At 62.9% G+C, this 56199-nt stretch carries 54 protein-coding genes and 1 pseudogene; 25 read left to right on the plus strand and 30 right to left on the minus strand.

Features of this window, described 5'->3' with window-relative positions:
- The 3 genes from J6524_RS34255 to J6524_RS34265 form a co-directional block, all read right to left on the minus strand.
- The coding region (locus J6524_RS34255; protein WP_225678321.1) for an integrase core domain-containing protein at positions 1-1130 on the minus strand (1130 nt) is incomplete at its 3' end.
- Positions 1131-1163: 33 nt separating this feature from the next.
- Positions 1164-2120, minus strand: a complete 957-nt coding sequence (locus J6524_RS34260) for a phosphoribosylaminoimidazolesuccinocarboxamide synthase (protein ID WP_225678322.1) — start codon at positions 2118-2120, stop codon at positions 1164-1166.
- A 68-nt stretch (positions 2121-2188) separates the two neighbouring features.
- Positions 2189-3106, minus strand: a complete 918-nt coding sequence (locus J6524_RS34265; RefSeq protein ID WP_225678323.1) for a pirin family protein — start codon at positions 3104-3106, stop codon at positions 2189-2191.
- A gap of 316 nt (positions 3107-3422) precedes the next feature.
- On the opposite strand from J6524_RS34265, the gene J6524_RS34270 reads away from it, so the two are divergent.
- Positions 3423-3605: a hypothetical protein gene (locus J6524_RS34270; RefSeq protein ID WP_225678324.1), complete on the plus strand. Its 183-nt coding sequence runs from the start codon at positions 3423-3425 to the stop codon at positions 3603-3605.
- A 142-nt stretch (positions 3606-3747) separates the two neighbouring features.
- Here the strand turns inward: J6524_RS34270 and J6524_RS34275 are convergent, their stop codons facing one another.
- Entirely contained in the window at positions 3748-5118 is a 1371-nt protein-coding gene (locus tag J6524_RS34275; protein ID WP_225678325.1) for an MmgE/PrpD family protein, read from the minus strand.
- Positions 5119-5245: 127 nt separating this feature from the next.
- Here J6524_RS34275 and J6524_RS34280 point away from each other — a divergent pair, with 127 nt between their 5' ends.
- Entirely contained in the window at positions 5246-6349 is a 1104-nt protein-coding gene (locus tag J6524_RS34280) for an FUSC family protein (RefSeq protein ID WP_225678385.1), read from the plus strand.
- Between the two features lie 54 nt (positions 6350-6403).
- Here the strand turns inward: J6524_RS34280 and J6524_RS34285 are convergent, their stop codons facing one another.
- The 4 genes from J6524_RS34285 to gyrB form a co-directional block, all read right to left on the minus strand.
- On the minus strand, positions 6404-6877 hold the full coding sequence (locus tag J6524_RS34285; protein ID WP_225678326.1) for a DUF2867 domain-containing protein: 474 nt from the start codon (positions 6875-6877) through the stop codon (positions 6404-6406).
- Positions 6874-8280 carry an MATE family efflux transporter gene (locus tag J6524_RS34290; protein ID WP_225678327.1) on the minus strand — a complete coding sequence of 469 codons (1407 nt, stop codon included), beginning with the start codon at positions 8278-8280 and terminating at the stop codon, positions 6874-6876. Before J6524_RS34290 ends, J6524_RS34285 begins: the two co-directional genes overlap by 4 nt.
- Before the next feature lie 184 nt (positions 8281-8464).
- Complete coding sequence (murA, locus tag J6524_RS34295; RefSeq protein WP_225678328.1) at positions 8465-9760, minus strand: UDP-N-acetylglucosamine 1-carboxyvinyltransferase; 1296 nt, start codon at positions 9758-9760, stop codon at positions 8465-8467.
- Positions 9761-9772: 12 nt separating this feature from the next.
- Complete coding sequence (gyrB, locus tag J6524_RS34300; protein WP_225678329.1) at positions 9773-12208, minus strand: DNA topoisomerase (ATP-hydrolyzing) subunit B; 2436 nt, start codon at positions 12206-12208, stop codon at positions 9773-9775.
- Between the two features lie 336 nt (positions 12209-12544).
- Here gyrB and J6524_RS34305 point away from each other — a divergent pair, with 336 nt between their 5' ends.
- Positions 12545-14425: an acyltransferase family protein gene (locus J6524_RS34305; RefSeq protein WP_225678330.1), complete on the plus strand. Its 1881-nt coding sequence runs from the start codon at positions 12545-12547 to the stop codon at positions 14423-14425.
- Between the two features lie 6 nt (positions 14426-14431).
- On the opposite strand, the gene J6524_RS34310 is transcribed toward J6524_RS34305, so the two are convergent.
- The 5 genes from J6524_RS34310 to dnaA form a co-directional block, all read right to left on the minus strand.
- The gene (locus tag J6524_RS34310) at positions 14432-16588 is read right to left on the minus strand and encodes a hypothetical protein (RefSeq protein ID WP_225678331.1); all 2157 of its coding nucleotides are present in this window, start codon (positions 16586-16588) and stop codon (positions 14432-14434) included.
- A 126-nt stretch (positions 16589-16714) separates the two neighbouring features.
- The gene (recF, locus tag J6524_RS34315) at positions 16715-17854 is read right to left on the minus strand and encodes a DNA replication/repair protein RecF (RefSeq protein WP_225678332.1); all 1140 of its coding nucleotides are present in this window, start codon (positions 17852-17854) and stop codon (positions 16715-16717) included.
- A gap of 46 nt (positions 17855-17900) precedes the next feature.
- On the minus strand, positions 17901-18188 hold the full coding sequence (locus J6524_RS34320; RefSeq protein ID WP_225678333.1) for a GIY-YIG nuclease family protein: 288 nt from the start codon (positions 18186-18188) through the stop codon (positions 17901-17903).
- A gap of 47 nt (positions 18189-18235) precedes the next feature.
- Positions 18236-19354, minus strand: a complete 1119-nt coding sequence (dnaN, locus tag J6524_RS34325) for a DNA polymerase III subunit beta (protein ID WP_225678334.1) — start codon at positions 19352-19354, stop codon at positions 18236-18238.
- 362 nt (positions 19355-19716) lie between these two features.
- Complete coding sequence (dnaA, locus tag J6524_RS34330; protein ID WP_225678335.1) at positions 19717-21147, minus strand: chromosomal replication initiator protein DnaA; 1431 nt, start codon at positions 21145-21147, stop codon at positions 19717-19719.
- A 1068-nt stretch (positions 21148-22215) separates the two neighbouring features.
- Here dnaA and J6524_RS34335 point away from each other — a divergent pair.
- Positions 22216-22437: a hypothetical protein gene (locus tag J6524_RS34335; RefSeq protein ID WP_225678336.1), complete on the plus strand. Its 222-nt coding sequence runs from the start codon at positions 22216-22218 to the stop codon at positions 22435-22437.
- Between the two features lie 21 nt (positions 22438-22458).
- On the opposite strand, the gene rpsT is transcribed toward J6524_RS34335, so the two are convergent.
- Positions 22459-22725: a 30S ribosomal protein S20 gene (gene rpsT, locus J6524_RS34340; RefSeq protein WP_225678337.1), complete on the minus strand. Its 267-nt coding sequence runs from the start codon at positions 22723-22725 to the stop codon at positions 22459-22461.
- A 371-nt stretch (positions 22726-23096) separates the two neighbouring features.
- Between rpsT and J6524_RS34345 the strand changes: the two genes are divergently transcribed.
- From J6524_RS34345 to J6524_RS34360, 4 genes are all read left to right on the plus strand, one after another.
- The gene (locus J6524_RS34345; RefSeq protein ID WP_225678338.1) at positions 23097-23414 is read left to right on the plus strand and encodes a hypothetical protein; all 318 of its coding nucleotides are present in this window, start codon (positions 23097-23099) and stop codon (positions 23412-23414) included.
- 126 nt (positions 23415-23540) lie between these two features.
- The gene (msrA, locus tag J6524_RS34350) at positions 23541-24197 is read left to right on the plus strand and encodes a peptide-methionine (S)-S-oxide reductase MsrA (RefSeq protein ID WP_225678339.1); all 657 of its coding nucleotides are present in this window, start codon (positions 23541-23543) and stop codon (positions 24195-24197) included.
- A 251-nt stretch (positions 24198-24448) separates the two neighbouring features.
- A complete protein-coding gene (locus tag J6524_RS34355; protein WP_225678386.1) occupies positions 24449-25192 on the plus strand; it encodes a polysaccharide biosynthesis/export family protein in 744 nt (247 codons plus the stop codon).
- A 309-nt stretch (positions 25193-25501) separates the two neighbouring features.
- Positions 25502-26509 (plus strand): Bug family tripartite tricarboxylate transporter substrate binding protein, encoded by a 1008-nt coding sequence (locus J6524_RS34360; RefSeq protein ID WP_225678340.1) that lies wholly within the window; start codon positions 25502-25504, stop codon positions 26507-26509.
- A 172-nt stretch (positions 26510-26681) separates the two neighbouring features.
- On the opposite strand, the pseudogene J6524_RS34365 reads toward J6524_RS34360, so the two are convergent.
- The 3 genes and pseudogenes from J6524_RS34365 to J6524_RS34375 form a co-directional block, all read right to left on the minus strand.
- Positions 26682-27352 (minus strand): annotated as a pseudogene (locus tag J6524_RS34365) (dienelactone hydrolase family protein).
- Positions 27353-27410: 58 nt separating this feature from the next.
- On the minus strand, positions 27411-27755 hold the full coding sequence (locus J6524_RS34370) for a hypothetical protein (protein ID WP_225678341.1): 345 nt from the start codon (positions 27753-27755) through the stop codon (positions 27411-27413).
- Complete coding sequence (locus J6524_RS34375) at positions 27752-28540, minus strand: alpha/beta fold hydrolase (protein WP_225678342.1); 789 nt, start codon at positions 28538-28540, stop codon at positions 27752-27754. Before J6524_RS34375 ends, J6524_RS34370 begins: the two co-directional genes overlap by 4 nt.
- Before the next feature lie 339 nt (positions 28541-28879).
- Between J6524_RS34375 and J6524_RS34380 the strand changes: the two genes are divergently transcribed.
- The 4 genes from J6524_RS34380 to J6524_RS34395 all read left to right on the plus strand — a co-directional run bounded on the left by J6524_RS34380 (position 28880) and on the right by J6524_RS34395 (position 34563).
- Positions 28880-29371 carry a (2Fe-2S)-binding protein gene (locus tag J6524_RS34380; protein WP_225678343.1) on the plus strand — a complete coding sequence of 164 codons (492 nt, stop codon included), beginning with the start codon at positions 28880-28882 and terminating at the stop codon, positions 29369-29371.
- A complete protein-coding gene (locus tag J6524_RS34385) occupies positions 29368-31650 on the plus strand; it encodes a xanthine dehydrogenase family protein molybdopterin-binding subunit (protein WP_249789763.1) in 2283 nt (760 codons plus the stop codon). Before J6524_RS34380 ends, J6524_RS34385 begins: the two co-directional genes overlap by 4 nt.
- Positions 31651-31966: 316 nt before the next feature.
- Positions 31967-33064: an HD-GYP domain-containing protein gene (locus J6524_RS34390; protein ID WP_225678345.1), complete on the plus strand. Its 1098-nt coding sequence runs from the start codon at positions 31967-31969 to the stop codon at positions 33062-33064.
- Between the two features lie 206 nt (positions 33065-33270).
- Positions 33271-34563: a cytochrome P450 gene (locus J6524_RS34395; RefSeq protein ID WP_225678346.1), complete on the plus strand. Its 1293-nt coding sequence runs from the start codon at positions 33271-33273 to the stop codon at positions 34561-34563.
- 159 nt (positions 34564-34722) lie between these two features.
- Here the strand turns inward: J6524_RS34395 and J6524_RS34400 are convergent, their stop codons facing one another.
- Both J6524_RS34400 and J6524_RS34405 read right to left on the minus strand, forming a co-directional pair.
- A complete protein-coding gene (locus J6524_RS34400; RefSeq protein ID WP_225678347.1) occupies positions 34723-36303 on the minus strand; it encodes an AMP-binding protein in 1581 nt (526 codons plus the stop codon).
- Positions 36304-36513: 210 nt separating this feature from the next.
- Positions 36514-36933 carry a VOC family protein gene (locus tag J6524_RS34405; RefSeq protein WP_225678348.1) on the minus strand — a complete coding sequence of 140 codons (420 nt, stop codon included), beginning with the start codon at positions 36931-36933 and terminating at the stop codon, positions 36514-36516.
- A 153-nt stretch (positions 36934-37086) separates the two neighbouring features.
- Between J6524_RS34405 and J6524_RS34410 the strand changes: the two genes are divergently transcribed.
- From J6524_RS34410 to J6524_RS34440, 7 genes are all read left to right on the plus strand, one after another.
- Positions 37087-38064 carry a Bug family tripartite tricarboxylate transporter substrate binding protein gene (locus J6524_RS34410; RefSeq protein ID WP_225678349.1) on the plus strand — a complete coding sequence of 326 codons (978 nt, stop codon included), beginning with the start codon at positions 37087-37089 and terminating at the stop codon, positions 38062-38064.
- A gap of 83 nt (positions 38065-38147) precedes the next feature.
- Positions 38148-38402, plus strand: coding sequence for a DUF3551 domain-containing protein (locus J6524_RS34415; protein ID WP_376712115.1), 255 nt, complete (start codon positions 38148-38150; stop codon positions 38400-38402).
- A 152-nt stretch (positions 38403-38554) separates the two neighbouring features.
- Complete coding sequence (locus J6524_RS34420) at positions 38555-39001, plus strand: ArsR/SmtB family transcription factor (protein WP_225678350.1); 447 nt, start codon at positions 38555-38557, stop codon at positions 38999-39001.
- Positions 38884-39345, plus strand: coding sequence for an SRPBCC family protein (locus tag J6524_RS34425; protein ID WP_225678351.1), 462 nt, complete (start codon positions 38884-38886; stop codon positions 39343-39345). The genes J6524_RS34420 and J6524_RS34425 overlap by 118 nt, the downstream gene beginning before the upstream one ends.
- A gap of 16 nt (positions 39346-39361) precedes the next feature.
- The gene (locus J6524_RS34430; RefSeq protein WP_225678352.1) at positions 39362-40096 is read left to right on the plus strand and encodes a DUF899 domain-containing protein; all 735 of its coding nucleotides are present in this window, start codon (positions 39362-39364) and stop codon (positions 40094-40096) included.
- Between the two features lie 153 nt (positions 40097-40249).
- Positions 40250-40612, plus strand: coding sequence for a DUF1428 domain-containing protein (locus J6524_RS34435; protein WP_225678353.1), 363 nt, complete (start codon positions 40250-40252; stop codon positions 40610-40612).
- 163 nt (positions 40613-40775) lie between these two features.
- On the plus strand, positions 40776-41417 hold the full coding sequence (locus tag J6524_RS34440) for an arylsulfatase (RefSeq protein WP_225678354.1): 642 nt from the start codon (positions 40776-40778) through the stop codon (positions 41415-41417).
- On the opposite strand, the gene J6524_RS34445 is transcribed toward J6524_RS34440, so the two are convergent.
- Entirely contained in the window at positions 41414-41734 is a 321-nt protein-coding gene (locus J6524_RS34445; RefSeq protein ID WP_225678355.1) for a hypothetical protein, read from the minus strand. The two genes, J6524_RS34440 and J6524_RS34445, sit on opposite strands and share 4 nt — an antisense overlap.
- Before the next feature lie 214 nt (positions 41735-41948).
- Between J6524_RS34445 and J6524_RS34450 the strand changes: the two genes are divergently transcribed.
- Positions 41949-43646: a methyl-accepting chemotaxis protein gene (locus J6524_RS34450; protein WP_225678356.1), complete on the plus strand. Its 1698-nt coding sequence runs from the start codon at positions 41949-41951 to the stop codon at positions 43644-43646.
- A gap of 110 nt (positions 43647-43756) precedes the next feature.
- Here J6524_RS34450 and J6524_RS34455 read toward each other — a convergent pair whose 3' ends face one another.
- Genes J6524_RS34455 through J6524_RS34465 form a run of 3 tightly spaced genes read right to left on the minus strand, consistent with a single transcriptional unit; the run spans position 43757 to position 45453 of the window.
- Positions 43757-44005: a type II toxin-antitoxin system Phd/YefM family antitoxin gene (locus J6524_RS34455; RefSeq protein WP_225678357.1), complete on the minus strand. Its 249-nt coding sequence runs from the start codon at positions 44003-44005 to the stop codon at positions 43757-43759.
- Positions 44002-44295 (minus strand): type II toxin-antitoxin system RelE family toxin, encoded by a 294-nt coding sequence (locus J6524_RS34460; RefSeq protein ID WP_225678358.1) that lies wholly within the window; start codon positions 44293-44295, stop codon positions 44002-44004. Before J6524_RS34460 ends, J6524_RS34455 begins: the two co-directional genes overlap by 4 nt.
- Before the next feature lie 57 nt (positions 44296-44352).
- The gene (locus tag J6524_RS34465; protein WP_225678359.1) at positions 44353-45453 is read right to left on the minus strand and encodes a transporter; all 1101 of its coding nucleotides are present in this window, start codon (positions 45451-45453) and stop codon (positions 44353-44355) included.
- A gap of 388 nt (positions 45454-45841) precedes the next feature.
- Between J6524_RS34465 and J6524_RS34470 the strand changes: the two genes are divergently transcribed.
- The gene (locus J6524_RS34470) at positions 45842-46363 is read left to right on the plus strand and encodes a copper chaperone PCu(A)C (protein WP_225678360.1); all 522 of its coding nucleotides are present in this window, start codon (positions 45842-45844) and stop codon (positions 46361-46363) included.
- A 613-nt stretch (positions 46364-46976) separates the two neighbouring features.
- Entirely contained in the window at positions 46977-47201 is a 225-nt protein-coding gene (locus J6524_RS34475; RefSeq protein ID WP_225678361.1) for a hypothetical protein, read from the plus strand.
- 167 nt (positions 47202-47368) lie between these two features.
- On the opposite strand, the gene fabA is transcribed toward J6524_RS34475, so the two are convergent.
- Positions 47369-47902: a bifunctional 3-hydroxydecanoyl-ACP dehydratase/trans-2-decenoyl-ACP isomerase gene (gene fabA, locus J6524_RS34480; RefSeq protein ID WP_225678362.1), complete on the minus strand. Its 534-nt coding sequence runs from the start codon at positions 47900-47902 to the stop codon at positions 47369-47371.
- A 162-nt stretch (positions 47903-48064) separates the two neighbouring features.
- The gene (locus J6524_RS34485; RefSeq protein ID WP_225678363.1) at positions 48065-49339 is read right to left on the minus strand and encodes a GGDEF domain-containing protein; all 1275 of its coding nucleotides are present in this window, start codon (positions 49337-49339) and stop codon (positions 48065-48067) included.
- A 199-nt stretch (positions 49340-49538) separates the two neighbouring features.
- Here J6524_RS34485 and J6524_RS34490 point away from each other — a divergent pair, with 199 nt between their 5' ends.
- Both J6524_RS34490 and J6524_RS34495 read left to right on the plus strand, forming a co-directional pair.
- A complete protein-coding gene (locus J6524_RS34490) occupies positions 49539-50024 on the plus strand; it encodes a methyltransferase family protein (protein WP_225678364.1) in 486 nt (161 codons plus the stop codon).
- Between the two features lie 141 nt (positions 50025-50165).
- Positions 50166-50450 (plus strand): GYD domain-containing protein, encoded by a 285-nt coding sequence (locus J6524_RS34495; protein ID WP_225678365.1) that lies wholly within the window; start codon positions 50166-50168, stop codon positions 50448-50450.
- A gap of 59 nt (positions 50451-50509) precedes the next feature.
- On the opposite strand, the gene J6524_RS34500 is transcribed toward J6524_RS34495, so the two are convergent.
- The 5 genes from J6524_RS34500 to J6524_RS34520 form a co-directional block, all read right to left on the minus strand.
- Positions 50510-51271 carry an SRPBCC family protein gene (locus J6524_RS34500; protein WP_225678366.1) on the minus strand — a complete coding sequence of 254 codons (762 nt, stop codon included), beginning with the start codon at positions 51269-51271 and terminating at the stop codon, positions 50510-50512.
- A 52-nt stretch (positions 51272-51323) separates the two neighbouring features.
- Positions 51324-51914 (minus strand): helix-turn-helix domain-containing protein, encoded by a 591-nt coding sequence (locus J6524_RS34505; RefSeq protein ID WP_225678367.1) that lies wholly within the window; start codon positions 51912-51914, stop codon positions 51324-51326.
- Positions 51915-52208: 294 nt separating this feature from the next.
- A complete protein-coding gene (locus J6524_RS34510) occupies positions 52209-52952 on the minus strand; it encodes a sulfite exporter TauE/SafE family protein (RefSeq protein WP_225678368.1) in 744 nt (247 codons plus the stop codon).
- 279 nt (positions 52953-53231) lie between these two features.
- Positions 53232-53858 (minus strand): glutathione S-transferase family protein, encoded by a 627-nt coding sequence (locus J6524_RS34515; protein ID WP_225678369.1) that lies wholly within the window; start codon positions 53856-53858, stop codon positions 53232-53234.
- Between the two features lie 209 nt (positions 53859-54067).
- Positions 54068-54724 carry a LysR family transcriptional regulator gene (locus J6524_RS34520; RefSeq protein WP_225678370.1) on the minus strand — a complete coding sequence of 219 codons (657 nt, stop codon included), beginning with the start codon at positions 54722-54724 and terminating at the stop codon, positions 54068-54070.
- A gap of 156 nt (positions 54725-54880) precedes the next feature.
- Here J6524_RS34520 and J6524_RS34525 point away from each other — a divergent pair, with 156 nt between their 5' ends.
- Positions 54881-56098: an MFS transporter gene (locus J6524_RS34525; RefSeq protein ID WP_225678371.1), complete on the plus strand. Its 1218-nt coding sequence runs from the start codon at positions 54881-54883 to the stop codon at positions 56096-56098.
- Positions 56099-56199 lie beyond the last annotated feature (101 nt).

Below are 56199 nucleotides of genomic sequence, written 5' to 3' on the forward strand. Positions count from 1 at the left end.
CCGCGGTGAGTGATCACGCCGAGCTCGATCCGCCCGTAGCTGACGGTCCAGCATCCCGCGTCGTCTTCGGCCAGGCCGACCGGCTCGCCGACGAGAGCCTCGTTGATGTAGATCGTGCTGCCGTTCCACTTGATCTCGCCGTTGTGACGCACGCGCCGGACGCGGTGGTCGACGCCATAGCCGGGCTCGCGCAGCACGCCGTCGTAGCGACGCGGAGAAGCTGCATAGCGATCGGCCGGCGTGGCGTTGTCGAGCGCCTGGTGCGGACGCTGTTCGTTGTAAAGACGTTGGAACGCCTGCAGGCGCTTGATCTGCTCGCGCAGGGTTCGTGCCGGCGGATTGGCCGTGTCCTGCAACAATGTCAGATGCATCCGTTCATGCCGCCCGTTCTGCTGCGGCTTGCCCGGTGCAATGCGTTCCGGCGTGACCCCCGCCTTGATCAGCTTCACCGACAGCCTCGACAGCCCACCCGCGCCGCGTGAGGCGAACGGCGAGCCATTGTCGGAGCGCAGATAAAGCGGCAGGCCAAACTCGCGGAATGCCGCATCGAGGATCGGCCACACATGCTCGGTGTCGGTGCGTGCCAGCGCCTGGCAGCGCAACAGATAGCGGCTGCAGGCGTCGCTGAGCGTCAGCGGTTCGCAACGGCTGCCGTCGCCGGTCAAAAACCAGCCCTTGAAGTCGATGCACCAGACGTCGTTGGCAGCCCCACAATGCGCAAACGGCGCGCTCGAGGGCGGGCTGCGCCGCCGCAGCTTGCGCTTGACCGTCAATCCTTCGCGATCGAACAAGGCGCCGATCGTGCTCGCTACCGGCCAACCCTTGGAAGGATGGCGCCGTTCCAGATAGGCGCGCACCTTCACAGGTCCCCAGCTCGGATGCGCCTGCCGCACGGCAAGGCACTGCTCAAGAACATCCTCGGCAATCGCGTGTGGATGATGATGCGGGGCGCGCGTGCGATCCGACAGGCCCGCGATGCCCTCTTCCTCATAACGTTCGAGCCACTTGTAGCCGGTCTTCCGGCTCACCGCGAACCGCCGGCAAATCGCTGCAAACGACTCCTGCCGCTCCTCAACCGCCATCACAAAGCGCATCCGCTCTTCCACGGCACAGGTTCCCCCAAGTCCCATCGGCAAGGCCCTCCTTGCCGATCAGTTGACCTGTTACCCATGTCGTCGGTCTATTCTGTCACCCATGTAGCCGGTTAGGACCTGCAACTCATCCCCGGTCACGCGGCGATACGCTTCGAGATAGCGCTGGCTCGTCGCCTCCACCACGCTGTCGGGCAGCGGCGGCGGTGGGGCGTCGCCGTTCCAACGACCGGCCTTTCGTTCGGCGTCGAGATAATCGCGCAGCGGCTGCTTGTCGAAGGAGGGCTGCGGTCGGCCGGGTTTGTAGACGTCGGCGGCCCAGAACCGCGAGGAGTCCGGCGTCATCACCTCATCGATCAGGATAATGCGGTCGTCCGCCGCGCGGCCAAACTCGAATTTCGTGTCGGCGATGATGATGCCGTGATGACGGGCGATCCGCTCACCGAAATTATAGACGGTGCGTGCCATGCTCTCGAGCTTCTCGGCGACATTGTCGCCCACGATCTCGCGTACCCGCGCCACAGTGATGTTCTCGTCATGGCCGGTCTCGGCCTTGGTCGCCGGGCTGAAGATCGGCACATCCAGCTTCTCGCTTTCGACCAGTCCGGGCTTGAGCTGCTCGCCGGCAAGCGTGCCTGATGCGGCATACTCCTTCCAGGCGGAGCCCGAGATATAGCCGCGGATCACGCATTCCACCGGAAAGACGGTGGTCCGCTTGCACAGCATCGCGCGGCCGAGAATGTCGGCGCGATGATCCTTCAGTGCGGGCACCTTGCGGATGATCTCGTCAGCATCGGCGCTGATCATGTGATGCGGCACTACGCCTTCGAGCTGGCGGAACCACCAGGCGCTGATCTGCGTCAGCACCGCGCCCTTCATCGGAATGGTCTCGGCCATCACCACGTCGAACGCGCTGATGCGGTCGGTCGTGAGCAGCAGAACGCGGTCGTGGCCGACGGCATAGATATCGCGCACCTTGCCGCGGCCGATCCGGGGCAGGGGCAGATCGCTGGCGAGCATCGCGTTCATCAGGTCAGGCTTTCGAACAGGCAGCCTCGCGCGGGCGCGAAGATGCAATGAGTAGGCGGAGCAATAGCTCACTCCGGCAGCGGAATGAACTCATGTTCTTGCGGAACGGCGGCAAACCGGCCGGTTTTCCAGTCCTGTTTGGCCTGCTCGATCCGCTCCTTGCTGGAGGATACGAAATTCCACCAGATGTGGCGCGGCCCTTCCAGGGCGTCGCCGCCGAGAAACATCATCCGCGTCGGCCGCACGGCCTTCACAGTGATGCGGTCGCCGGGCCGGAAGATGAGAAGGCGCGGGCCTTCATAGCGCTCGTTGGCGATTTCGACCTCGCCGTCGACCAGATAGATCGCGCGCTCCTCATGGTCAGGATCGAGCGGCACGGAGGTGGCGGCCTCCGCAGTCACCTCGGTATAGAACCACGGCGAGACCATGCTGACCGGCGATGTCACGCCGAAGCCGCTCCCTGCGATGATGCGGGCCGTGAAGCCGCTCTCCTTGACCGTCGGCAATGCCTCGGCGGCATAGTGCTGGAACGACGGCGCGATTTCCTCGGAGGCCGCGGGCAGCGCGATCCAGCTTTGCAGGCCCAGCATCTTCTGCCCCTGGCGGCGCTGGACGTCGGGGGTGCGCTCGGAATGCGCAATGCCGCGCCCCGCCGTCATCAGGTTCATGGCGCCGGGCTGGATCTCCTGAATGTTGCCTTCGCTGTCGCGGTGCATGATCGAGCCGTCGAACAGGTAGGTGACGGTGGCAAGTCCGATATGCGGATGCGGCCGCACGTCCATGCCCTTGCCAGCCATGAACTGCACCGGTCCGAAATGATCGAAGAAGATGAAGGGGCCGACCATCTGCCGCTTGCCATGCGGCAGCGCGCGCCGCACCGCAAAGCCGTCGCCGAGATCGCGGGTGCGCGGCACGATGATGAGGTCGAGGGCATCGCAGGTTTTGGGATCGCCGAGCACGGGATCGTTGGAGGGCTGCCAGCTCATGGGGGCTCCTTGAAGTTTGCGGCGATTATAGCAGGAATTGCGGGATTGCGTTCAAATGCCTCAGCATGTCGTCCCTGCGAACGCAGGGGCCCATACCCCGTGTCCTATCGTTTGGCAGCAATGGCAGATATCATCTCCAACAGTTAACAACGGTGGTTATGGATCCCTGCATTCGCAGGGACGACGTAGGATGATGAACCGATGATCACACCGCTCAAGCCCGGCGCAAAATTGCTGAAGGTCGATTGCCCTCATTGAGACTGCGCGCCTGATCCTGCGGCCATGGCGCAGCGACGACGTTGCCGCGAATACGGCCATGCTGTCCGATCCCGATGCCGCGTGCTTCATCACGCCCGACGGCAAGGCGATTACGACCGAGATCAGCGGATGGCGTAACGCCGCGGTGATATCGGGGCACTGGGCGCTGCATCGAATCCAGCAACGCGCCTTCGCAAGCCGTCGCGCGGCGATTGGGGGCGAGGAGGGATGGCGAAGTTGATTTATTCGGCAAGATCAATGAAACGTTGGGTGACGTTGCGCGATCGTTGGAGGGGCTGATCGACAGACGTAGTCCGCCGAATGAGGAGATCCGCAAAAGCCAATGCGAGATGTTCCCCTCACCCGTCTCAATCGCGTTTCGTCTACTGCCGACCCAACTGCGTGGCCTTCTCGACGCGATCGAATCTCTCGAGCGACAGGATCGCATCGGCGAGCTGATCGGCGCGGCCGTTCAGCACGGGGCGGGCGAGCGTGAGAAACTTCTGCTGCATTGCCTGTGCGTCCGGAAACGTATCCGGCTCGCCTGAGGGATCGGCATAGAGCCGCTCATGCACCGCCTCGTCGGTGGTGATAGACACGCGCGCCCCAAACGGATGGGTGCGGCCGATCTCGAGCCGATCGTCCTGCACCACATCGAACTTGTCGGCGAGCGCGTTGATTGCGGCATCTCCAAGCCGCTTATAATCATCCCAGCCGAAGCTGCCCTGATCGAGCGCCAGCGCGCCGGTGAAGAACATGGAGAACTGCCCGCCGACGATCGAGGTCGGATGTCGCTTGGTGGCGGCATCGCCCGTCAGCGTGATGCCGTTGCGATGCAGTCCGATCTCGACCCGCTTGATCTGGTCCGGTGTCAGGTTGTGCTCGCGCCGCATCGCGATCAGCGCATCGAGTGCGGCATGGGTATAGCGGCAACTCGGATAGGGTTTGACGCCGATTTTCAGCGTCTCATAGGTCTTGCCGAGGCCTGCGGTTGCCTTGTCGGGATGGGCATCATCGCTATAGCCGACGAGCAGGCCATGCTTGCCCTCGACTGATTCGGTCGAGCCGACGAAATTGTTGCGCGCCAGCGTGGCGGCGATTACGCCGTTCATCGCGGCGGCGCCGACCTGATAGCGCTTGTTCCAGGCGCCATTGACCAGGAACTGCAGCGAGCCCGCGGCCTGGCTGCCGGAAACGCCGAAAGCGGAGATGAGTTGATCCCTGGAGAGGCCGAACAGTTTGCCGGCGGCTGCCGCTGCACCATAAGTTCCTGCCGTCGCGGTGGGGTGGAAGCCGCGCGCATAATGTGAGGTTGGATCGAGGGCGTTGCCGAGCCGGCAACACACCTCGTAGCCGGCCACGATCGCGGTCAGCACGTCGCGTCCCGATGCACCGACCATTTCACCGACCGCAAACGCCGCTGGCACCACGGGCGCACTCGGATGCAGCGAGGAGTCCGCATGCGTGTCGTCGAAATCAAGGGAATGGCCGAGCGCGCCGTTGAGCAGCGCGGCGACCGCGGGCGTCCAGGTCTTGGAATCGCCGAACACCGTGGCCTCGCCTTTGCCGTCCAGCGCCAGTGCTTCCAACATCTTGAGCAGTGAGGGGGTGGATTCCGCGTCACGCCGCGCCCGGATCGTGCTGCCGAGGAAATCGAGCGTCAGGACCTTGGCGCGCTCCAGCACCTCCGGCGGAATGTCGGCAAACTTCAGGTCGGCGACATAGGCGGCGAGCGTTGCGGTTTCCTGGGCCATCGTGTTTCCTCGTTTTGCCGGGAGGGTAGGCGGAGCGAATTGACCTTTCAAGGCGCCTTCCCGTCGCGGACCTGCCGTGCCTCGTCTAGCACAGGCGCGGCGTGCAGTTTCTGGAATGCGGCGCATGATGGCCTTCGCAAAACGCATGCTTGGATCGCTCCACGGCTACAAGGCGCAACTCGCGCTTGCGGTCAGGCTCGCGATTGCCGCGGTCGCCGCCTATGCGATCGCCAGAGCGCTGCATCTGATGTTGCCATTATGGGCGGTGCTGACCTCCCTCATCGTCACCCAGATGAGCGTCGGCCGCTCGCTGAAGGCAACGCGCGATTACATGCTCGGCACGATCGGCGGCGCGGCCTATGGCGGTGCGATTGCGATACTGATCCCGCATTCCGGCGAGGGTGGATTGCTGGCGCTGCTGGTGCTCGCGGTTGCGCCGCTGGCGTTCATTGGCGCCATCAATCCCAGCCTGAGCGCCGCCACGGTAACGGCCGTGATCGTATTGCTGGTTCCGGCGATGAACCATGCCAATCCCGTGGACTCCACAATCGACCGGCTCTTTGAAGTCACCGTCGGCGCGCTCACCGGGCTTGTGGTCTCATTCCTCGTATTACCGTCGCGCGCGATCAGCCAGATCCGCATCAATTCGGCTCAGATTCTGGAACTGCTGGCTGCCGCCTTTGCCGAATTGCTCGCCGGGCTGACGCGCGGGCTCGACAATGACGCCCTGCACCGTATCCAGGGTGGTCTCGGCACGGCGCTGGCCAACCTCCACGTTATGGGCCTGGAAGCCGAGCGCGAGCGCGCGGCGTACCTGTCTTCGGGCCCGGATACCGGGCCCTTGCTGCGCACCATCCAGCGCTTGCGCCATGATGTTGTCATGATCGGCCGCGCCAGCGTCGTGCCGCTGCCGGCAAATGTGCAGGCAAGGCTGGCGCGACCGCTCGCCGATGTCAGCAAGGCGATCGTCGACTATATGCGATCGGCAGCCGCATCCCTGCGAAACGGCAGCGGTGCCGTTGACATCCGGCCAGTCGAGGCGGCGCTACAGGCCTATGCTGCGGAGGTCGCTGCAATACGGACCGAAGGTTTGATCCGCGGCGTGCCCGTCGATGTCGCGGAACGGTTCTTCGCACTTGGATTTTCGCTGGAACAAATGCGCCAGAATCTGAACGATCTGGATCGCTGCCGCGCCGACTGGGGCGAGAAGCCGGCTGGGGCGAAGGTCTAGAGCCCGATCTCGATTAAATCAGAGTCGGGGCCCGGATCCGGGTGTGCCAGGCCTTTAGGTCGCAACCTGGCGCAGCAACGCCGGCAAAATCAGCCGGTGAAATGGCATGATGATCGCGAGATAAGTCCGGCCGAGCCAATTGTGTGTCTTGACCAGCGTGGTGGCAGTGACCTGCTTGACACCGTTCGGCGTGGTCACATCCACCACGACGCGAAAGTCGAGATGGCGATCGTTGAAGCCGGCGATGAGGCGATCGGGCGTCTCGCTCACCACCGGAAAGATCCCGATCATGTCGCGAGGCGCGTTACGACTAGAGCCCGACGTTTTCAGTCCGAGCGGCGCGACCAGCAAATTGCGCAGCGACAGTAGCGCCTCGGCCCATCGCGGCTGCCGCGCCATCATGCGCTCCGCGGCGCGGCGGGCGTCGAGATCTGGGTCGCTGATTTCGATACAGAAGGCGTCAGCGAATTGCGCGCCGGCGAGCAACGCATCGGCATCGACGGCAGGTGTAACCTCGCGGACGGTCATGGAGGCGCCATTCTGCTCGCCAGCAGCCGGAACCGCAAGATGAGCAGAGTGGCGAAGACAAAGGTGCCGATCGACAATCCGACCCAGACGCCGCTCGCGCCAAGCGATGTCCAGAACGCGAGTGCGCAGGCGGAAGTAAATCCGATCAGCCAATAGCTGAAGGTGGCGAATAGCAGCGGTACGCGCGTGTCATTCATTCCGCGCAGCGCACCGGCGGCGATGGTTTGGATACCGTCTGCGACAAAGAAGGTGGAGCCAATCAGGAGCAGCGTTGCCGTCAGCGTCGCGGTCGCGTCGACGGCTTCGCCGAGGAATAGCTCGGCAATCAGGAACCGCCCAAGGATCACGGCGAGCGTCATCGTGGCCATGAACGTCGCGCCGAGAAGTATCGCCACATAACCTGCGCGCCTGACAGCGTCGCTGTCGCGGCGCCCGACCGCATGACCGACGCGCACGGTCGCTGCCATACTGATTCCGAACGGCACCATGAAAAGGATGGCTGCGATCTGGAGTGCAATCTGGTGCGCTGCGAGTGCTGTGGTGCTGATCAGACCCATCAGCAGGCCGGCCGCGCCGAACAGGCCGTATTCCAGCAGAAACGCCAGCGAGATCGGCGCGCCGACGATCGCGAGTTTCGCCATTAACGGCCAGTCGATGCGCCAGATGTTGCCGAGCACGTGATATTTCCGGAACGGCTGGCGCAGCGCGGTGAACCACAGCCCGGCGAGAAACGTACCGAGATTGACCATGCTGGTCGCAAGGCCCGCGCCGAACAGTCCGAGTTCGGGCAGGCCCCATTTGCCATAGAGCAGCAGATAGACCAGCAGCGCGTTCGCCGGGATCGCGGCCAGCGTGATCCAAAGCACCGGCTCGGGCCGGTTTACCGCGCTCATGAAGCCGCGGATCGCGATAAACCACAGCGCCGGCAGGATGCCCCAGGCAAGTCCGAACAGGTACTGCTGCGCGAGCCCCGCGGCGGTCGGCGCTTGGCCGAGCGCGATCAGGATCGCCTCGCCGCGGAATGGCCGTGCCATCAGCGGCAGTGCGATCAACAGCGCCGCCCACAAGCCGACGCGCAATGCGCGCCGCACCATGCGCGGATCGCGAGCGCCGAAAGCCTGCGCCGCCAGCGGCGCTACGGCTGATACCAGCCCCATGCCAAACGTGAAGGTGACGAAGAACACCGTATGGGCGAGTGCCGCCGCAGCCACGGTTTCGCTGCCGAGCCGACCGATGAACGCCAGATCGGTCGTCATCATCGCGATTTGTCCGAGCTGCGTCAGTGCGAGCGGCACGGCGAGCTTCAGCGTCTCGGCGAGCTCAATCGCGAGGTGACGGCCGGGGACAGCCGCAGAAGAGCGCGGCGCAACGGCTGCGCGTTCAATCTTGTCCAGCGAGGTCATCGCAACAGCCTAGAGCATGATCGGTTCCGATTGAATCAGAACCGATCAAGTTCAAATTCATTTCTTCTTGACGCGTTTTCCATACGCGAACCCGCATCTACCCACGAACAAGCCGAGGGCTTGCTTCGTTCGCAAACGCTATAGCACCGCTGAGGGTCGAAAAAGTGACGCTGCGTAGGGTCGGTCAACCGATTCGCGCCGGCACGCGTGTGATCTTCGCGCCGAGCGCGTTGAGCCGCTCCTCGATACGCTCATAGCCGCGCTCGATCTGGTCGGCATTGTTGATGGTCGAAGTGCCTTCGGCGGCGACCGCCGCCAGCAGCATGGCCATGCCGGCGCGGATGTCCGGCGAGGTCATTGGCGCGCCGCGCAGCCGGCTCGGGCCGGCGACGATGGCGCGATGCGGATCGCACAGCACGATGCGGGCGCCCATTGAGATCAGCTTGTCGACGAAGAACATTCGCGACTCGAACATCTTCTCGAACATCAGGATCACGCCGTCGCACTGCGTCGCGGTGACGATCGCAATCGACATCAAATCGGCCGGGAAGGCAGGCCACGGCTGATCCTCCAGCTTCGGCACGTGACCGCCGAAATCATCGTGGATCTTCATGGTCTGCCCGGAGGGCACGATGAGGTCGTCGCCCTCGACGCCGCAGACGATGCCGAGCCGCTCAAACCCCATCCGGATCGAGCGCAGATGCTCGACGCCGGCCTTCGCGATGCGCAATGGCGAGCGCGTCACCGCGGCAAGCCCGATCAGGGAGCCTACCTCGATATGGTCGGGCTGGATCGAATAGCTGGTGCCGCCGAGCGTCGCCGGGCCATGCACGATGATGGTGTTGGTGCCGATGCCCTCGATCTTCGCGCCGAGCGCGACCAGGAAATGCGCGAGGTCCTGCACATGCGGCTCGGAGGCGGCGTTGCGCAAATAAGTGGTGCCGTGGGCGGCGACCGCCGCAACCAGCGCGTTTTCGGTGGCGGTGACGCTGGGCTCGTCGAGGAACACGTCGGCGCCGTTCAGGCGCGATGCGCGGAATTCCAGCCGGTGAGTGGCGGTGACGGTGGCGCCGAGCTGCTCGAAAGCGAGGAAATGCGTGTCGAGACGCCGGCGCCCGATGACGTCGCCGCCAGGCGGCGGCAGCGCCACCTCGCCGCAGCGGGCGAGTAGCGGCCCGGCCAGCAGGATCGAGGCGCGGATCCGTGCGCAGAGTTCGGGATCGAGATCGGCGGCGCGAACATCCCTGGCGTGGATCGTCAGCGTATTGCGCTCCTTCCATTCGGCCGCGGCTCCGACCGAGCGGATCAATTCGACCAGCGTCTCTGTATCGCGGATGCGTGGTACGTTTTGCAGCGTCACCGGATGCTCGGTGAGCAGGGCAGCGGCGATGATCGGCAACGCAGAATTCTTGTTGCCGGACGGCTCGATCGTGCCCGCAAGCCGGTGGCCGCCTTCAACGATGTATTGGATGGGCCCCACGCGTTCCTCGCCTCACACGTCGACGTTGGCGCTGAGCGAATTATCCTGGATGAATTCGCGGCGCGGCTCGACCACGTCACCCATCAGCTTGGTGAAGATGTCGTCGGCCTCGTCGACCTCTTTGATCTTCACCTGCAGCAGCGAACGCTCGTTCACGTCGAGCGTGGTTTCCCAGAGCTGGTCCGGATTCATTTCACCGAGACCTTTGTAGCGCTGGAGTGCGACGCCCTTGCGGGCGGCTTCCGTCACGGCCTCGAACAGATCGACGGGGCCGTAAATTGTCGTCTCGGTATCCTTGCGGCGGAGTTTGCCGGGACGCGCATAAACGTCCTGCAACTTCTCCCGGTATTCGTGCAGCTTGCGCGCATCGGCCGAGCCAAGGAAGGCATCATCGATGATGGCGACATCTTTCACGCCGCGCACCGTGCGCTCGAATACAAAGCCCTGGCCTTCCTCGAAATGTCCGCTCCAGCCGCGCTCGACTTCCTCGGCCTGAACGTCGAGCCGCCGGGTCATGTACTCTGCGGCGGCGGCGGCGTTCTCCGGATTGGTGTAGATATCCCTGCCAAACAGGCCTGCGACGGCGGCCTGTTCAACAACTTTTCGATTGTAGCGGCTGTGCAAGTTGCGCAGCACACTTCGGATCACGCGGGCGTCTTCTACCAAAGAGAGCAGATCGCGGCCGGCGCGATCGTCGCCGGTGCCGGGCTTGAATACGCATTCGTCAAGGCCGACCGAGATCAGATAATCTTCCAGCGCGCGCTCGTCCTTCAGGTACTGCTCCGACTTGCCGCGCGTCACTTTATAGAGCGGCGGCTGCGCAATGTAGAGGTGGCCGCGGTCGATCAGTTCGCGCATCTGCCGGTAGAAGAAGGTCAATAGCAGCGTGCGGATATGGGCGCCGTCGACGTCGGCGTCCGTCATCACGATGATCTTGTGGTAACGCAGCTTGTCGGCGGAGAAATCGTCGCTGATGCCGGTGCCGAGCGCGGTGATCAGCGTGCCGATCTGCTCGCTAGACAGCATCTTGTCGGTGCGCACGCGCTCGACGTTGAGGATCTTGCCGCGCAGCGGCAGCACGGCCTGGAATTCGCGGTTGCGGCCCTGCTTGGCGCTGCCGCCTGCCGAGTCGCCCTCGACGATGAACAGTTCCGACTTGGCCGGATCTTTTTCCTGACAGTCGGCGAGCTTGCCGGGCAGCGAAGAGACGCTGAGCGGGCTCTTGCGCGTCAGCTCGCGCGCCTTGCGGGCGGCTTCGCGCGCGGCGGCCGCCTGGATCACCTTGCCAACGATCACCTTCGCTTCGGTCGGATGCTCTTCGAACCACGCTGCCAACGCCTCGTTGAGCACGTTCTCGACTACCGGGCGCACTTCCGAGGACACCAGCTTGTCCTTAGTCTGCGACGAAAACTTCGGGTCCGGCACCTTCACCGACAGCACGGCGGTGAGACCTTCGCGGCAATCGTCGCCGGTCAGCGCGATCTTTTCCTTCTTCGCATTGGCCTCGGCATAGCCGTTGACCTGGCGCGTCAGCGCGCCGCGGAAGCCGGCGAGATGGGTGCCGCCGTCGCGCTGCGGGATGTTATTGGTGAAGCACAGCACATTTTCATGGTAGCTGTCGTTCCACCACAGTGCGGCCTCGACCCCGATGCCGTTGGCTTCCGATCGCACCATGATCGGCGCGGGCACGATCGCCTTCTTGTTGCGGTCGAGATATTTGACGAACTCCTCGACGCCGCCGTCGTAGCGCATCTCCTCGCGCTTCTCGACGGCGTGACGCATGTCGGAGAGGATAATGTGAACGCCGGAATTCAGGAATGCGAGCTCGCGCAACCGGTGTTCCAGCGTCGCGAAATCATACTCGATATTCTTGAAGGTCTCGGGCGAGGCAAGGAAGGTGACCTCGGTGCCGCGCTTGCCCTTGGCCTCACCGACCACCTTCAGCGGCGCTAGCGAATCGCCGTGGGCGAACTGGACGAAATGTTCCTTGTCGTCGCGCCACACCCGTAGCTTCAGCGAGCTCGACAGCGCGTTGACAACGGAGACGCCGACGCCATGCAGGCCGCCGGAAACCTTGTAGGAGTTCTGGTCGAACTTTCCGCCGGCGTGGAGCTGGGTCATGATGACCTCGGCGGCGGAGATGCCTTCGCCCTTATGGATGTCGACGGGAATGCCGCGGCCGTCGTCGCGCACGGTCACGGAATTGTCTGCGTTCAGGATCACTTCGACGCGCGTGGCGTGGCCGGCGAGCGCCTCGTCGATCGCGTTGTCGACGACTTCGTAGACCATGTGATGCAGGCCGGAACCGTCATCGGTGTCGCCGATATACATGCCCGGCCGCTTGCGTACGGCGTCGAGGCCCTTCAGCACCCGGATCGATTCCGCACCATATTCGATGGCAATGGGATGCTCAGTTTCGGCAGGGGTCTGCCGGGCAGGTTCTGTCATGTGAGGCCTTCGAGGATGTCCCGAATCAGCTGCGCAATATGAGGCGCTGATTGATCTATTTGTGCCATGAAAGAGGCATCGCGCCTAGCGCAATCTCTCCTTCAGCAAGTCTTTGAATAACTAGTGATTTTTTACCCTTTTTCAAGGTGTTCAAGGGCCGATTCCGCAGGCCTCGAAAAGCGCGATTCGAGCCATGATTCCAAGGCTCCGACAGACCGATTTTTCAGGGTTCGCGCGGCTGGAAATGGCAGACGCGCGCAGACCTGCTAGAGAGAGGAAGCGCGGCAGCCTGTGGTCGTTGTCCGCCGTTCGTCGCGATCCCGGGTTAGCTCTTCATTGTCTTCGCCTTCAACAAAATATCGGCCTGACGTCGACGGCCTGCGGGCCATCGCAGTGATGCTGGTCCTGAATTTCCACGCGTTTCCGGACGCCATGCCGGGCGGCTTTATCGGCGTCGACGTGTTCTTCGTGATTTCGGGATTTCTGATCACGGGCATCATCGCTCGCGAACTGGAACTCGGCCGTTTCAGCCTGGTCGAATTCTACAATCGGCGCATCAGGCGCATTTTCCCCGCGCTGATCGTGGTGCTCGGCGCGACATTGGTGCTGGGTTGGCTCTGGATGCTGCCGTCTGCCTTTGCCCAGCTCGGCAGCGATACGTTTGCCAGCGCCGCATTCCTTGCCAACATCGCGCTGCTGCTGCAGGCCGGTTATTTCGACGTCGAAGCGGCCAAGAAGCCGCTGCTGCATCTGTGGTCGCTCGGCATTGAGGAACAGTTTTATCTGTTCTGGCCGCTGCTCCTGATGCTCGCGGCGCGGCTGCGCATGAGCATTGTTGCGATGGCTGCCGTGCTCGGCGTCGGGTCTTTCCTGCTCAACGTCGCGCTGATCGGCTCAAATCCGGTCGCGACCTTCTATCTGCCGGTCACGCGGGCGTTTGAACTGCTGGCTGGCGCAGTGCTGGCCTGCGGCTGGATCAACGTCAGTCATTCCAGCGTGGGGAGCAATCGGCGCGCCTTTCTCGGCGTGGCGCTGATCGCTGTGGCGGCCATTGTTCTCGACGGCCAGCGCGCCTTTCCGGGCTGGTGGGCGCTGCTGCCGGTCGCCGGCACCGCGCTGCTGCTGTCTGCGCCGGCGGCGTGGGTAAACCGCGTGGTGCTGGCAAGCCCGCCCTTGGTGTGGATCGGACTGATCAGCTATCCGCTCTATCTCTGGCACTGGCCGCTATTGGTGTTCGGCGCGGCCGTCAAATTCGGCCCGCTGACGCTGCCGGAACGGGAAGTAATATTGCTGGCGCTCCTGGCCTGGGCGACCTACCGCTTTGTCGAAACGCCGTTCCGTTTCGGCCTGCCGAGCCGGCGCAAGATGGTGAGCCTCGGCAGCGGCATGGCGATGATCGCGTTCGCCGGCGTTGCCGTTATTTGGGGGCGCGGCTTCGAGTTCCGCTTGCCGCCGGAAATCCGCGCGATGGCCAGCGTGACGACCGACAGCTTCAAATGGCGGTTTCACGAATGCCTGCTCGATCTCAGCCGCGAAACGACGTTCGCCGATACCTGCGTCGAGCGCGATCGGCGTCCGCTGATCCTGATGTGGGGCGATTCAACAGCCGGCGCGCTGCTGCCCGGTCTGCGTCAGGCCCAGAAGGAGCGCAGCTTCGGCATTGCCCAGCTTACCTCCAGTTCCTGCATCCCGGCGCTGAACGCCGACATTGCGGGCACGCCAAATTGCCGCGCCATGAACGACAAGGTCTTTGCGATGGTCCGGCAGATCAGGCCGGACATTGTGTTGCTGCATGGCACCTGGGAAAAACATCTCGACAATGTGGCCGAGACCGTGGCCGCGCTGAAAACGCAGACGAATGCGCGCGTCGTCGTGCTCGGTGGCGTTCCGCTGTGGAAGCGTGGGCTTCCTTCCGAGGTGCTCGGGCATTTCATGCTCCATCGCGCACTGATCCCGCAGCGCTCGCCCATTGGCAAAGCGCCCAGCGCCTATGACGCCCTGATGCGCGCGAGGCTCGAGCCGCTCGGCGCGGAATTCATCTCCGCTTCCGACATCCTTTGCAATGCAGAGGGTTGCCTGACGCGCATTGGTGATGCGGCGGGCGATCTCACCGCGAGCGATCAGGTCCACCTGACCGAAAATGGATCGGTATTCCTGGTCGAATCGATCATCGATCGCTTGCTCGGAGGCGAGGCACCTGCGAGCAAGCCGAAATAGGCGCGGTCAATACATCTGCAGCGGCAGCACGTCGCCGCCGGGGCCGATCATCACGCCCCAAGTGTCGCCGGCGCCGATCTCGATCTGGTTATTGCGTGCCGGCCCGCCGGCGATCTTCAGCGCATATTGGTATTTGCCCGGCGGCAGATCAATCATCGGAGGCCTCGACGGTTGCGGTCCGCCGGCGCCGGCCGCGACCTTGATCGTCTGCTTGTTGATGGAGATCGTGGCGTCGCTCTTGCCGACATTGCCGAACATCAGCTTGGACTGGCCTGGCTTCGGAACGACGTCCGCCTTCGCCGCCGCGGCCGGATATTTCTGCGCGAGATTGACCATCGGCTCGCCGTTCCTGCGGCCGAGTTTCAATGTCGCCGGCCCGTCTGGCGAGGTGAACGCCAATCGCACCTGGTCGGGTTTCGTAATGGCGCCCTCCGTCGTCTCCTGCCAGCCGCGCTTGCCGAGCTCGCTGCGGTAGAAGACGAGAACCGAGTTCAGTTCGGCAGGAATGCTGGCCTCGAGCTCTCGCCGGAGCGGGGCGTCGCTGCCGGGCATTTTGCCGGTGCCGATCGAGGTCATGGTGCGCTGCTTCGGCACCGGCAAGGCCGAATCAGGATCGGGCTCGAGCGCCTCCGCGATGGTCTTGCCTGCCGAAGCGCCGGACGTTTTCGCGCTTTCCGGTGCGTTTGCCATCACCAGCGCCGATCCGTCGGCGCTGACGCGGACCCTGGGACCCATCTGCATCGCAGTGAGCGATAGGGTCTTGCGGCCCTTGGAAAATTCCATCACAGCCATATTGGGCTGGTTGATGATCGACGGCTTTTCCTTCCAGCCTTGCGCGGTGAGAGAGCCGCGGTAGAACGCCGCGACCGTCCTCACGCTGGAGGCGGAATTGAATTCGAGCCGGCCCCCGGCGCCGTCGAACTTCACGTTCTCCGCATTCTCCGGCAGCGGCACCGGCGTTGTGCTGTCGGCGAGTGCACGCAGCGGCGCATCCGACAGATTGGCGGCTTGCGCAACCCGTCGCGCCTCGTCGGCGGCGATCACCTGTTTTGCCATATCAGCGGCGTCCTTCATGAATTTTTCGTCGGCCTCCTTCTTCGCTCGGGCGCGCGCGGCGAGCGCCGCCTCCTTCATCTGCGTCGTGAGGCTGACGAGGGTCAGGTCGTATTTGCGGCTGAGCTTCAGCGTCGCGGTCTGCTCCGGCGAGGAAAAGTTCAGCGTGACATTGTCGGGCGTAACGGTCGCACCGGCTGTCTCTTCCAGCCAGTTGCGGCTTGAGAGTTCGCGGCGATAGAAGGCGAGCGTTGCGGGAAGCTCGGCAATGACGGCGACATCTAGCTGGCGTCGATCGGAATTGGAGCCGCCGAGACTTTTTGCTGTCTTGGTCGGCTTCGGACGCGGCAGGCCGGCCATCTCGGAATCGGCTTCAAGCCCTTGCAGCGCGAACGGCGCGACGCGGATTTCCACGCCGGTCCGGCCGTCGCCCCGGCGCTGCAGAGTCAGCATGACCGGCCGCTGGCGGTAGAAGCCATCGCCATCGGCATGGCTGTAATAGGCGCGGACGCCGTTCTCGACCATCTCGTTGAATTCGGCGCCGGGCCAGCGCGCGGCGACGTCAGCTGCGGTGAGCTGCTTCCATCCGATCGCGGCCATTTCGGTGCGGAAGAAATCCAGCGTTGCCTCGAGTGCAAGCGGCGCAACGCAGCCGAGATAAGGCCGATGCTGATCGAAGACGACGTCGGCCGCATCGGGCGGGAACGGCACATTGGCCGAGATCCGCTCGGAAATGTAGTTCACCACCGACTGGTCAGGTCGGCCAGGGCCCTGCGTGAAGGATACAAGCAGCCCTTGCTGGGCCTTCTTGAAGGTGATCGAACTGCTCTTCTCGTCAAGCGGCCTTAGGAACTGCACCCAGCCGTCGGCAGCGAGCAGCTTCTTGATGGCGGCGGTGGTGACCGGGACCGCCGTCGGAACGACGTAACTGAGATTGTGCGACTGCGCACGGGAAGTATCCTCGAAGGCGCCTTCGAGACGCGGCAGCGTGCGGACGTCGACGATGGCGTTATCGGCTCGCGCGGCAAGCGGGGCGCTGGCGGCGATCAGCAGGAGCAGCGGCAGCAGGCGTTTTCCGGCCGGGACGATCCCGCGCGCGATCTCAGACATTTGCGTCTCCGGTATTTGTCGGCGCCGGCCGCAGGACCGCAAAAGGGCCGCGGCATCATTGACGCCATTTCCGAAAACTAGTCGCCGCGAAGGGGGATTTGGTTCAATCCGGCCCCATCTGCGGGTTCAGGCGCGACGGCGGACCTGGCCGGATTCGACGTCGAAAATCTCGCCGTTCGTGCCGATATCGACGAAGGCCGCGGGATCGGCGCCGGTCATCCAGACCTGCGCGCCGAGATTTGCGAGCTCGTCGAACAGCGCCTTGCGCCGGTTCGGATCGAGATGGGCGACGACTTCATCGAGCAGCAGCAGCGGCACGATGCCGGTCATCTCGGCGACGAGAGTGGCGTGGGCCAGCACGAGGCCGATCAGGAGCGCCTTCTGCTCGCCGGTAGAGGCGTCGCGCGCCGGCATGTTCTTCGGCGCATAGATCACCTGCAGGTCGGTGAGGTGAGGGCCGTCAAGCGTGCGACCGGCGGCAGCGTCGCGCGCGCGGTTGGCGCGCAGGATCTCGCGGTAGCGATCCTCGACGGCGGTGGCGGGCTCGTTGACCAGTGCATTTTCCATCCAGCCGTCGAGCATGATCTCTGCCGAGGGAAATGCGGATGCCGCGCCGCGCTCCCTGAGCATCGCAGCCAGCCTCGTTGCGGTCTGGCCGCGCGTGGCAGCGACTGCGACCGCAAGCTCGGCGGTTTCGCGCTCGATCGCGTCGCACCAATGGTCATCGTAGTTGCGCACTTCGAGGAGGCGGTTGCGCGAACGCAACGAGCGCTCCAGCGCCGAGACGCGGCTGGAATGCTCGCTGTCGATGGCCAGCACCAGGCGGTCGAAGAAACGGCGGCGCTCGGAGGCCGCGCCGAGAAACAGCCCGTCCATCGCCGGCGTCAGCCACACCATGCGCAAGTGGTCGCCGAACGCGCTTGCCGAGCCCACCGGCTCGCGGTCGATCCGGCAGCGCCGGCTGGTGGAAGCCCCGTCCGCGGCCGGTGCGTCGATGCCGGTGCCAAGCGTCGCAAGCCCCAGCGCGCCTTCGACCTCGGCGGCGACCGCCCAGGAGCCGTCGCCCTGGTTGTCGGCGACATCCTCCAGCGTGGCGCGCCGCAAGCCGCGCCCCGGCGACAGAAACGAGATCGCCTCCAGGCAATTGGTCTTGCCGGCGCCGTTCGGCCCCACCAGCACCACGAGGTCGCCCCGCGTCTGCACGCTTCCCGCGCGGTAGTTGCGGAAGTGCGTGAGCGAGAGGCGATGGATGCGAGAGGGGATCATGATACCCTGTCATTGCCGGGCTTGACCCGGCAATCCATCGTCCGCGCTAGCGGACAATATCTTCGTACAAGTCCCGCCAGTCGGGATTGCCCGCGACGATCAGATCGATTTTCCACTCGCGTGACCAATGCTTGATGTTCTTTTCACGCTGAAGCGCTGTCGCAATTGCTTCGTGCGCTTCGAAATATACCAGCGTCTTAACGCCGTATCGCTTCGTAAAGCCGTCCGCCAGACCTTCCCGATGTTCGTACACGCGCCGAACCAGATTGTTCGTTACGCCGACATACAGCGTGCCACCTGGTTTACTGGCGAGGATGTATACCCAATAGGTCATTTGGTTTGATGGATTGCCGGGTCAAGCCCGGCAATGACAGTTGGGGGTCACACCCGCATCGGCATCAGCACGTAGAGCGCGCCCTTGTTGTCCTTGTCCTGCACCAGTGTCGGAGAGCCGGGGTCGGCGAGGCGGAGCACGGCGACTTCGCCTTCGATCTGGGCGGCGATGTCGAGCAGATAGCGCGAGTTGAAGCCGATATCGAGCGCGTCGGAGGCGTACTCGACCTCCAGCTCTTCGGTGGCGCTGCCGGAATCTGGATTGGTTACCGAGAGCACCAGCTTGCCCGAGGACAAAGCGAGCTTCACTGCGCGGCCGCGCTCGCTGGAAATGGTCGAGACGCGGTCGACAGCCGCCTCGAAATCCTTCTTGTCGACGATCAGTTCCTTGTCGTTGTTCTGCGGAATGACGCGGCCGTAGTCCGGGAAGGTGCCGTCGATCAGTTTCGAGGTCAGCACGACGTTGCCGAGGGTGAAGCGGATCTTGCCCTGCGACAGCTCGATCTTGATCTCGGCTTCATTGTCCTCGATCAGCCGCTGCACCTCGCCAACCGTCTTGCGCGGCACGATCACGCCGGGCATGCCGGTGGCGCCGGAGGGCAGCGCCAGATCGATCTGCGCCAGGCGATGGCCGTCGGTCGCCACGCCGCGCAAGGTTGCGGCCTTGGCGCTGCCGGCGGTGTGCAGATAGATGCCGTTGAGGTAGTAGCGGGTCTCTTCGGTCGAGATCGCGAACTGCGTACGATCGATCAGGCGCTTGATTTCGGAGGCGGCGAGCGCGAAGGAATGCGTCATGTCGCCGGCGGCAAGGTCCGGAAAGTCACTTTCGGGCAGGGTCTGCAGCGTGAAACGCGAGCGGCCGGCGCGGATCGCCAGCACCGAGCGGTCGCCGTCGGCTTCCAGCACGATCTGGGCGCCGTCGGGCAGTTTACGGACAATGTCGTAGAACATGTGCGCCGGCACCGTAGTGGAGCCGCCGGTCGCGGTTTCCGCCGCCAGCGTTTCGGTCACCTCGAGGTCGAGGTCAGTCGCCTTCAGCGACAGCCTGGCGTTTTCGGCGCGGACCAGCACGTTGCCGAGGATTGGAATGGTGTTGCGGCGCTCGACCACGCGATGGACGTGACCCAGCGATTTCAGCAGTTGCGCGCGTTCGACGGTGACCTTCATTGCAATACCCGCCAGAGATGGAAAAGCCGGGCGGCCTGGAAAGGCAGCGCCGCGGCATTGGAAACCCGAAAAGCCGGATCAGGATCGGATTTGATCAAACCCCCGGGGGGTCCGCAAGGTGGCGCGGATGGCCGGCCGGTGCAAGGGAGGGGGCGGGGCGTTCCCCATATTTGGCGGAAAAAGGCGGCAGAAAAAAATTCTCCCGCCCCCCAACTCGGGTTTACCCGAGTTGGGCATTAGAATTGTCGAAGTCGGATAAATCCGACTTCGATTGGATTGGGGCGGGAGAGGTTGGGGAGGAGCAAAATCCCGGAGGGGCAGGTCCAGAGGAGTCTTACCCTGTTCCTCTATTGCTGCTCGCGCTATTCCTGCAATTGCCGCTTCAGCGACTCGACCTCTTCGGACAGCGCCGTGTCCCGCGCCACCAGTGCCTCGATCTTGCGCACGGCATGCAGCACAGTGGTGTGGTCGCGTCCGCCGAACCGGCGGCCGATCTCGGGCAGCGAACGCAGGGTCAGCGTCTTAGCCAGATACATCGCGACCTGACGCGGCCGCACCACATTCGCCGTCCGCCGCGAGGACAAGAGATCCGAACGGCTGACGTTGTATTGACGGGCGACGACGCGCTGGATGTCCTCGATCTTGATCCGCTTGGGTTCCTGCGGACGGATCAGGTCGCGCACCTCGCGCTCGGCCATCTCCAGCGTCACCGGCTGGTTGTTAAGCTTGGAGTGAGCGAGCAGGCGGTTGATGGCGCCTTCGAGGTCGCGGCCGTTATGGGTGATGGTGCGGGCCAGATAATCCAGCACGGCTTCCGGCACGTCGAAGCTCGCGTGATGCGCGCGGGCGGCCGCCACGCGCGACTTCAGTATTCCGAGCCGCAGCTCTTCGCCGAGCGAACCCATCTCCACGACGAGGCCGCCGGCCAGCCGCGAGCGCACGCGGTCGTCGAGGCTCTCGAGATCCGACGGCGGACGGTCGGCGGCGATCACCACCTGGCGGCCGGCATCGATCAGGGCGTTCAGCGTGTGGCAGAACTCCGCCTGCGTCGACTTGCCCTGCAGGAACTGCAGATCGTCGATCACGAGCACGTCGATGCCGCGCAGCGCTTCCTTGAACGCCAGCGCCGTCTGCGTTTTCAACGCGGCGACGAAGCCGTACATGAACTTCTCGGCCGTGAGATAGAGCACTTTGCGTTCGCCGCTGGAATTGCCGGCCCATGTCACCGCCTGCAACAGATGAGTTTTGCCGAGGCCGACGCCGGCGTGAATATAGAGAGGGTTGAACATCACGGGATCGCCACGGCGTCCTTCAGCGACTTGGCGCGCCGCCGCGTGGGCCAGCGTGTTGGAGCGGCCGATCACGAAGCTTGCAAAGGTCAGGCGCGGGTCGAGCGGCGAGCCGCCGAGCGCATCATGGCTGGCCGATACCGGCGCCGTCGCGGTCGCGCGCAGCTCAGGCGCGGGCCGGCCGTTGGCCTGCTCGATGCGGCGCTGCTCGGCCGGCGCGGTTGCGTCCTTGGCGGGTGCCGTCGACCGCATCGCAGAGCGCACGGTGAGATCGATCCGGTGCACTTCCGGCATCTCGGCCTGCCAGCAGGTCAGGACGCGGTCAGCGTAATGCGCCTGGATCCAGCTCTTGAGGAAACGCGTTGGCACCGACAGATGCACGGCTTCGTCCTGCACGCCTTCAAGATCCATGCGCGCAAACCAGCTGGTGTAGACGTCCTCGCCCACACTCGTCCGCAACCGTCCCTTCACGCGCGACCAGCGATCCTGTTCCGTATTTGTCATTGCCTGAGAACTTTTCTGAATGAGTAATGTTGCTTTTTGTGAAATCGACTGACCGGCCCCTTGCAGGTTTCCTGCCAGACGAGACCTCGAAGCGGCGCTTTTCAGTCACCAGACAAAGATCAGGCGTTCGGCGGAATCGCCGTTGCTCAGATCAAGGGCTGGATGGAGTGAGAAAGCTACCGTGAGGTCAGTGCGTACTCGACGGTCTACCCGGAGCTCGCGTGGGGGGACGGCTGAAAAGATTGCTCAGGGATTCTGAAATGGTTGCGATGGAAATGAGCGTGCTGAATGTCGCGTTGATTCCGTAATGCATAGTACCTCCCCCTCTCGCCGCGAAAACGCGCGACGAGCAATCAGATCACCAGTGTTTCAAAGCCAGTCTGCCGCCACCGAACGTCCGCTTAGTTCGACGCTGCGCCGCCGCGTACCTCAGTCTGTCGTCTTCAACACGTTCACGAGCTTCGCGTTCCCAATCGTTGCTTCGTCAGCAAGCATCTTATTCCCCTTGTCCGGAACGCGCCTGATACTGAGCGCCACGTCGGGAAATTTAGACACAGAACTACCGTCCCCATATTGCTATGAGCTGCCAACTCAGCTTCGCTTGGAAAGCGTCGCTAACGCGCACACCGCCGCCGATTTGCACGTCCGCTCTTGGGTCTCATACCGCGCTGGTCAGGAGAGCCTTGAGCGTCGCGAACGAGTAACAAATACACCAAGCGCGATTTCTGACAATCCGTGATTCGACGTCGTTCCGGGACTCTCCGTCGGTGTTGCAACACTGCAATTGCGAAACTCCACACCAAGTTTTTGAATCACCGTACAGAATCCCGCGTCGCCAACATGCGTGACAGTTTTCGTTGCACGCGCAAAATTTTTTAAGAAATCGTTACAATCGTGGTTACCCGGACCGATTTTCAAAACGCTTGTCCTCGCTATGTGGATAAGTGATTAGCGAAGCGAAGTTTTTCGCGATTGCTTTTGCAGGGTAACCCGAGCGGCGGTGATGACACCGGCGATGAATTGATCGGCCATTGGCGATCGCGCTTGTCGCAATGCGCGTGACAGCGCATGTGCAGCAAGTCGCATCCTCGTAAAATTACGGGTGCGAGAAATGTGACACGGCAGCCGGCGTTCAGCAATGAGACAATTGAATTGTCACAGTCGATCCTGCGCGTGCGGTTCGATGTGTGTCTGGAATTCAACAGCACGCATGCTCGTGACGAAATGGATTTTCGTTCGCGCTCGCGTGACATGATCAAAAAGGAAAAGCCCGGCGAAGCCGGGCTTTGATGAATGGATATTTCTATCAGTTCACTTCGCGAGCTTGGCGATCGCGTGCGTGAGGCGCGACACCTTCCGGCTCGCATTGTTCTTGTGAATGATGTTGCGCTGAGCCGCCTGCATCAGTTCAGGTTCAGCGCGCTTCATCGCCTTCAGTGCCGCCTCGCGATCACCGCTCTTGATCGCTTCCTCAACGGTGCGGACTGCGCCGCGCATTTGGGTGCGACGCGACTTGTTGACGATGGTGCGGCGGGCAATCTTGCGGGTCGCCTTTTTGGCGGAAGAGGTATTGGCCATATCTCAACTATCCTTCGGCTGTCGTCGCTCGGGTGGTCGGGCTTGAGCGCGCCGGCCGTTCAAATTGCGTGATCGACGCTGGTTGTGTTTTCCAGGGTGTTCTGACGTAAGCCGTTCTTGAGGTGCCATGGACGGAAGCCAAGATGCTAGCCGTAAGCGGCGCTGCTCAAAGAACAGCGGCGGCGGGATTGCGCCCGCCGCCATTGGGGGTCTTATAGAGGGCGAGTCCTGCACCGTCAACGCTTTCCACCCTCTCCGGCAGGCCGGGAAGGGGTGAAAATGGCCCGTAAGGTGCTGACGAGGTTGAATTTCCGGGGGGCTCCCGGTATGGCCTGACGGCCGCCTGGGGCGACAGATATCTAAGGTGACGCATGATCCGCGGTTTTTTCCGGCTTATTGGCCTCCTGCTGCTGGCCGGCGGATTCGTCTTCATGGTCTATGACGGGGCCAGGTTCGTTGCCGACCAGACCCTGCGGTTCACCCGGTTTGGCCAGTTCTGGAACGACGTCCATCAGTCCAGCCAGCTTGCGTTCCGGACCTGGGTCGAGAGTGTCGCGCCCTGGCTCTGGAACAGCGTCATCAAGGTGCTGCTGGACCAGCCGGTTTTTGCCGTGCTGGGCGTGGTCGGCATTCTCTTGATGATCCTGTTCCGTCCGCGCAAGCCGCTGATCGGCTATTCGCGGGACTGACCGGGGCCGGCTTTCCGTCCGCGGGGCGCGGGTAACAGGGCTGCGGCAACGGGCGTAAAGACATATATAGAGGTCCAACCGGCGATACCGTCGTCGTCTCGCCGCTGTCCCCGCCCGGAGGTACCCATGTTGTTCATGCGCAAATCCACCGCGTTGCCGAGTGCAGCCGAAGCGCTGCCGGGCCGTGCCACCCCGATACCGACCGCCACCACGCACTTCGTCAACGGCCGCAAGTTGCAGCCGCCCTATCCCGCGGGCCTCGAGCAGGCGGTGTTTGGTCTTGGCTGTTTCTGGGGCGCGGAGCGCAAGTTCTGGGAGCTTGGTGAGGGCATCTATGCGACCGCCGTCGGTTATGCCGGCGGGCACACGCCCAACCCGACCTATGAAGAGGTTTGTTCGGGCCGCACCGGTCACACCGAAGTGGTGCTGGTCGTGTTCGATCCGAAGAAGATCTCCTACGAGCAGCTCCTGAAGACGTTTTGGGAAAATCACGATCCGACGCAGGGCATGCGCCAGGGCAATGATGTCGGCACCCAGTATCGCTCGGCGATTTACACGTTCAGTGACGCGCAGCGCAAAGCCGCCGAGGAATCGAAGGGCGTGTATCAGAAGGCGCTCGCCGCAAGGGGGCTCGGCGCCATCACCACCGAGATTGCGCCATCGGGTGAATTCTATTTCGCCGAGGACTACCATCAGCAATATCTCGCCAAGAACCCGGCGGGCTATTGCGGCTTGGGCGGCACCGGCGTGTCGTGCCCTATCGGCCTCGGTGTGACCGCCTGACTCTTGCTTACCTCTCCCCGTTTGCGGGGAGAGGTCGACGCGCTCTTGCGCGGCGGGTGAGGGGGTACAGGTATCTCGGCAGTCGCATTCGCGGAGAGAGGCCCCTCACCCCAACCCTCTCCCCGCAAGGGCGGGGCGAGGGAGCTCGTCCGTGCTAGTCCTTCCAGCCGACCCTGCAAAAACTCTTTGTTAACCATACCCGGTGCAAGACTAGAGCCTGTCTCGCTTTGGGGATGGGCTGGGTGCGGGTTGTGCGCGCGTTTCGACTACCGATCACTGCGATCATCACCGCGCTCGCGCTGTCGGGTTGCATGCGCGCGACCGGGCCGGTTGCCTTCGCGCCGCAAGGCGACCTCGATTCCATGGCCTATGGCCAGCCTGGCAGCCCACCGCCGCAGGCGGTCGCAGCTGAGTCCGGCGGCGCCATCGGCGCGCTTCGTGCCGCCTTCGCCGCGTCGCCACGCGCCGCATCGCCACCGCCTGACGTCGCTGCGGCACACGCGGCCTATGTCGAACCCGCGCCTGTGCGATACGACCGGGCCTATCATCTCGATGCCGGCGACAAGCTGCGCGTCGTCGTCTACGGCCAGGAAGGGCTCACCAACACCTACGCGGTCAGCGCCGGCGGTTCGATCACGATGCCGCTGATCGGTTCGGTGATGGCGCGCGGCCGCACCACGGCCGGACTGGCGGCGGAGATTTCGGCAAAGCTGCGCGCCGGGTTCATCAGGGAACCATCTGTCGCGGTGGAGATCGAGGCGTACCGGCCGTTCTTCATTCTCGGCGAGGTCGCAGCACCCGGGCAATATCCCTATGTTCCCAATATGACGGCCGAGAGTGCGGTGGCGATCGCTGGCGGCTTCTCGCCGCGCGCCCGCCGCGATCGCGTCACCATCACCCACACCGACGCCTCTGGAACTTCGCGCTTCGTCGTCTCGCCCGCCAGTCCAATTAGTCCCGGCGATACCGTGCTCGTTGGCGAGCGCTGGTTCTAGAACGCGTCTTCCATCGAGCGCCTATTTGAACGGCTCCTTGAGCATTTGCGTCAGGCAAATGCCTCGCATTTGGCCAAGAAAATTCATCATCTGTTGCGCGTCACCGCGGATGCTATGTGAGCGGTCTAACCAGCAGTGGCGAGACTGCAGCTTCGCACGTGTCCGGACGTTTACGTGCGGTGAATTGGCGCTATGCGCGAAATGCGTTCAAAAGCATGTTCCATCTTGCGCTGCAGCGATGTAGAAACCGCGTCGTTGAATCGAGGCGCGCCGGTTGCCGGTAGAGTGCCTGCAATCCGGAGTATGACCATGAACTATCATTTGCCGGTCAGCGTGGTGCGCGCGGCGACTGCAGTAGCCTTGTTCGCTTCCATTGCCGTGACGGCCTTGTGTGCCTCCTCGCATCAGGCATCAGCGGCGGATCCTTATCCGAGCCGCCGCATCACGTTCGTGGTGCCCTATCCCGCGGGCGGCGCCACCGACGTTCTGGCCCGTTTGCTTGCCAACAAGCTGCAGGAGTCGTGGAAGACGACCGTCGTGGTCGAGAACAAGTCGGGCGGCGGCGGCGTGGTCGGCAATGATTACGTGGCCAAGGCGCAGCCCGATGGCTACACCGTGCTGATCGGCATCACGCAGATCATCCAGGCGCCGAGCCTCGTTTCGAAGCTGCCCTACGACGTCTTCAAGGATCTCGCGCCGGTTACCCAGATCGCTCTGTCGACCATCGTTCTGGTGGTCCCCGAACAGCAGCCGATCAAGTCGGTCAAGGAGCTGATCGATTATGCCAAGGCGAATCCTGGTAAGCCTTACGGCACCTTTGGCAACGCCACGACCTCACATCTCTATGGCGAACTCCTCAAGAAGGTCGCCGATATCGACATGACCCACGTCCCCTACCGTGGTTCGGCTCCGCTGACCAACGACCTGCTCGCCAACACGGTGACCTCAGCGTTTCAGGACCTGACAACGGCGAGCGCGCAAATCAAGGCCGGCAAGCTCCGGGCGCTGGCGGTCGGCGGCGAAAAGCGCAGGAAGGCGCTGCCTGACGTGCCGACGATGGCCGAACTCGGCTATCCCGGCTTTGAGATCGAAGGCTGGCTTGGCGTGTTCGTACCCGCCGCAACGCCCAAGGAGATCGTGAAGAAGCTTTCGGATGAACTCGCCCGCATCATCGCCTCGCCCGAGGGCGTTGCCGGGATCGAGACGCTCAGCCTTATCCCGGTGGGTGGATCGGCGGAAGACTTCGAGAAAGCCCTGCGTCGCGACCACGCGAAATGGGCCGATGTCGTGAAGGCTACCGGCGTCAAGGGCGAGTGAAGCGGAGAGAGGGTTTGTCATTGCCGGGCTTGACCCGGCAATCCATCCCTCTTCAAGAAATCTTCTTGATGGATGCGCGGGTCCCGACTACGCCCAAGGCTTCGCCGCGGCAATCCCGTGCGGCGCGCCGAAGCTTTAGCGGAGGCGGCAAGCCCGCGCATGACGAGTTTCGCTATTTCAAATGCTTCGCGAAAAACGCCAAGCTGCGTGGCCAGGCGATCTCGGCGCTGGCCTTGTCGTAGCTGGCGCGCTCGTCGCAGTGAAAGCCGTGCTGCGCACCGGGATAGATATGGACCTCGACCTCCGGCCGCCTGGCCTTGATGGTCTCGACATCCGTCAGCGGAATGCCGGCATCCTTTTCGCCGAAATGCAGCTGTGTCGGCACTTGCGGCTTGTCGTCGGCAAAGCGCACGACGGCACCGCCATAATAGCCGACCGCGGCTGATAGCCCGGACAGCTTGGTCGCCGCCGCATAGGCGATGCTGCCCCCTAAGCAGAAGCCGATGATGCCGACCGGGCCAACATCCTTCACCGCGTCGATTGCGGCCTGGGTGTCGCGCAGCATCGCGGGCCAATCGGGACTAGCGATGAACTTGCGCGCATTTGCAACCTCATCCGGCGAGTAGCCGCTCTGGAAGTTCGGCTGGATGCGGTCGAAGATCGAAGGCGCGATCGCGACATAGCTTTCGCAGGCCAGCCGGTCGCACACCGAGCGGATGTGGTGATTGACACCAAAAATCTCCTGGATCACCACGATGGCCGCCTTTGGTGCGCGGCGGGATCGGCGCGATAGCCGCCGAGTTTGAAGCCGTCCGAAGCCGTCAGTTTGATATCCTGTCCCACGGGTCATCCATTTGCGTTCGAGTTGCACGAAGTCGTTTGGCACGAGGATATCTTGCGACTATTGCCACATCCAATTGTGACCCCAGTCGCCCTTCCATCCGGCCAGCCTGCCCTTGCGGAATAGCAGATAGAGGCGGTCCTTCTTGTAGAACAATCCGCTGCCGCCGATGTTGCGGAATGCGAGGAATATCTCTTCACCGGGCCGGCCACGAACATAATTGAGCGGGACGCCGAGCGCGTGCGCGGCCTCATTGGCATCCATGCCGAACGCCAGCGGGATGTTGTTCGACAGCGTCTCGGTGAAAGGCGGCGGGTAAGGGCCGCCGATCGGCGGCAGCTGCTGTGCGGCAGCTTGCGTGACGATGCCAGCGATCACCATAAAGCCTACAACGGCTGTCTTCATGACGCGGCTTTCTTTCTCGCCGTGGCTTCGAGGCTGTCGAGGAACGGCAGCACGGCGTCGATGAAGGCCTGCGGCTGGTCGATGTTGACAGCGTGGCCGGCGGCCGGGATCACCACCTTCTGCGCGCCGGGAATCTTGGCGGCCATGTAGTCGGTGGCAGCGAGGAACGGTGTGTCGTCGGCGCCGACCACGATCAGCGAGGGCACCTTGATATCGGGCAGGGATTCGATCACGCGGGCATCGCGCTGGATCAGCATGCCGCGCGCGGCGCGCGCCAGCCCCGACGCACTGCGATGCGTGACGCTGGAGCGCTCGCGGCTGGCCGATTTCAAAACTTCCAGTCCCTCGCGCTCGAAGCGGTCGCCGGTGTCGAGCGCGCGCTTGTTCCAGACCTCGCGAGCCTCGTCTTTCTTGAAGCCCGGCCCGGTGTCGATAATCAAGAGCGCGCGCACGCGCTCCGGATGAGCGCGATAGAACGCCAGCGACATGTAGCCGCCAAGCGAGAGCCCGCCGACGATCGCCTGCTTGGCGCCGACGGCGTCGAGCAGCGCGGCCATGTCGGCCACCGTCAGCGCTTCGCTATAGGCCGCGGGATCATCGGGATAATCGGACTGGCCGTGGCCGCGCATGTCCCACAGCACGAGCTTGTGGTGCTTTGACAAGGCCTCGATCTGGCCCTGCCACATCCCACTGGTCGATGAATAGCCGTGGGTCAGCAACAGCGGTGAGCCGGCGCCGTGAACCTCGTAGTAGATATTGACCCCGTCGCGATCGATTGTCGGCACGCTCGATTTCCCAAAGCAACTCACGCGAATTCCGGCCCACGCCGCCACTGCGGCCGGCATCCTAGCGCGATCCATCAGGGAATATGAAATGCGGAAACGGAAGGGCGCGTGCGCGCGGCTCGCGCGCTCGATTGACAATCCCATGACAAAGCCTTGCCGCAGCGCACAAGGAGCGCGTCCAAAATGTTGTTCTCTTCGAACGATTCCAAATTGGATTGCCTCCGGGAAAGTTCGGTACCATTCTGCCCGCCGACCGGCATTCGACCCGGTGGGTGCCGGCCATACCCAAAAGTGAGAACGCCGCCGTAAGCGGCTTCCAACACCGGAAGGGGAGACGCGATGCCAAATCTCAATATCAATGGACGGAATATGTCCGTCGAGGCGGCTGGCGATACGCCGCTGCTCTGGGTGATCCGCGAGCAATTGCAGATGACGGGTACGAAGTTCGGCTGCGGCGCAGGTCTCTGCGGCGCCTGCACGGTTCACGTCAACGGCGAAGCCGTCCGTTCCTGCCAGACCATGGTCAGCGACGCCGTCGGGAAAAAGATCACCACCATCGAAGGGCTTTCCGCCAAGGGCGATCATCCGCTGCAGAAGGCGTGGATCGCCGAACAGGTGCCGCAATGCGGCTACTGCCAGTCCGGCCAGATCATGCAGGCGGCAGCCCTGCTCTCCAAGAATTCCAACCCCACCAAGGATGAAGTGATCGCGCATATGGACGGCAATCTGTGCCGTTGCATGACCTATTCGCGCATTCAGAAGGCGATCATGCGCGCCGCATCCGAAATGCGTACCGCCTCCAACGCCCGTACCGAACGGAGGGCCACATGAATAAGCACGTGAACGTCACCGAGCGCGCACCCACCGATCTCAGCCGCCGCTCGTTCCTGGTCGGCTCGGCCGCCACCGGCCTCGTGCTCGGCTATGCCGCGGTTCCTGGCATTGATGGGGCGCTTGCCGCGCCCTCCAATTTCGAACCGTCGGTCTGGTATTCGATCGCGCCCGACGGCATCGTGACCGTCACCTGCGGCAAGGCCGACATGGGCCAGCACATCGCATCCACCATGGCACAGATCGTTGCCGAAGAGCTCGGCTCGAACTGGAAGGACATGCGGGTGCAACTTGCGTCCAACGATCCGAAGTTCAACGACCCGGTGCTGGGGGCGCAGATCACGGGCGGAAGCTGGAGCACGATGATGAATTTCGATGCCATGAGCCGCGCGGGCGCCGCGGGGCGGATCGCATTGACAGAAGCAGCAAGCGGCATCATGGGCGTGCCGGCCGGCGAACTGGTGGTGCGTAGCTCCACTGTATTGCATCCGAAGTCGAAGAAGTCGATGAGCTTTGCCGAGATCGTCAAGAGCGGCAAGATCACCAAGGCCTTCACGCCGGATGAGCTCAAGGCGATCAAGCTGAAGACGCCCGATCAGTACACCATGATCGGCGTGTCGGTGCCGCAGCTCGACATTCCCCCGAAGGTCAACGGCACGGCCAAATATGGCATCGATGTCATGCTGCCGGGCATGGTCTACGGCAAGATCGTCACTCCGCCGATACGCTATGGCGCGACCGTGAAGTTGGTCGACGATTCCGCTGCAAAGAAGGTGCCGGGCTTCATCAAGGCGGTGACGCTCGACGACAAGACCGGCAGCACGACCGGCTGGGTGGTGGCGGTGGCCAATACCTATGCCAACGCCCGCAAGGCGGCGGACGCGCTGAAGATCACTTATGACAATGGGCCGAACGCCCAGCTGACGAGCCAGTCTTTGCTCGACGAAGCCAAGCGGCTGCAGGCGCTCGACGATTCCGGGCAGTTCTTCGTCAAGGACGGCGATACGGCGGCGGCCTTCGGGACCGCGGCCAAGGTGCTGGAGTCCGAATACACCACCAGCATCAACATCCACGCGCCGCTCGAGCCAATGAACGCGACCGCCGAGTTCAAGGGCGACATCCTGCACATCTATTCCGGCAACCAGTTTGCGACGCGCACCGGGGCGATCGCGGCCGCAGCGGCCGGGATCGATCCGAAGTTCGTCGTGATGCACCAGATGTGGCTCGGCGGCGGCTTCGGCCGGCGGCTCGATGCCGACATGATGGTGCCGGCGGTGCAGGCGGCGAAGGCTGTCGGCAAGCCGGTCAAGGTCATCTACTCGCGCGAAAACGATATGACCATGGACTATTCGCGCCCGCTGACCTACCAGAAGGTGAAAGCCGGGTTGGACGCTGACGGCAAGCTGATCGCGCTCAATCACGATGTGGTCTCGGCCTGGCCGACTGCGCGCTGGGGAATCCCGGATTTCCTGACGCCATCGGTCGACAAGAAGGGGCCGCTCGACTCGTTCACCGTGAATGGCGCGGACTTCTTCTATTCCGTGCCCAATCACAATGTCCGCGCGATCAAGAACGAGCTGGCGCACACCGCGACGCCGTCAGGTCAGCTGCGCTCGGTGGCGCCGGGCTGGACCTTCTGGGCAGTCGAAAGCATGATCGACGAACTCGCCCATGCAGCCGGACAAGACCCCGCCCAGTATCGCATTGCGCTACTGGACGGCAAAGGCAAGAACGACGGTGGCGCGCAGCGTCTGCGCAACACCCTCCTGGCGGCGATGGGTATGGCCGGATACGGCACCACCAAGCTGCCGAAGGGCGAGGGCATGGGCATCGCCTGCGTCTCGTCGCAGGAGCGTAACACGGCAAGCTGGACCGCCTGCGTCGCCCATGTCGCGGTGGCGCCTTCGGGCGAGGTCAAGGTCAAGAAGCTGACGGTCGCCACCGATGTCGGCATGCAGGTGCACCCTGACAACATCCGCGCCCAGGTCGAGGGCGCGGCGCTGTGGGGCCTTTCGCTCGCCATGTATGAGAAGGCGACGCTGAAGGACGGCGGTATCGAACAGACCAATTTCGATACCTACACGCCGTTGCGGATGAGTCAGACGCCGGAAATCGCCGTCAACGTCATCGCCAACGGCGACAAGCCGACCGGCGTCGGCGAGCCGGCGGTCACTGTCGTCGCGCCGGCGATCGGCAACGCCATCTTCAACGCCTGCGGCGCGCGCATTCGCTCGCTGCCGATCACGGCGGAAGCGGTTAAGGCGAACATGAAGGCGTAAGACGAGCGCGTCTTCAGTTAATGAATAATCCGCCGGGGCTACGTCCCGGCGGATTTGTTATCTGCCACCGCTGTCATGCCCCGCGGAGGCGGGGCATCCAGTACGCCGCGGCCCTTGCCATCGTTTGGGGGCGCGGCGTACTGGATCATCCGCCTTCGCGGATGATGACAGCTATGGAGTGCGGTGCATCACAAACCAGATCGCTCAAATTTTAGCGGTTAAGGTAGTCGGCCTTTACGATACGTCTTAAGCCCCGAGGAACCCCTTATCCGCTAGCCTCGGTTGTACGTCATCACCGCTAGGGGTCTGGGGTTTCATGGCAACGGCAACCAACAAGACTTCGACCAGGCGCCGGCTGCTGCTGGCTTCGGATCGGAGCGATCACAGCAGCGAACTCGCTGACATCCTGCGCTCGGTCGGCCAGGTCGACACCATCGCGACATCTGATATTCCCGACGCACCGGAACGCGATCTCGCCGGCATCGTCGTTGACATCAACCTGCGCTCCGCCGAGAGCGTGCAGCTCGTGCGCAACAAGCTGCGCGCCGAAGCCTATCGCGAGATGCCGCGGCTGTTCGTGCTGGCCGATGCGCTCCACCACGGATCGATGCAGGCCTGGGCGCTCGGCGCCACCGACACCATCGCGCGGCCGTTCGACGCGCAGGGCATCCTGCAGCGCATTCGCGCTGCCTTTCCGGACAGCGACGGCTTTGACGAGACCGATCGCGGCAAGGCCCTCAACCGCGGCGTCGAGGCGGCGCATGCCATCATGGTCAAGATCTTCGAGAAGCTTCCGGCCGGCGTTCCCCTGAAATTCTCCGATATTGTCGAGGCCGAGAACAAGATCCTCAAGGCGATCAAGCATTCGTCGTTGCGCGAATGGTTGACGACGGTCGGCTGTCACCATACTGGCAGCTATCGTCATTGTCTCTTCGTCACCGGCTTTGCGGTCGCCTATGCGCAGCATCTTGGCATGCGCGAGGACGACCAGCGCCGTCTCGCCCGCGCGGCGCTGCTGCACGACGTCGGTAAGGCGTTCATTCCGGTGGCGATCCTGGACAAGCCGGGCCCGCTGACCCTGGAAGAAATGGAGGAGATGCGCCAGCATCCGCGCCGCGGCTATGAGGCGCTCGCCGCGCAAGGCGGCTTCCCGCCCGAAATGCTCGACGTGGTGCTGCATCACCACGAATATCTCGACGGCACCGGCTATCCCAACGGCCTCAGCGGCAAGCAGATCAGCGATATCGTGCGGCTGACCACGATCGTGGATATCTATGCTGCGCTCGTCGAAAAGCGCGCCTATCGCCTGCAGTTCACCCATGCCCGTGCCTTCGGCATGATGGAAGAAATGGGCGACAAGCTCGACCAGCATCTCTTGCACGCCTTCCGCCCGGTGGCGTTCGGGTATTATTGATCGCTGCAGTCTCCGCCGTCATTGCGAGGAGCGTTAGCGACGAAGCAATCCATGGTTCGGCTTGCGGCGCTATGGATTGCTTCGCTGCGCTCGCAATGACGGAAGACAGAGTAGCCGCTCAACGCAAGCATGTGACTTTGCTGCTCGCTAGGGATCTGAGATCATCGGCATTCGACTGATGACCAACGATCGCTGGCAGGAAATCCATGGACACGACAGCGACCTCAAGCGACCTCGACATCCCCGCCGACATTGCGGCGACACTGGTCGATCCGACCGCCTATGCCGACCATCGCATCCACGACAGCTACCGCTGGCTGCGCGCCAACAATCCGCTCGGTGTTGCCAGACCTGAAGGCTTCGACCCGTTCTGGGTCGTGACTAAACACGCGCATATCCAGGCCGTCAGCCGCCAGAACGAGCTGTTCCACAATGCTGATCGTCCGACCACGCTGACGAACCGGGCGGTGGAGGAGCGCGTCCGCAAGATCACCGGCGGCCCCAATCTGGTACGCTCGCTGGTGCAGATGGATGCGCCCGATCATCCGAAATACCGCGCGCTGACCCAGGGCTGGTTCATGCCCGCCAATCTCGGGAAATTCGAGGGCCGCGTCCGCGAGATCGCGCGGGCCACCATGCAGCGCATGCTGGAGAAGGGCGGAAGGTGCGATTTCGTCGAGGATGTCGCGCTCGGCTATCCCCTGCACGTCATCATGGAAATTCTCGGCGTACCCGAGAAGGACGAGCCGCGCATGCTGAGGCTGACGCAGGAGCTGTTCGGCCCGCAGGATCCCGATACGGCGCGGATGAAGGAAAAGCTCACGTCGGAGCAGTTCTCGGTGATGATGCAGGCTGTTGTGACTGACTTCGGCGCCTACTTCCGCGCTATCACCGAGGATCGCCGCCGCAACCCGCGCGACGATCTCGCCACTGTCATTGCGAACGCCAGGATCGGCGGCGACTACATGCCGGATCATGACGCGACCAGCTATTACATGATCGTCGCCACTGCCGGCCACGACACGACGTCATCCTCGACCGCGGGCGCGATCTGGGCGCTGGCAGAGGACCCCGCGCAATTCGCAAAAGTGAAGGCCAATCCCGATCTGATTCCGTGCCTGGTCGACGAGGCGATCCGCTGGATGACGCCGGTCAAGCATTTCATGCGTTCGGCGACGGCCGACACCGAACTCGGCGGACGCAAGATCGCCAAAGGCGACTGGCTGATGCTGTGCTACGCGTCCGGCAATCGCGACGAGGACGTGTTCGAGGAGCCATATCAGTTCCGCTGCGATCGCAAGACGAACCGCCATGTCGCGTTCGGCTACGGCGCGCATCTCTGCCTTGGGCAGTATTTGGCCAAGTTGGAAATGCGGATTCTGTTCGAGGAATTGCTGCCGCGGCTGAAATCGATCGCGCTCGACGGCGAAGTGAAGATGACGCAGGCGTATTTTGTAAACGGCCCGAAGAAGCTGCCGATCAGGTTCGAGGTGGGTTAATGGCTGCTACGGACTGAACACGCTCTATCCCAGTCATTGCGAGGAGGGAGGCGACGAAGCAATCCATCCATCCGTTATGCCGCGCAATGGATTGCTTCGCGGAGCCTGTCATCGGGCGCGCATTCGCGCGACCCGTTGGCTCGCAATGACGGCGGAGCATCACTCCAACATCTTCCTCAACTCTGCTTTCGCCACCTTCTCCAAGGTCGAGCGCGGCATGTCGTCGACGAAATGAATCTCGCGCGGCACCTTGAAGTCGGCGAGCCCGTTGCGGCAGGCCGCCATGACGGCATCATGCAGATCGGGCGGTGCGCCCTTGACGCCGGCCTGTGGAATGATGAACACGACGGGCACTTCATCCAACATCGGGTGCTTCTTCGCCACCACGGCGGCTTCGCGCACGCCGGGCACGAGCGCAATCACTTGCTCGATCTCGGACGCCGCGACGTTCTCGCCGCCAACCTTGAGCATGTCCTTGGTGCGATCGCCGAAGCGGATGAAGCCGTTCTCCAGCAGCGTGACGCGGTCGCCGGTGATGAAATAGCCGTGCTCGTCAAAGCTTTCGCGGGTGGCTTTCTCGTTATGCAGGTACTCGGCAAACAGCGACAGGCCGGGAATGCCCTTGATCAGCAGGTTGCCGGTGCCGCCGACATCAGTCGGCGTGCCGTCGTCCTCGACGACACGGATCTGATATTCCGGCGCGGCACGTCCCACCGACATCGGGATGTTGGGCTGGTCGACTTCGCCCACAATGCCGTGGGTGATGGTCTCGGTCATGCCCCACCAGCCAATCACCTTGACGCCGAACGCGGCAAAGGCCGGCGGCTCGGATACCGCGGTGCCCCACAGGCGGAACTTGTGGTCCTTCGGAACCTCGTGCTCCAGCAGCGCCTTCATGCAGAATGGGATTGTCGAGGTCCAGGTGCAGTTGTGCTCGAGAGCGACATTCCAGAAGCGGCTCGCGGAAAAGCGCGGCTGGATCACGCAGGAAGCGCCGACCCACAGCGTCGCCAGCATTGAATAGGCCAGCGCATTGGTATGAAACAACGGCAGATAGGTCTGATGCACGTCGCCCGCATGCAGGTCTTCATGCGCGGCGTTGATCTTGGCGCCCCATAGCGCATTGGCATGCGTCCACAACACGGCCTTCGGACGCGACGTGGTGCCTGAAGTGTACTGCACGCTACACGGCGCGAACGGGTCGGTGGCGCGACGCGGCCGGTCGGCGCTGTCGGCAAACAATGCTTCGAAGCTGTCACCGCGCGACACGCTTTGCGCAGCAGCGCTGCCCGCATCGTGCGAGATAACGGCGATCCAGCGCAGATCCCGGCAATTGGCCGCGATCAATTCGGCATAGGCCGGCTGGGTGATGGCGGCGACCGCGCCGCAATGGCCTGCGAAATATTCCATCTCGGCTGCCGCCGAGCGGGTGTTGGTGGTGACCGCGATGGCGCCGAGCTCGACGCAGGCAAACCAGGCGAGCATGGCTTCGATGCAATTGTCGAGATGGATCAGCACATACTCGCCCGGCTTCACACCGCGCTTGGCGAGGCCCGCGGAAAGCTGCCCGACGCGCTGGTGAAATTCGCCGTAGGACCAGCTGCGCGCCGGACCCTCGAACGGCGCCCAGATCAGGAACGGATGGTTGCGGCGGCTGTCGGCGCGCATGCGCAGCAGCCACGGCACGTCAAGCCCTGCGAATGGTCCGACAATGCCCGGCGCTGCCTGTGAAATTGACATGGACTTCCTCCCGTGCCGCGTTGTGGCGGCTTCTGGTTTCTTGCTTGGGAGTAGTTCTGCCACCGGATGGCGCGATGGGCAAATCAGGATTTGGCGGGACTCCATCCGCGTCATTGCCGAGGAGCGCAGCGACGAAGCATTCCATCCATCCGTTATGCCGTGCGATGGATTGCTTCGCTTCGCTCGCAATGACGGGGAGGGGCCGGTGCCTTAGTCTCCATTCCCTTCATACGACGAAATCTCGATCAGGCTTCCATCCGGATCCCGGCAATAGACCGAGCGCAGCGTGCCGCGGGCGCCTTGCTTCTCGACCGGGCCTTCCTCGATCTTGACGCCATTGGCATTCAGGTGCGCCACCACTTCGTCCGGCGTGCTTGACGTCAAAAAGCAAAGATCGTCGCTGCCGGCGGTCTCGTGATCGGCGGTGAACCACTCGACCTTGTCGGCGTCGCGCGGCCGCACGTTGATCTTCTGGTTGCCGAACACCAGCGAGGTCCGCGGCGTCTTGCCTGGACCGGGATCGAACACCTTGACCTCCATGCCAAGGATCCTCCGATACCATTCAGTGGAACGCGCCACGTCGGACACATTGATCACGAGATGATCGAGTGCGTTAACCCTGACAGCCATGTCTTATCCTTTCGTCGCGGTCCGCAGCGCCTGTGTCGCACTGGCCGCACCGGGGTTTGTTTGTTACAACGCGGCCCGCGTGCGGTTCAATAGAACCGCGCCTCAATAGAAACGGACCGGGCTCTGAACCCCGGCCTCCAAGGAGAATGCTTTATGATTTCACGTCGCACCGCGATTTGTCTGGCCGTGATCGGCCTTTCCACGGCCGCTTCGATCGGCAGCGTTTCGGCGGCTGATTATCCGACCCGGCCGGTGAAATGGGTCGTCGGATATCCCCCGGGCGGCGCCACCGACATCATTGCGCGCCTGATCGGCCAGCGGCTTTCCGAGCGGCTCGGCCAGCAATTCGTAATCGAGAACAAGCCTGGCGCCGGCAACAATATCGCGACTGAATCCGTCATCAATGCGGAACCGGATGGCTATACCCTGCTGCTGGTCAATCCCGCGAACTACATCAACGCCACGCTCTACGCCAATTTGAAGTTCAATGTCGTTCGTGACATTGCGCCGATTGCCGCATTCAACCGCGTGCCGAACGTGATGACGGTCAACAAGGACGTTCCGGCCAAGACGGTCGCCGAGTTCATCGCCTATGTGAAAGCCAATCCCGGCAAGGTGAACCTGGCCTCATCGGGCAACGGCACCTCCGTGCATTTGTCCGGCGAAATGTTCATGGCGATGACGGGGCTCAAGATGCAGCACGTGCCCTATCGCGGCGCCGCGCCCGCGATCACCGATCTGCTCGGCGGGCAGGTCCAGCTAATCTTCGACAACATGCCTTCCATCCTCCAGCATGTTCGCGCCGGTTCGGTGCGAGCGCTGGCGGTGACCAGCACAGCGAAGTCGCCGCTGCTGCCCGATGTACCGGTCCTCGCCGATACCGTTCCAGGGTACGAGGCGAGCGCGCTGTTCGGCGTCGGTGCGCCGAAGAATACGCCGAAGGAAGTCATCGCCAAGCTGAACAAGGAGATCAACGAGATCCTCGCCGAGCCCGCGATCAAGGCCAGGCTAACCGATCTCGGCGGCGAACCACTGATTGGCCCGCCGGAAGCGTTTGGCAAGATGATTGTGGCCGAGACCGAGAAGTGGAAGAAGGTCATCGAGGAAGCCAAGGTAGAGAAGGTGCAGTGATCTAGATCACGGAACAACACAGGAGCCGCGGTGTTCAATGGCAAAGGCGACGCGGCTTTTGCGTCACGTGAAGGAGATCAATGATGCGCAATGCGATGTTTGCACTATTAGCACTGTCGGCAGCGACAGTTGCCACCGCCGCCGGCAGCTCGCCGGCGGCAGCCTATGATTATCCCTACTGCCTGCAGGGCCGCGGCATCGGCGTTCCCGGTGACTGCTCCTATGCGACCTATGGCCAGTGCATGGCGTCGGCGTCCGGACGGGCGTTGTACTGCGGCGTCAATCCGCGCTTCGCCTATGGGGAGCAGCGGCGGATGCGCATTTATCGGGATTATTGACCGCGTCTCGCAAATTCGTCACAGGTGGCCGGACTGACGTGCAAAAGACCTTCGCGCGGAATGATCCGGCCATCGGGCCTTTGTCAGAACTCTCAAACACGTGATGCAAACGCCGGCTTGACGGCGTTCTTTTTGCGTCTATACTAAACCATATGGTTAAGTATCAGGAAGACACTCTCGATCGTACCTTTGCCGCGCTTTCCGATCCGACCAGGCGCGCGCTCCTGGCGCGGCTTGGGAATCGTGAAAGCCTGTCGGTCAGCGAACTGGCGCAACCGTTTTCGATGTCGCTGCCGGCGATCATGAAGCACCTCGATGTGTTGTCGGACGCCGGCCTGATCGCGCGCGAAAAAACCGGCCGCACGGTGGCGTGCCGGTTGACCGCCCAGCCGATGGAGGAGGCGATGGAGTGGCTCAATCGCTACCGGCGCTTCTGGTCCGAAAGTTTTGACCGCCTTGCCGCCCTTCTGGAGGAAGAATCATGGCCCAAACCGCAGCCGCCCAGCCCCTCGCCGAGCGTCCCAGCCTCACCCTCACGCGCCGCTTCCGCGCGCGGCCGGAAAAAGTCTGGGCCGCGTGGACCGACCCGGAAAAGCTGATCGCCTGGTTCGGCACGCCGAAAGCCAAGCCCGGCTCGCTCTGCGCCGATCTCGACGTGCGTATCGGCGGCCGCTACCGTGTCAGCTTTGATGACGAATCCGGCGAGCACTACGAGGTCGGCGGCGTCTATCGCGAAGTGGTGCCAAACGAGCGGCTGGTGTTCAGCTGGGCCTGGCATTCGACGCCCGAGCGCGAGTCGCTGGTGACGGTGTCGATCAAGCCCGACGGCGCAGGCGCGCTGATGATCTTCACCCACGAACAGTTCTTCGACGAGGCCGCGCGCGACAATCACGCGAAGGGCTGGAACGAGCTGTTCGCGCAACTCGAAAAGCTCCTCGCTTAAGCTGCGGGAGGAAGCCATGCAGCCGCACGACATCGTCTCCCGTGAGGAATGGATAAAAGCCCGCAAGGCCCACATGGCGCACGAGAAGGAATTCACGCGCGCCCGCGATCGCCTCGCCGAGCAGCGCCGCGCGCTGCCTTGGGTGAAGGTCGACAAGAACTATGTGTTCGACGGCACCGGCGGCAAGGTGTCGCTTGGCGAGCTGTTCAAGGGACGCAGCCAGCTCGTGGTGCAGCATCTGATGTTCGCCCCCGACTGGAACGAAGCCTGCAAGAGCTGCTCGTTCTGGGCCGACGGGTTCGAGCGTATGATCCCGCACCTTGCCGCACGCGATACCACGATGGTCGGAATCTCGCGCGCGCCGCTACAGAAGCTTGATACATTCAAGCGGCGGATGGGCTGGACCTTCGACTGGCTGTCGTCCGGCGGCAACGATTTCAACTACGATTTCGGCGTTTCATTCACACCGGAGCAGATCGAGGCGGGCGGTCACTATAATTTCGGCACCACAGCCTTCGGGGGCGAGGAGGCGCCGGGGATCAGCGTGTTCTATCGCGATGAGGCCGGGAACATCTTCCACACCTATTCCTGCTACGCCCGCGGCCTCGACATGATGAACGCCGCCTACCATTATCTCGACCTCACCCCGCTCGGCCGTCATGAGGAAGGCCTGCCCTATCCGATGGACTGGGTGCGGCTACGTGACCAATACCAGTCCACGCCAGTTCAGGCATCTTGTTGTCATAGCTGAATCAGTTACCGTCATTCCGGGGCGATGCAAAGCATCGAACTATGGTGCGCAATTGCGCACCTGAGAATCTCGAGATTCCGGGTCTGGTCCTTCGGGCCATCCCGGAATGACTGAAAGCGTTCGCGCGACGCTAAAGAACAAGAGGAAAACCGAATGCCCTATGTCGACGGCTTCATAGTCCCCGTACCGAAGAAAAATCTCGAAGCCTATTCCCGCCTGTCGAAGAAGGCTGGGAAGATCTGGCGCGAATACGGCGCGCTGGATTATCGTGAATGGGTTGCCGAGGACGTCAAGGTCGGCAAGTTCACCTCGTTCCCGCGCAGCGTCAAGCTGAAGCCGGGCGAGACTGTCGTGTTCGCCTGGATCACTTACAGGTCGCGCGCCCAGCGCGACAAGATCAACGCCAAAGTGATGGCGGACCCGCGGCTCGGAGAGATGATGGATCCGAAATCGAAGCCGCCGTTCGACGGCAAGCGAATGATCTATGGCGGTTTCGAGAGTCTCGTGAAAGTCTAGCGCAAGGGCGCTCTATCGGCCGTACGCCGCGCGATGGAATTGCCGGCGTCGGCCGTCGATTCTCGTCAGCGCCACATTGCAGCATCGCCAGAGCGGTTGCATCCAAGCCGAAGCCCGACGCCGCGGGTTGACAGCGGCCGCGCCGCCGTCAGACTGATCCGCCATGCGCATCACCCTGATCCACGCCCTGAAACATTCGATTGTGCCGATCGAAGCTTCGTTCGCGAGGCTTTGGCCGGAGGCGCGCCTGATGAATCTGCTCGACGACAGCCTCTCGTCTGATCTGGCGCGCGACGGCGGGCTCACCGAGGCGATGACCGAGCGTTTCCTGCAGCTCGGGCGCTACGCGGCCGGCACCGGGTCGGATGCGATCCTGTTCACCTGTTCGGCGTTCGGTCCCTGCATCGAGGCGGTCGCACGCGCACACGCCCCGATGCCGGTGCTCAAGCCGAACGAGGCGATGATCGAGCAGGCGGTCGCGCGCGGTAAGAAGATTGGATTGCTGTCGACGTTTCCGCCGACGCTGGTCTCGATGCCGCCGGAGTTTCCGCCGCAGGTCGAGCTGGTGCCGAAATTGGCGGAAGGCGCAATGGCCGCGCTTGATCGCGACGACCGCGCCACCCACGACAGGCTGGTGGTGGAAGCATCAAAGGACTTGCGCGACTGCGACCTGATTGCGCTCGCCCAGTATAGCCTGGCACCGGCCGCCGATGCTGTCAGCGAGGCGACCGGGCGGCCGGTTCTCACCACGCCCGACAGCGCGGTGCAGAAGCTGAAGAAGATGCTGGGCGTCGAAGACGGCTAGGCTTCCTTCGTCTTGGCCGGCTTCTTCGAAGTCCTTTTCGCCGCCGCTGCGGCTGCTTCCTCGGCCGCGTTCCTGATGGCCCGGGCGTAGCTATCGGCGGTGTTCTCCGCCGAATTCTGCAGCCGCCTGGCGGCGGCCGTGCCGAGCTCCATCGTGCTCCTGGCGATCAGCCGGAAGCGGTCGCGTGTTTCCTTGTCCTTTGCCTTGGCGGCACGGGCCATGATCTGGTCGCGCCGCTTCTTCACGGCGGCGATCAGGTTCTTGTTCTGCGCTTTTGCAATTTGCCGGATGACGATGTCGAGATCGGCTTCAGCCATTATAGGTCACTCTTACCGCACCATGCGATTCCGTTGGGTGCGGGGATCATTGGCGCGTCGCGTTTGAAAGATGGATGCCATTGTGTCGCCGCGACGTCGTCATTTCAAGCGCCGATTCTCGCGGTCGGACATTGCGGGCCGTCAGCGCAACCCGATAACAGTCGATTAACGTTGTATTGGTACGAATTCTCAACCAACAGGAAGAGAAAGCGGCATGCGTAACCTCAGCGTCTATCAGCGTTTTGCGATGATCATTGCCGCGCTGACGATTGTGCTAGTTGCGGTCTCCGCCCTGCAGATCCTGGTGTTGCGCGATACGGTGCTGGAGGAGCGGCGGACCACGGTTCGCAATCTGGTTGAGGCCTCGATCAAGATCCTTGCCCATTATGAAGGTGAGGCCAAGGCCGGCCGGATCAGTGCGGACCAAGCGCGTCAGATGGCCTTTGCGTCGATCAGCGCCATGCGCTGGGGCGAGTATTCCGACTATGTCGGCGTCTACGGCACAGGAAGCTCAGATGCCGGCGTCACCTATGTGCATGCCAATCCCAAATACATCAACGTCAACCGCTGGGAGTTCAAGGACAAGAGCGGCAAGCTCTTGATCCAGGACATCGTCCGGACCGCGCGCGCCGGCGGCGGCTTTGTCGAATATCTGTCACCCCGATCGGCCGGCGGTGCCGAACTGCGCAAGGTTTCCTACGTCGGCGCCTTTGGCTCGGGCGATAAGTTGCTCGCGCTCCAGGCGGGCGCCTATGTCGACGATATCGACGCTGTGGTCTTCCGCCGGATGATGTGGGCTGGGATCGCGGGTATCGCTGGCCTCGCCGTCGCGGCATTCGTTGCGTTCTGGCTTGGCCGCGGCCTGGTCGTGCCGCTCAACAAGACCTGTTCGGCGATGGATGAACTGGCCAAGGGCAACCTTGCGGCCGAGATTCCGTTCGTCGACCGGAGCAACGAAATCGGCCGGATCGCGCGCAGCCTGCAGGTCTTCAGGGATCATCTGGTTGAGAGCACGCAGCTCCGTAGCGAGCAGGAGGCAATCAAGGCGCGCTCCGCCGAGGAGCGGCAGGCAGTTCTGTCTCGCATCGCCGACGATTTCGAGCGCAGCATCGGTGGGGTGATCCGGGGCACCGCCACCGCCGCTGACGAGCTGCAGAATTCTGCCTCCTCGATGTCCAAGGTCGCGGTCGGCACCACCGATCAGAGCGCCAGGGTCGCGGCGGCCGCCGAGACGACAGCGTCGAACGTCCAGACCGTCGCGGCCTCGGCGGAGGAGCTGTCGTCCTCGATCCAGGAGATCGCGCGCCAGGTTACCCAGTCTTCGTCGATTGCACAGAACGCGGTCGGACAGGCGAACCGGACCGAGGCTATGGTCGGCCGCCTGGTCGAAGCCTCGCAAAAGATCGGCGAGGTCATGGCGCTGATCCAGACCATCGCGGGACAAACGAATTTGCTGGCCTTGAATGCGACCATCGAGGCCGCGCGCGCGGGGGAGGCCGGGCGAGGCTTCGCAGTCGTCGCCAACGAGGTCAAGGCGCTGTCGTCGCAGACCGCGAAGGCGACCGACGAGATCACCAGCCAGATCCAGGAAATCCGCGATGCGACCGGCTCGACCGTCGAGGCGATCCGCGAAATCGGCACCACGATCGGGCAGATGAACGAGATAACCGGCTCGATCGCCGCGGCGGTCGAGGAGCAGGGCGCGGCGACGAGGGAGATTGCCCGCAGCGTTCAGCAGGCGGCGCAGGGCGCGCAGGAAGTGATGCAGAACATCGCGGGCGTACGCGAAGCTTCGAGCCAAGTCGACGCTTCCGCAACCCTCGTCCTGAATGCCGCAGCCCAGCTCACCTCGCAGTCCGAGCAGCTCGAGACCGAGACCGGCAAATTCCTCAGCAACATCCGCGTGGCCTGACGGTCCGGCGCAAGTATGCCTAAAATCCTGCTTATTGACGCCGGCTCAACGATCCGACTTTATCAGCGCATCGGAGGATAGCTAATCTAACCTGCGCGCACCTTCGACGACTATTCCTGTTCGATGTCCTCGAGCCTTATGCCACGTCCGGCGCTCAAGCTGCTGCGCGCCTGTTCGATGCGGCGCAGGAAGCGTGGGTCGTGTTCGAGACGGTATTCGAACCAGTCCTCTTCCGACTCGAATCCGATCAGTACGCCCGCCGGTTTACCATGACGGGTTATGACGATTTCCTGAGTCTCCGCCTCACGAAGAAACCGGGACAGGTCGTCCTTCACTTCGGACAAAGGGACTTCCTTCATTCCGGATTTCCGAACTGTGCGAGCCATGACTCGGCCTCCGATTTGGCTACGATCGCCAAAACTTCGACGATCGTGCCGGAAACATCATAAAACACCCGCACGTCGTCTACACGCAGCCGATATTGCGGGTGGCGTAATCCTCGCAGCCATTTAATCCGGCTGCGGCTCACTTTTCCGGGCTCATGCCGCAGATGCGTCTCGATCGCGGCCCGCACCGTAGCTCGAACATTTGCCGTCAGCCTCTTGAGGTCTTCGACAGCTTCCGGCGCGACTACAATGACGAACGGCATTCTGGCCAAATTATAGCCAGAATAGCCCCCCAGGTCAAACGGTGAGAACGCCGAACCTTAATTCAGCCGCGCGCCGATCCCGGTGAGGATCCTGTAATCCGGCTTGGATTGAACGCCGTTGTGCTGGTTGATAACGGGCACGCCGAACGACACGAAGCCTGAGAAACGATCGACGCCGATGCGGACGCCAGGTGAAAGATAGACCGTGGTGCCCCCGGAATTGGGATCGGCAATGCCGGCGATGCGCTGCTTGTCGTGCCACTCGCCATTGAGCTCGAGCACGAGGTCGAGCGTGTAGGGCGTCTTCTTCATGTCGCTATGGTCGTGATTGGCGTGATAGAGGCAATGCTCTTGCAGCTGGTTGCGCGGCTGCATGCAGTATTCGTGCAGCTCCACCTCTTTCGCTGAGCCGACAGGGCCGACCAGGCGATAGGACACCGCGGTGCCGAACAGGAAGCGGTCGCCGAGATTGGTGTTCTGTGTGCCCGTGCTGATCAGATAGTAAAGACCGCTCACGTCGAAGGACCAGCGTCCCGTGCGCTTGGTGAAGGCGGCGCCGATCAGTCCGTCCCAAGAGCCCGAGCCCGGCTGAAACTCGGCCTGGAAGAGCTGGCCGAAGGCGTCGCGCTGGCTGGTGCTGCCGGTCGGCGCCTTGAAGCCGAACAGCACGGCGGCCGACGTTCCGGTCTGTGCGTTGTTGTGGAAGCGATATTGCCCGAGCATGGTCACGTCGCCGAAGCCTGCCGAGTTGCCGCGGCGGTTGATGCCGTCCGGGCTCATCAGGCTGTTCATGTCGCTTGAATTCATCATGCCCATATGGCCGCCGCTCAGCATGTCCTCGGCGGGTTCGCTGATACCCGTGCGACGCACGCCGGCCGCGCGAACCGCAACCGTCAGGTCGTTGGTGATGCCGTAGGCGACCGAAAGCGAAACGCTGTCGAGCGAGCGAAGCGAATGTGCGTGCGTGCCGCGGCTCGCTGCGGCGAGCAGATCGGCGTCGCTGAGCTGACCCAACCGGATGAATTCGTAGCGGATCGATGCGGCGATCAGTCCTTCGGAGAGCGTGTCGGCGGAGATGGTGTTGATAGGGCCGCCGCTACCGGTATTGCCGCCGCCGCCAGGATGATGCGCTTCTGCAGGAGCTGCAAGAAAAAGCATAACGGATAAAAAGATGCCGGCCACCGGCCTTACACGATACGCGCACACATACGCCCCCTGTACTCACTGTCCGGCGATTAGCCATCGCAATCGGGCGCGAGATTGACTGGATCGTGCGAGAAGCGCGGCCTGCTCGCGACGGAAGCTAAGCGGAAAAACGAAGCCATTATCGCGGGAGCGGCATCTGTGTGGCTGTCACATGTTGAGCGAATGGCGAAGCGGGCGTGTCCAATTGCTGGTTGTGCGTCCGAGAGCTTTTCGCGTTGCGATGCGATCGTCGCAATCGCGTCCAGCACTGGCCTCAATCAGGGCGAGCACCAGCCGCAATCACGTCCGATTGCTTCACTACATGCCTTACGGTCCAGCGCGCGTATCGGAGTAGGACATTATGACTGCCATCGTTAGAGATTTCTTTGTGTTTGTCACAACGGCCATTTTCGTCTTTGTCGCAACATGTGTGCTCATGGTGAGCGACGCGCCGGCGCATGAGTACAAGGTCGGTGCGATCGACATCGGTCACCCCTGGTCGCGTCCGACCCCAAAGGATGCCAACATCGCTGGCGGCTATCTCACCATCACCAACAAGGGAAAGACGACCGATCGCCTGATCGGCGGCTCGTCGCCCGTGGCAAGCCAGATCGAGGTGCACGAGATCGTCGACGTCGACGGCATGGCGAAGACGCGTCCGGTCGCCAACGGCATCGAGATCAAGCCCGGCAAGACCGTGGAGCTGAAGCCCGGCGCGCTTCGCATCGTGCTGCTCGGCCTCAAGGAGCCGCTGCAGGTCGGCCAGAAGATCAAGGGGACGCTGGTGTTCGAGAAGGCCGGGCCGGTCGACATCATTTACAACGTCGAGGAAAATGCCGGAGCCGCAGTCAGCGGCGTCAACAGTGCGCACAAGCACCATTAGCGCGATCACGCTGCCTCGCGCCGGACTAGCGAGGAGCTGACCAGAAGAGGATTGAAACAACGCGCCGTCGCTGTCGGCGACGGCATGTCTTCGAACTCGAGATCCTTCATTGGGGATGCTGATCGGTGTCCAGCTCAAGTCAAATGTCGCTCGCTGCTTCGGGCATGGCGCAATCTTCACCGCAAGCAAAGTCAGTTGGTTTGCAGTCCGTCGCCGCGGTCTTGTCCGCTTCGCTGCTCGGTATCGGGCTGGCCTATTGTGCCTGCACGTTGCTGATCCCCGCCGCCGCGCATGAGGGCAGCAGTGCGTCCCTTATTTCGGCTGAGGGTCGCTCGCAGGATGTCATCTGCTCAAGCAGGGCTCCTTCGGCCTTGCCGCAGACAGCGCGTGCCGTCGAATGAGACAACGACCTTGCCTGCGGATTAGCGACATCGCAGCAAGCTTTGGTTTAGATTTTTCGCTCGGAACTTTGGGCGGCGCACGGCGTCAATTTCGCCGAACATCCACTATCAACCGTTAGGAAACCACGCGCGCGCTCTCCTCAACGCGCTAACCAATCGAAAATCGTTCTGCCGCAAATTCGTCTCGGGAAAAGAAATGGGGAGATTCCGATATGAACGGCCTGGCCATCTTGGAAAACGTTCGCCGCTACCGCACCATCGCGTCGCTGTGCCGGCAAACCGCAGCTTACCGGCCGCTGAACAGCTGTTCCCTGCTGGCGCAAGCCAGCGAATGGGAACATCGCGCCGTCGCCGAGCTCGAAGCTTATTTTGAGGCCTTCTGTCACGCGACCTCCGGCAATGCGCCGGCGCATTCCGCGAGCTACGCCGTGAACTGATGGCGGTCGCATTCGGAAACGGAAGCGCCTTGAGTTAACGAAATTTCGGCCGGCGAGGGTGATATCTGTCTGCCTTCGCCGCCCCTGACGGTAACGATCGATCAAGCTGGCGACTGGCGATACGATCGAAATTCTCCGCGCACTTAAGGCCCGCTCGCGGCGGCACATCAGGTGGCGGATGCGATCAGCCCGACCCTCAAATCTTTCGCAAAATAGACGCAGGCGTCGTCGGCAAAGACACGGCCGTTTGCAATTGCAACGGCCAGTTTGCCGCGCCTGACATGGCGCATGCTGACCTCATACCGCACGCGCCTTGTGTCCGGATTGATGCCGCCCTGGAACTTGACCTCGCCGACGCCCACGGCGCGGCCTTTGCCCGGTGAGCCCGACCAGCCAAGCCAATAGCCGATAATCTGCCACATGGCATCGAGACCGAGGCACCCCGGCATTACCGGGTCGCCGCGAAAGTAACAGTCGAAAAACCAGAGGTCCGGCGTGATATCGAGCTCGCCCACGACATGGCCTTTGCCGAACTCGCCGCCATCCACGCTGAGCTCGACGATACGGTCCATCATCAGCATGGGCGGTGCCGGCAATTGCGCATTGCCGGGGCCGAAATAGCCGCCCTCGCTCGATTTGAGCAGGTCTTCTTTGCTGTAGGACGATTGCGGCGTGTGACAATCGCGAGGGTTGGTTAACACGGCGTCACCTGGCGATGTTTGGTGGGTGGCTGCATCGTCATCGCTAATATGCAGATGAATAGTACCCGGTGCGTGAGCCGATAACCAGCTTTCCACGATGGGCGGCCATGAACTCCCGGACGATGGACGCCGCCGCGGCTCGTCGGAGCTACGCTGACGCGATCAGGCTGCCGCCCGTTTCATTGCGCGCTGCGCTTGTTGGGACAGCGGGATCGGAAGCTCGGCCGGCATGACGTCGGCCTCGACTGACGCATCGGGTACAAGCGGGACAAGTTCGTCGACGGCGCTCTCGATCCGATTGCGGCCAAGCGCCTTCGCCTGATAGAGCGCCTTGTCGGCGCGCTCACATAGCGCCTCGATGTCGGCCGGTCGGTCGTGCGCATGGGCGAGCCCGATACTGACCGTGGCGGCGATCGGAACCCCGTCCACGATCCGCGCCGCCGCCGCAAAACTCCCGCGCACGCGCTCGGCAGCCGCAATCGTCGCCTGTTGGTCAGGTCCGCTGACGATCGCGGCGAACTCTTCTCCCCCAAGCCGGCCCGCGATGCTGTCCCGCGGCAAATTGGCAGAGAGCGTGTGCGCGAACAGCCGCAGCACGCGGTCGCCCATCGAATGCCCATGACTGTCGTTGATCGCCTTGAAGTAATCCAGATCGAACAGGAGGAACGCGACCGTTCCGCTCGCCGGCGCGCTCAACCGCTGCTCGGCGAATTCCATGAAGGCACGACGGTTGGCGAGGCCAGTCAGCGCATCGGTCATCGAGGCGCGCTTGTGCGCGAGCTCGCTCCGCTCCTTGGTGAGCGCCAGAAAGAGATAGTTGATGGCGATGAAGTAGAGCAAGGTGAACGTGCTCACGATCGCGAACCAGAACGACCGCAGCGCATCGAAGCTGGTGATCGGAGCCTCTGCGAGCGGAGACGCCAAGGCGAGCGGAATGCGCACGAGAAACAAGCCGCCACCGAGCGCGGTCAGCACGATCAGTGGCCAGCGCGACAGCAGCGGCTCGGCGCGGCCCCTCCACAGCACGTAGGCGCAGCCGATCGAATAGGAGCCTACGGCAGCTGACACCATGATCATGCGCGCCGTGGCGGAATCGTACAGCGGCGGGATCTGGCAGGCTGCGATCCAAGCCAGCGCACCGGCGAGCAGGACGGCGGGGCTCGGCCGCTTGCCTTCGAAGCAGCGCGCGTCCTCCAGCATCAGCGCGCAGGCGCTGAACAGCACCACATAGGCGATGTCGACCGAATAGACGTCCGGGATCGTGCCGCGCAGGCAGAGCAGGCCAAGCGCGGCCGCCATCACGCGCACTGCGCCGCTCCACCAGGCAAGCGCGCGGACCGCGCGATTTTGCAGCCAGGCAAAGAAGGTCAGCGCGCCGAGCAGCACCATCACTGACAGCATCAGCACGTAGATTGTCGGAACGTAGAGTAGCGGCATGGTTCCTGCCCGGTCGCAGGCCCTGCACCAAATCGGTGCTACGATTTGCTTGCGATAGTCGGTAAACGTCGTCGAACGGCTTTCCGAATTCTGGGAAGCGGTGGCCCGCCACGCGCTCCAACCGGCAGATCTCGGATTGCCTCCGATTTGCGCTGCCTTGCAAATTATCCTCGGCTGGCCACATCAACAGGAGCGCAGGTTGACCGGTCCCGGCATGGCTGACACGGCAGATACCGCGAATGTGATTGTCCGGCCGCCGATCGCGTGGGCGCTGGCGGTGCTTGCCGGATTCGTGCTCAACTGGCTCTTGCCCTTGCCGTTCTTGCCGGCCGCGCTACCCGCAGGCTGGCTCGGCGCGATAGTGTTTGCCCTTGCGCTGGCGCTGGTTGCGTGGGCGATTACTACCATGACCCGGGCCGGCTCGAACGTGCCCACCAACCTGCCGTCCACGACCATCGTGGACACTGGCCCCTACCGCTTCACCCGCAATCCCATCTATCTCGGTATGGTGCTGGGGCTCATGGGCCTCGCCATTGCCTTCAACAGCCTCTGGCTGTTGATGATGCTGGTGCCCTTCGCGCTCGTCATCCGCTACGGCGTGGTCGCCCGCGAGGAAGCCTATCTCGAGCGCAAGTTCGGCGACGTCTATCGTCGCTACTGCGCGCAGGTACGGCGCTGGCTGTAGAGCCTGCCGGCCAGGATACGAGGGCCGGGGAACCCGTGCCTCGCCGTTTACGCTGCGCAGAACAGCATGGGCATGGGTCGCCGGAAGGCGTATAGTGGTGTGGTCCTTCGCGCAACTGATCGATATCAGATGGAGGTGGCCATGAAATATGTGCTGCTTGGAAATCTGAGCCCGGAGTGGGCAAGCAAGCAATCGGAGCGGATCGACAAAGCCAAGACAAAACTCGACAAGCTTGGCATCAAGGTCGAGTCGATCCACTACACGCAGGGCTACTACGATTTCGTCGACATCGTCGATGCCCCGAATGAGGGGGCAATGCTCGCGTTCTCCGTCTGGTACGCGACCCAGGGTCTGGGGCGGATCCAGAGCATGCCGGCCTTCGACGCAAAGACCTTCGAAACCGCGATTAAGGACGCGGTGGGCTAAGCGCCTCGTGGTGGCTCACGGCTTTCCTGCGAAGCCTGTGCCACTGCGCTTGCGCGATGCTAAGGCCGCTTGAAGCTCTCGCCGAACCAATGCCGCCACCTCGGCTCGCTCGCTGCGGCGCGCTGTTCTGCGTCGTCGCCATAATAGTAAAGGCCCATGCTTGCATTTGTACCGCTGTCGGTGCCGTAAGTCCCGATGAGGGCAATGCCGGAGGCCGGAGCATTCAGGCGCAGCATGATATAGCGCTGCGTGGCATCCTGCTGCACGCGTTCGACAATGCCGGACAGCCTCTCTGGTTGTTGTGGTGTCGTCCGCTCTTCGCCGACGTTTGCGGCGGCGAGACCGAGTTTCTCGGTCAGGCGTTTCCAGACCCCAAGCTGGGCGCCTTCGTCGCGGGTCATGACGAAGAGGGACGCCGCCTTCTTACCAGCGAAGTGCGAGAGATAGACGCGAAGCACTTCAAAGAAGCCGGGCCACCCGCTTTCGAACCCTTCCAACTGATCATCCCAATCGTCTGTCGAGGCAAACAGCGAATGGACCATGCGGACGACACACCGGCCGCCCGACCTGCTGGTTATGGTGACCTCGGTCGCGACGGGCGGTGCGCCTTCGCTCCACTCGCGTTCGACATAGCCGAAGCGGAATGGCGGCTCCCAAGCCGTGACTTCGCCCGTGGCGGTTCCATTAGGGCCGAAGTCGAAGTGGATGGCGCCACCGATGTGCTCGTCAACCTTAGTCTTGGTGAACCAGGCAGTATTGCCGGGTCCCGTCGCCATCGCCTGCCACACCTGCTCAGGCGTGCCAGGCACGATCAACTCCATCTCGACCCAGCGCTTTCCGGTTTCATCCTTCTTGAGTGGCATGGGAATCCTTTCAGGACTGAGCGTCGCGGGGCGCTGGATAGGACGCCACGACGAGCCGGTGCGGTCGTCCGCCCGGTGTACTCTCGTCGTGATAGCGTGCCGCCAGCGCCGCGACGACATTGGCGAGATCTGAGGTGAAGGCCGCGCGATCTGCAGGCGATCGGAAGCGGATGACAGTGTCGATCGAAAGGGTGGCGAGACGCTTGTCCTTCTGGCGGGCAGTCCGCCACAGGTCGCCGACCTCGCGGACGATGCGGGCTGCCAAGGCGATGAGATAACTGGCTGATAGACGGTCGTTGTTGCGGGCCGGATCGGCGCCGATTGGACCTAAGGCAGCGGGCGAGACAACATAGGACGATGCCGTCGCGACCATAAGACGTTCCGTGAGTCCGCCCCATTGACGCTCTTCGGTCGGTTCGACCAGCTTGTGCTCCTCCAATGCGCGCAGGTGGTAGTTCACCCTCTGGCGCGTGAGGCCAACTTGCCCCGCGAGCGCGGCGGCCGAGGCTGGCTTTGAAAGTGCCGCCAATAATCGAGTCTTTATCGGGTCCAGCGCCAGCGCCGCGGCCGCGGGGGCCTCAATGACATCAAGTTCGAGCATGCGCCCTTGTCGCATTGACAAATTTTTTTGTCAAGATGGACGCCACGATGCAGCATCCCGTCCTGCGCCGCCGGCGCCAAATCTTGCCGGACCTGCCGCCGGTTCTGCGAGAACACGCTCCGATCGCACCTTGTCGCGGGATGATGAACGGTGCGACATCGGAATATCGCACGGTAGACATGCGACCTGCGTCTTCGGCCTATCATGAGATGCGCAAGCCGTTGCTCTCGGTGAAACGGAGTCACACGGCAACATAACAGCGGCCGCCTCGTCGAGGTGGCGCGGCCATCTCGGTCACTGCAAGAAAAGGCCTGCCAAGTTCACGAGGCTGAGGCCCGCAAGGACTATGCCAATCAAGATCAACGTGACGCGCGGCGACAGGACGCGCAAGAGATAGCCGGCAAGCGGTGCAGCCAGCGCGCCGCCCATGATAAGTCCGAGCGCGAGCTGGCCATAGAGCGCGAAATCCAGCTTCGTCAGAAAGGCGGCTGAAACGCTCAAAGTGACAAAGAACTCGGCCGCATTCACCGAACCCACTGTGCGGCGTGGATTGTCGCCGGCGGCAACCAGCGTCGCGACGACCAGCGGTCCCCAGCCGCCGCCCCCGATCGCATCCAGAAAGCCGCCGCCAGCGCCCACAAGCGGTGTCGGCGGCCGCCACTGATCCAGCTTCCATCCGGCCACGCGTGCGAGGATCAGCACTGACATGGCGCTCAGATAAACTGTGACAACAGGCTTGACGATGGCTTCGGGAAGACCGGTCAGAACATAAGCGCCGAAGATACCGCCGCAGACGCCGGCGATCGCCACCTTGAGGAATAGTCTCCAGTCGACATTCTTGTTCCACAGATGCGATACGCCCGAAATCGCGGTGGTGACGACTTCCGCGGCATGAATGGCTGCACTCGCAAGGGCGGGAGAAACGCCTGCGGCAATCAGGCTTGAGCTTGCGATCACGCCGAACGCCATGCCGAGGGCCCCATCGACCATTTGCGCGACAAAGCCGATCGCGATCAGAATGAGAAACTGAACGTCCATCGATTGGCAATCCGCAGCCTGTGTCCCGCGTGGTCACGTGTTATAGCGAGGACGCGCCTCCGTCGTCACGTGCCGATGGCGGGTTTGACACGTTTTTCGTGCAAGCAGCGGTTCGCACGGAAGCGTGCCGGTGGCGCTCACAACGCCATTCGCAAGGCATCCACGATCACGGGGACGCTCGACCGGGACTTATATCAGACAGACGTCGATCGTACATGACAGCTAGCGAAACAGCGGGATCGAACAGGTGCTCCAGTCGCGGTGGTGATCCCATCTGCTTCAACCGTTCGTCTTGGCCTGCATGGGCGCGCACGATGCCCTGACACCGCTTAGCGCTTCCATTTTGCGATACCATGCAAGGATGGCGGGCGTCTTTGGCGAAGCGTCGGCAAGAGAGAGTTGGGTCAGGTTCGACGCGATCGACAGGTCCGCGATGGTCGGCGTGTCTCCGGCGACATGGGCGGAACGTGACAGCCTCGCTTCCAAGACCGGAGCCACATCGGCCAATCGCCGTTCGCCGCGCCCGATTGCGGAGGCGTCGCCATTGGGGCCGAGGAATACTTTGTTGAGGACGATATCGACCACGGCGGGGCCGAGGCGGCACTGGTTCCAGTCAAGCCATTGTTCCACCTGGGCGCGCGCGTCGAGGGCGCGAGGATACCACTGAACCAGGTCATGCTTGGTGCAGAGGTAGCGCAGAATTGCGTTCGACTCGGTGAGCGTGAGATCTCCATCGATCAGCACCGGGACCTGATGGTTCGGATTGATCTTGCGGAAGTCGTCAGACATGTGCTGGCCGGACGCCATGTCGACGACGCGCAACTCGTAGGGAATGCGAGCTTCCTCGAGTAGCGCGACGACCCGTCGCCCATGCTGAGAAAATGGAAAGTGATAAAGGATATACATGGGATCTCCTTGGCGTTTGCTTGAGATACCTGCACACAGCAAGCATGCTGACAATGCCGCAGCCTGCTCCGCGATCCAATCGGTAGTGCGCCGAGCACCGGCGATTTTGTAGTACGCCTTTGCGCGGTGCCCTCGTGGGTTCACTAGCTAGACTAGCGGCTTCCTCAATGACGCCGAAATGCATGCAACGAGAATGCGAAACACCGCGTTCAGACGGAAAAGAAAGGCTTAGATGGTCTGCCTGCTGGGCTTGCCGCGTCGCCGACCAGCGGCGCCTTGGCTGTGGTAGGGGGCTCACGCTCGACGTGGCCAAGCAGGCACGACCGCAGGGTTTCGATCTCCGGACAATCGGCGGTGCCGAGCGGGCCGATCAGGAAGCCGCTCCCCAGAGGCTCGCACCTGTAGCCTGGACAGCGCTGCACCCTTTCCGCGATCACGACATCGACCTTGCCTTCGAGCAACTCGTGCAGCCCCGCCGGCTGGCTGATGCGAAGGGCGACCTGCGGCTGGGCCTGGCGGAATTGTGCCAGGCGCGTCCGCAACCCATCAACGGCAAAACTCGCGTGTACCCCGATATGCAGCAGACTTGTGACGCCCTCAGGCTTGAGTTCGGCAGTGGCCTCGGCGAGGCAACGAAACGCCTGACGTATGCGCGCGAGATAGGTTTCGCCGGCAGAAGTCAGAATGACCTGCCGTGTCCGTCGCTCGAACAGCTGCACGACTAGCCGCTCCTCCAGCAGGCGGACTTGCTGGCTGACGGCACCGGCAGTGACGTGCAGCTCGTGGGCGGCCTGCTTGAAACTGAGATGGCGGGCGGCGGCCTCAAAGGCGCGCAGGGCATTGAGTGGCGGCAGCAGATACGTCATGGCCGGCTCCGAGCGATGCGGTAGGGCGGGAGCATGCATGAGTTTCGCTCGCTCTACAAAAGAGAAATCCTGCTTTGTCGCCGGTGAAGGCGGGCGATACCCCATGGCTGAACCTGCACGCAAACCCCAAGGAAATCTGCCGCAGTGCCGCCTGAAATGCCGTCGATCGAGACTTCGTATTCCTGGATTCGCCTCGTCGTCTCCATCACCCTCAGTACACTGGGCTGCGTCGGCATGTGGTCTCTGGTCGTGGCGTTGCCGGCAGTGCAGGCCGATTTCAATGCGTCTCGCGCCGACGCGACTTTGCCCTATACACTCGCCACCATCGGCTTCATGATCGGCGGCATCATTGTCGGCCGATTGGCGGATCGATTCGGCATCTTGCCACCCTTGGCCAGCGGCACGATCTTGATGAGCCTTGGCTACATCCTCACTGCCTCCGCTCCGAACCTGTCTGTCTTCGCGGTTATCTCCGGCGTCACGATCGGACTCGGCGGCGCAGCGAGCTTCGCGCCCCTGGTGGCCGACGTCTCGCTGTGGTTCGATAGGCACCGCGGCCTCGCCATTTCCTTGGCTACGGCCGGCAGCTCTCTTGCCGGAGTGGTCTGGCCACCAATCGTCCAACATTCCATCGTTGCGATCGGTTGGCGGCAGACCCATATCGGCATCGGCATATTCTGTCTGGCAACGATGCTGCCGCTCTCCCTGGTTCTGCTACGGCGGCCGGTATTTCACAAGGCTACGCTCGAAGCGGCGAGCACCGGCAATACCATCCAAGCCATAGGCCTGGCTCCGAGTGTCACCCAGGGCCTGCTGGCCTTGGCCGGCATGTGCTGCTGCGTCGCCATGTCGATGCCGCAGGTCCACTTGGTCGCCTACTGCGGCGATCTGGGATACGGCCCTGCGCGCGGCGCCGAGATGCTGGCGGTCATGCTCGGCTTTGGTGTGGCGAGCCGTCTGATCTTCGGCTGGGTGTTGAACCGTATCGGCGGCCTGCCGACCTTGCTGCTGGGCTCGGCGATGCAGGCCATTGCACTCGCGCTTTATCTGCCGTTCGACGGGCTGGTCTCACTCTACGTCATTTCCGCTGTTTTCGGCCTGGCGCAAGGTGGCATCGTGCCGAGTTATGCGGTGATCATCCGTGAGCTGTTCCCGGCGCAGGAGGCTGGCTTTCGCGTCAGCCTCGCCATCTCGGTCACTCTCGCGGGCATGGCGCTGGGGGGCTGGATGGCCGGCGCAATCTACGACTGGGCCGGTTCCTACGCTTCGGCGCTGATCAATGGCATCGCCTGGAACATCGCGAACATGGCGATCGCAGTCTGGCTGCTACACCGCAAGCGTCGGCGTGCTGTCGGCGCCTGCGCCGCGGCCTAGATGCGAGACTAGACTTGTGACCTGACCCGCGGTGACTACGCGATCAAGAAAGCGCGCATCCAGACCAGCGCGCAGCAACAGCTTTTGGCGGCGATAGCGAA

The organism is Bradyrhizobium hereditatis (assembly GCF_020329435.1).
GTDB classification, from domain to species: Bacteria; Pseudomonadota; Alphaproteobacteria; order Rhizobiales; family Xanthobacteraceae; genus Bradyrhizobium; species Bradyrhizobium hereditatis.

Bases quoted from the DNA above. Each gene is read 5' to 3' on its own strand.
- J6524_RS34260 (WP_225678322.1), bottom strand. From the start codon at position 2,120: ATGAACGCGATGCTCGCCAGCGATCTGCCCCTGCCCCGGATCGGCCGC.
- J6524_RS34265 (WP_225678323.1), bottom strand. From the start codon at position 3,106: ATGAGCTGGCAGCCCTCCAACGATCCCGTGCTCGGCGATCCCAAAACC.
- J6524_RS34270 (WP_225678324.1), top strand. From the start codon at position 3,423: ATGCTGTCCGATCCCGATGCCGCGTGCTTCATCACGCCCGACGGCAAG.
- J6524_RS34275 (WP_225678325.1), bottom strand. From the start codon at position 5,118: ATGGCCCAGGAAACCGCAACGCTCGCCGCCTATGTCGCCGACCTGAAG.
- J6524_RS34280 (WP_225678385.1), top strand. From the start codon at position 5,246: ATGGCCTTCGCAAAACGCATGCTTGGATCGCTCCACGGCTACAAGGCG.
- J6524_RS34285 (WP_225678326.1), bottom strand. From the start codon at position 6,877: ATGACCGTCCGCGAGGTTACACCTGCCGTCGATGCCGATGCGTTGCTC.
- J6524_RS34290 (WP_225678327.1), bottom strand. From the start codon at position 8,280: ATGACCTCGCTGGACAAGATTGAACGCGCAGCCGTTGCGCCGCGCTCT.
- gyrB (WP_225678329.1), bottom strand. From the start codon at position 12,208: ATGACAGAACCTGCCCGGCAGACCCCTGCCGAAACTGAGCATCCCATT.
- J6524_RS34310 (WP_225678331.1), bottom strand. From the start codon at position 16,588: ATGTCTGAGATCGCGCGCGGGATCGTCCCGGCCGGAAAACGCCTGCTG.
- recF (WP_225678332.1), bottom strand. From the start codon at position 17,854: ATGATCCCCTCTCGCATCCATCGCCTCTCGCTCACGCACTTCCGCAAC.
- J6524_RS34320 (WP_225678333.1), bottom strand. From the start codon at position 18,188: ATGACCTATTGGGTATACATCCTCGCCAGTAAACCAGGTGGCACGCTG.
- dnaN (WP_225678334.1), bottom strand. From the start codon at position 19,354: ATGAAGGTCACCGTCGAACGCGCGCAACTGCTGAAATCGCTGGGTCAC.
- dnaA (WP_225678335.1), bottom strand. From the start codon at position 21,147: ATGACAAATACGGAACAGGATCGCTGGTCGCGCGTGAAGGGACGGTTG.
- J6524_RS34335 (WP_225678336.1), top strand. From the start codon at position 22,216: ATGTGCAGCAAGTCGCATCCTCGTAAAATTACGGGTGCGAGAAATGTG.
- rpsT (WP_225678337.1), bottom strand. From the start codon at position 22,725: ATGGCCAATACCTCTTCCGCCAAAAAGGCGACCCGCAAGATTGCCCGC.
- J6524_RS34345 (WP_225678338.1), top strand. From the start codon at position 23,097: ATGATCCGCGGTTTTTTCCGGCTTATTGGCCTCCTGCTGCTGGCCGGC.
- msrA (WP_225678339.1), top strand. From the start codon at position 23,541: ATGTTGTTCATGCGCAAATCCACCGCGTTGCCGAGTGCAGCCGAAGCG.
- J6524_RS34360 (WP_225678340.1), top strand. From the start codon at position 25,502: ATGAACTATCATTTGCCGGTCAGCGTGGTGCGCGCGGCGACTGCAGTA.
- J6524_RS34370 (WP_225678341.1), bottom strand. From the start codon at position 27,755: ATGAAGACAGCCGTTGTAGGCTTTATGGTGATCGCTGGCATCGTCACG.
- J6524_RS34380 (WP_225678343.1), top strand. From the start codon at position 28,880: ATGCCAAATCTCAATATCAATGGACGGAATATGTCCGTCGAGGCGGCT.
- J6524_RS34385 (WP_249789763.1), top strand. From the start codon at position 29,368: ATGAATAAGCACGTGAACGTCACCGAGCGCGCACCCACCGATCTCAGC.
- J6524_RS34390 (WP_225678345.1), top strand. From the start codon at position 31,967: ATGGCAACGGCAACCAACAAGACTTCGACCAGGCGCCGGCTGCTGCTG.
- J6524_RS34395 (WP_225678346.1), top strand. From the start codon at position 33,271: ATGGACACGACAGCGACCTCAAGCGACCTCGACATCCCCGCCGACATT.
- J6524_RS34400 (WP_225678347.1), bottom strand. From the start codon at position 36,303: ATGTCAATTTCACAGGCAGCGCCGGGCATTGTCGGACCATTCGCAGGG.
- J6524_RS34405 (WP_225678348.1), bottom strand. From the start codon at position 36,933: ATGGCTGTCAGGGTTAACGCACTCGATCATCTCGTGATCAATGTGTCC.
- J6524_RS34410 (WP_225678349.1), top strand. From the start codon at position 37,087: ATGATTTCACGTCGCACCGCGATTTGTCTGGCCGTGATCGGCCTTTCC.
- J6524_RS34415 (WP_376712115.1), top strand. From the start codon at position 38,148: ATGCGCAATGCGATGTTTGCACTATTAGCACTGTCGGCAGCGACAGTT.
- J6524_RS34420 (WP_225678350.1), top strand. From the start codon at position 38,555: ATGGTTAAGTATCAGGAAGACACTCTCGATCGTACCTTTGCCGCGCTT.
- J6524_RS34425 (WP_225678351.1), top strand. From the start codon at position 38,884: ATGGCCCAAACCGCAGCCGCCCAGCCCCTCGCCGAGCGTCCCAGCCTC.
- J6524_RS34430 (WP_225678352.1), top strand. From the start codon at position 39,362: ATGCAGCCGCACGACATCGTCTCCCGTGAGGAATGGATAAAAGCCCGC.
- J6524_RS34435 (WP_225678353.1), top strand. From the start codon at position 40,250: ATGCCCTATGTCGACGGCTTCATAGTCCCCGTACCGAAGAAAAATCTC.
- J6524_RS34440 (WP_225678354.1), top strand. From the start codon at position 40,776: ATGCGCATCACCCTGATCCACGCCCTGAAACATTCGATTGTGCCGATC.
- J6524_RS34445 (WP_225678355.1), bottom strand. From the start codon at position 41,734: ATGGCTGAAGCCGATCTCGACATCGTCATCCGGCAAATTGCAAAAGCG.
- J6524_RS34450 (WP_225678356.1), top strand. From the start codon at position 41,949: ATGCGTAACCTCAGCGTCTATCAGCGTTTTGCGATGATCATTGCCGCG.
- J6524_RS34455 (WP_225678357.1), bottom strand. From the start codon at position 44,005: ATGAAGGAAGTCCCTTTGTCCGAAGTGAAGGACGACCTGTCCCGGTTT.
- J6524_RS34460 (WP_225678358.1), bottom strand. From the start codon at position 44,295: ATGCCGTTCGTCATTGTAGTCGCGCCGGAAGCTGTCGAAGACCTCAAG.
- J6524_RS34465 (WP_225678359.1), bottom strand. From the start codon at position 45,453: ATGCTTTTTCTTGCAGCTCCTGCAGAAGCGCATCATCCTGGCGGCGGC.
- J6524_RS34470 (WP_225678360.1), top strand. From the start codon at position 45,842: ATGACTGCCATCGTTAGAGATTTCTTTGTGTTTGTCACAACGGCCATT.
- J6524_RS34475 (WP_225678361.1), top strand. From the start codon at position 46,977: ATGAACGGCCTGGCCATCTTGGAAAACGTTCGCCGCTACCGCACCATC.
- J6524_RS34485 (WP_225678363.1), bottom strand. From the start codon at position 49,339: ATGCCGCTACTCTACGTTCCGACAATCTACGTGCTGATGCTGTCAGTG.
- J6524_RS34495 (WP_225678365.1), top strand. From the start codon at position 50,166: ATGAAATATGTGCTGCTTGGAAATCTGAGCCCGGAGTGGGCAAGCAAG.
- J6524_RS34500 (WP_225678366.1), bottom strand. From the start codon at position 51,271: ATGGAGTTGATCGTGCCTGGCACGCCTGAGCAGGTGTGGCAGGCGATG.
- J6524_RS34505 (WP_225678367.1), bottom strand. From the start codon at position 51,914: ATGCTCGAACTTGATGTCATTGAGGCCCCCGCGGCCGCGGCGCTGGCG.
- J6524_RS34510 (WP_225678368.1), bottom strand. From the start codon at position 52,952: ATGGACGTTCAGTTTCTCATTCTGATCGCGATCGGCTTTGTCGCGCAA.
- J6524_RS34515 (WP_225678369.1), bottom strand. From the start codon at position 53,858: ATGTATATCCTTTATCACTTTCCATTTTCTCAGCATGGGCGACGGGTC.
- J6524_RS34520 (WP_225678370.1), bottom strand. From the start codon at position 54,724: ATGACGTATCTGCTGCCGCCACTCAATGCCCTGCGCGCCTTTGAGGCC.
- J6524_RS34525 (WP_225678371.1), top strand. From the start codon at position 54,881: ATGCCGTCGATCGAGACTTCGTATTCCTGGATTCGCCTCGTCGTCTCC.